This is a genomic window from Cryobacterium tepidiphilum (assembly GCF_003716325.1).
GTDB classification, from domain to species: domain Bacteria; phylum Actinomycetota; class Actinomycetes; order Actinomycetales; family Microbacteriaceae; genus Cryobacterium; species Cryobacterium tepidiphilum.
The window spans coordinates 1-54,489 of the sequence record NZ_RDSR01000023.1; the positions used below are offsets into that span (position 1 = coordinate 1).

Annotated in this window: 54 protein-coding genes and 1 pseudogene; 7 read left to right on the plus strand and 48 right to left on the minus strand. The window is 69.9% G+C overall.

The genetic code is table 11. From position 1 onward, the window contains the following. From EEJ31_RS11940 to EEJ31_RS11950, 3 genes are all read right to left on the minus strand, one after another. Nucleotides 1-1,139: DUF222 domain-containing protein (locus EEJ31_RS11940; protein WP_158603954.1), on the minus strand; the 1,139-nt coding region annotated here is incomplete at its 3' end. A gap of 231 nt (nt 1,140-1,370) precedes the next feature. After that, nucleotides 1,371-2,336, minus strand: coding sequence for a tetratricopeptide repeat protein (locus EEJ31_RS11945; RefSeq protein WP_123046522.1), 966 nt, complete (start codon nt 2,334-2,336; stop codon nt 1,371-1,373). Continuing rightward, nucleotides 2,333-4,114, minus strand: coding sequence for a hypothetical protein (locus tag EEJ31_RS11950; protein ID WP_123046523.1), 1,782 nt, complete (start codon nt 4,112-4,114; stop codon nt 2,333-2,335). Before EEJ31_RS11950 ends, EEJ31_RS11945 begins: the two co-directional genes overlap by 4 nt. Before the next feature lie 248 nt (nt 4,115-4,362). Here EEJ31_RS11950 and EEJ31_RS11955 point away from each other — a divergent pair, with 248 nt between their 5' ends. Further along, entirely contained in the window at nt 4,363-5,679 is a 1,317-nt protein-coding gene (locus EEJ31_RS11955) for a DivIVA domain-containing protein (protein WP_123046524.1), read from the plus strand. Nucleotides 5,680-5,731: 52 nt separating this feature from the next. Further along, complete coding sequence (locus EEJ31_RS11960; RefSeq protein ID WP_123046525.1) at nt 5,732-6,781, plus strand: AI-2E family transporter; 1,050 nt, start codon at nt 5,732-5,734, stop codon at nt 6,779-6,781. Nucleotides 6,782-6,796: 15 nt separating this feature from the next. Here EEJ31_RS11960 and EEJ31_RS11965 read toward each other — a convergent pair whose 3' ends face one another. The 9 genes from EEJ31_RS11965 to rpsB all read right to left on the minus strand — a co-directional run bounded on the left by EEJ31_RS11965 (nt 6,797) and on the right by rpsB (nt 13,525). Further along, nucleotides 6,797-7,519: an alpha/beta hydrolase gene (locus EEJ31_RS11965; RefSeq protein ID WP_199727345.1), complete on the minus strand. Its 723-nt coding sequence runs from the start codon at nt 7,517-7,519 to the stop codon at nt 6,797-6,799. A 7-nt stretch (nt 7,520-7,526) separates the two neighbouring features. Continuing rightward, a complete protein-coding gene (locus tag EEJ31_RS11970) occupies nt 7,527-7,823 on the minus strand; it encodes a hypothetical protein (RefSeq protein ID WP_123046526.1) in 297 nt (98 codons plus the stop codon). Nucleotides 7,824-7,897: 74 nt separating this feature from the next. Continuing rightward, a complete protein-coding gene (locus tag EEJ31_RS11975; RefSeq protein WP_123046527.1) occupies nt 7,898-8,536 on the minus strand; it encodes an aggregation-promoting factor C-terminal-like domain-containing protein in 639 nt (212 codons plus the stop codon). A gap of 131 nt (nt 8,537-8,667) precedes the next feature. Further along, nucleotides 8,668-9,225, minus strand: coding sequence for a DivIVA domain-containing protein (locus tag EEJ31_RS11980; RefSeq protein WP_123046528.1), 558 nt, complete (start codon nt 9,223-9,225; stop codon nt 8,668-8,670). Between the two features lie 43 nt (nt 9,226-9,268). Continuing rightward, complete coding sequence (locus EEJ31_RS11985; protein ID WP_123046529.1) at nt 9,269-10,273, minus strand: phosphatidate cytidylyltransferase; 1,005 nt, start codon at nt 10,271-10,273, stop codon at nt 9,269-9,271. A 9-nt stretch (nt 10,274-10,282) separates the two neighbouring features. After that, a complete protein-coding gene (frr, locus tag EEJ31_RS11990) occupies nt 10,283-10,837 on the minus strand; it encodes a ribosome recycling factor (protein ID WP_123046530.1) in 555 nt (184 codons plus the stop codon). Nucleotides 10,838-10,867: 30 nt separating this feature from the next. Further along, the gene (gene pyrH / locus EEJ31_RS11995) at nt 10,868-11,599 is read right to left on the minus strand and encodes a UMP kinase (RefSeq protein WP_123046531.1); all 732 of its coding nucleotides are present in this window, start codon (nt 11,597-11,599) and stop codon (nt 10,868-10,870) included. A gap of 98 nt (nt 11,600-11,697) precedes the next feature. Further along, nucleotides 11,698-12,525, minus strand: a complete 828-nt coding sequence (gene tsf / locus EEJ31_RS12000) for a translation elongation factor Ts (protein ID WP_123046532.1) — start codon at nt 12,523-12,525, stop codon at nt 11,698-11,700. 10 nt (nt 12,526-12,535) lie between these two features. Then, on the minus strand, nt 12,536-13,525 hold the full coding sequence (gene rpsB / locus EEJ31_RS12005) for a 30S ribosomal protein S2 (protein ID WP_123046533.1): 990 nt from the start codon (nt 13,523-13,525) through the stop codon (nt 12,536-12,538). A gap of 299 nt (nt 13,526-13,824) precedes the next feature. On the opposite strand from rpsB, the pseudogene EEJ31_RS12010 reads away from it, so the two are divergent. Then, nucleotides 13,825-14,199 (plus strand): annotated as a pseudogene (locus tag EEJ31_RS12010) (peptidoglycan DD-metalloendopeptidase family protein); the annotation flags it as partial. 129 nt (nt 14,200-14,328) lie between these two features. Here EEJ31_RS12010 and EEJ31_RS12015 read toward each other — a convergent pair. From EEJ31_RS12015 to trmD, 10 genes are all read right to left on the minus strand, one after another. Then, the gene (locus EEJ31_RS12015) at nt 14,329-15,249 is read right to left on the minus strand and encodes a tyrosine recombinase XerC (RefSeq protein ID WP_123046534.1); all 921 of its coding nucleotides are present in this window, start codon (nt 15,247-15,249) and stop codon (nt 14,329-14,331) included. Nucleotides 15,250-15,382: 133 nt separating this feature from the next. Next, complete coding sequence (gene dprA / locus EEJ31_RS12020) at nt 15,383-16,636, minus strand: DNA-processing protein DprA (protein ID WP_233563876.1); 1,254 nt, start codon at nt 16,634-16,636, stop codon at nt 15,383-15,385. Further along, nucleotides 16,633-18,165, minus strand: a complete 1,533-nt coding sequence (locus EEJ31_RS12025) for a YifB family Mg chelatase-like AAA ATPase (RefSeq protein WP_123046535.1) — start codon at nt 18,163-18,165, stop codon at nt 16,633-16,635. Before EEJ31_RS12025 ends, dprA begins: the two co-directional genes overlap by 4 nt. Beyond that, nucleotides 18,165-18,521 carry a YraN family protein gene (locus tag EEJ31_RS12030; protein ID WP_123046536.1) on the minus strand — a complete coding sequence of 119 codons (357 nt, stop codon included), beginning with the start codon at nt 18,519-18,521 and terminating at the stop codon, nt 18,165-18,167. Before EEJ31_RS12030 ends, EEJ31_RS12025 begins: the two co-directional genes overlap by 1 nt. 105 nt (nt 18,522-18,626) lie before the next feature. Then, entirely contained in the window at nt 18,627-18,950 is a 324-nt protein-coding gene (locus tag EEJ31_RS12035) for a DUF2469 family protein (protein ID WP_123046537.1), read from the minus strand. A gap of 12 nt (nt 18,951-18,962) precedes the next feature. After that, nucleotides 18,963-19,607: a ribonuclease HII gene (locus EEJ31_RS12040; RefSeq protein WP_123046569.1), complete on the minus strand. Its 645-nt coding sequence runs from the start codon at nt 19,605-19,607 to the stop codon at nt 18,963-18,965. Next, entirely contained in the window at nt 19,607-20,353 is a 747-nt protein-coding gene (gene lepB / locus EEJ31_RS12045) for a signal peptidase I (protein WP_123046538.1), read from the minus strand. The genes EEJ31_RS12040 and lepB overlap by 1 nt, the downstream gene beginning before the upstream one ends. A 65-nt stretch (nt 20,354-20,418) precedes the next feature. Next, the gene (gene rplS, locus EEJ31_RS12050; protein WP_123046539.1) at nt 20,419-20,766 is read right to left on the minus strand and encodes a 50S ribosomal protein L19; all 348 of its coding nucleotides are present in this window, start codon (nt 20,764-20,766) and stop codon (nt 20,419-20,421) included. A 164-nt stretch (nt 20,767-20,930) separates the two neighbouring features. Continuing rightward, the gene (locus EEJ31_RS12055) at nt 20,931-21,443 is read right to left on the minus strand and encodes an MFS transporter (protein ID WP_123046540.1); all 513 of its coding nucleotides are present in this window, start codon (nt 21,441-21,443) and stop codon (nt 20,931-20,933) included. A 9-nt stretch (nt 21,444-21,452) separates the two neighbouring features. Further along, complete coding sequence (gene trmD, locus EEJ31_RS12060; RefSeq protein ID WP_123046541.1) at nt 21,453-22,199, minus strand: tRNA (guanosine(37)-N1)-methyltransferase TrmD; 747 nt, start codon at nt 22,197-22,199, stop codon at nt 21,453-21,455. A gap of 407 nt (nt 22,200-22,606) precedes the next feature. Here trmD and EEJ31_RS12065 point away from each other — a divergent pair, with 407 nt between their 5' ends. Further along, nucleotides 22,607-23,287, plus strand: coding sequence for an endonuclease domain-containing protein (locus EEJ31_RS12065; protein WP_158603955.1), 681 nt, complete (start codon nt 22,607-22,609; stop codon nt 23,285-23,287). Nucleotides 23,288-23,357: 70 nt separating this feature from the next. On the opposite strand, the gene rimM is transcribed toward EEJ31_RS12065, so the two are convergent. The 3 genes from rimM to rpsP are packed head-to-tail and all read right to left on the minus strand — an operon-like array spanning nt 23,358 to nt 24,626. Then, complete coding sequence (rimM, locus tag EEJ31_RS12070) at nt 23,358-23,972, minus strand: ribosome maturation factor RimM (protein WP_233563877.1); 615 nt, start codon at nt 23,970-23,972, stop codon at nt 23,358-23,360. Between the two features lies 1 nt (nt 23,973). Beyond that, entirely contained in the window at nt 23,974-24,210 is a 237-nt protein-coding gene (locus EEJ31_RS12075; protein ID WP_123046543.1) for an RNA-binding protein, read from the minus strand. A 2-nt stretch (nt 24,211-24,212) separates the two neighbouring features. Further along, nucleotides 24,213-24,626, minus strand: a complete 414-nt coding sequence (gene rpsP / locus EEJ31_RS12080; protein WP_123046544.1) for a 30S ribosomal protein S16 — start codon at nt 24,624-24,626, stop codon at nt 24,213-24,215. 194 nt (nt 24,627-24,820) lie between these two features. On the opposite strand from rpsP, the gene EEJ31_RS12085 reads away from it, so the two are divergent. Next, nucleotides 24,821-25,957, plus strand: coding sequence for a glutamate--cysteine ligase (locus EEJ31_RS12085; RefSeq protein WP_123046545.1), 1,137 nt, complete (start codon nt 24,821-24,823; stop codon nt 25,955-25,957). Here the strand turns inward: EEJ31_RS12085 and ffh are convergent. From ffh to EEJ31_RS12155, 14 genes are all read right to left on the minus strand, one after another. After that, a complete protein-coding gene (ffh, locus tag EEJ31_RS12090; protein WP_123046546.1) occupies nt 25,954-27,516 on the minus strand; it encodes a signal recognition particle protein in 1,563 nt (520 codons plus the stop codon). The two genes, EEJ31_RS12085 and ffh, sit on opposite strands and share 4 nt — an antisense overlap. Nucleotides 27,517-27,545: 29 nt before the next feature. Then, nucleotides 27,546-28,049, minus strand: coding sequence for a DUF2004 domain-containing protein (locus tag EEJ31_RS12095; protein WP_123046547.1), 504 nt, complete (start codon nt 28,047-28,049; stop codon nt 27,546-27,548). Between the two features lie 8 nt (nt 28,050-28,057). Then, on the minus strand, nt 28,058-28,933 hold the full coding sequence (gene ftsY / locus EEJ31_RS12100; protein ID WP_123046548.1) for a signal recognition particle-docking protein FtsY: 876 nt from the start codon (nt 28,931-28,933) through the stop codon (nt 28,058-28,060). A 123-nt stretch (nt 28,934-29,056) separates the two neighbouring features. Beyond that, nucleotides 29,057-32,587: a chromosome segregation protein SMC gene (smc, locus tag EEJ31_RS12105; RefSeq protein ID WP_123046549.1), complete on the minus strand. Its 3,531-nt coding sequence runs from the start codon at nt 32,585-32,587 to the stop codon at nt 29,057-29,059. 145 nt (nt 32,588-32,732) lie between these two features. Continuing rightward, complete coding sequence (gene mutM, locus EEJ31_RS12110; protein ID WP_123046550.1) at nt 32,733-33,650, minus strand: bifunctional DNA-formamidopyrimidine glycosylase/DNA-(apurinic or apyrimidinic site) lyase; 918 nt, start codon at nt 33,648-33,650, stop codon at nt 32,733-32,735. A gap of 5 nt (nt 33,651-33,655) precedes the next feature. Next, entirely contained in the window at nt 33,656-34,348 is a 693-nt protein-coding gene (gene rnc, locus EEJ31_RS12115; protein WP_123046551.1) for a ribonuclease III, read from the minus strand. 32 nt (nt 34,349-34,380) lie between these two features. Then, complete coding sequence (gene rpmF, locus EEJ31_RS12120) at nt 34,381-34,584, minus strand: 50S ribosomal protein L32 (RefSeq protein WP_123046552.1); 204 nt, start codon at nt 34,582-34,584, stop codon at nt 34,381-34,383. A gap of 2 nt (nt 34,585-34,586) precedes the next feature. Beyond that, nucleotides 34,587-35,093, minus strand: coding sequence for a YceD family protein (locus EEJ31_RS12125; RefSeq protein WP_123046571.1), 507 nt, complete (start codon nt 35,091-35,093; stop codon nt 34,587-34,589). Between the two features lie 69 nt (nt 35,094-35,162). Then, nucleotides 35,163-37,460, minus strand: a complete 2,298-nt coding sequence (locus tag EEJ31_RS12130; RefSeq protein ID WP_123046553.1) for a transglutaminase TgpA family protein — start codon at nt 37,458-37,460, stop codon at nt 35,163-35,165. Beyond that, a complete protein-coding gene (locus EEJ31_RS12135) occupies nt 37,447-38,742 on the minus strand; it encodes a DUF58 domain-containing protein (protein WP_123046554.1) in 1,296 nt (431 codons plus the stop codon). Before EEJ31_RS12135 ends, EEJ31_RS12130 begins: the two co-directional genes overlap by 14 nt. 2 nt (nt 38,743-38,744) lie before the next feature. After that, complete coding sequence (locus EEJ31_RS12140; protein ID WP_123046572.1) at nt 38,745-39,719, minus strand: AAA family ATPase; 975 nt, start codon at nt 39,717-39,719, stop codon at nt 38,745-38,747. A gap of 65 nt (nt 39,720-39,784) precedes the next feature. Continuing rightward, nucleotides 39,785-40,273 carry a pantetheine-phosphate adenylyltransferase gene (gene coaD / locus EEJ31_RS12145; RefSeq protein WP_123046555.1) on the minus strand — a complete coding sequence of 163 codons (489 nt, stop codon included), beginning with the start codon at nt 40,271-40,273 and terminating at the stop codon, nt 39,785-39,787. A 67-nt stretch (nt 40,274-40,340) separates the two neighbouring features. Continuing rightward, the gene (locus EEJ31_RS12150) at nt 40,341-42,527 is read right to left on the minus strand and encodes an ATP-dependent DNA helicase RecG (RefSeq protein ID WP_123046556.1); all 2,187 of its coding nucleotides are present in this window, start codon (nt 42,525-42,527) and stop codon (nt 40,341-40,343) included. A 19-nt stretch (nt 42,528-42,546) separates the two neighbouring features. Beyond that, nucleotides 42,547-43,320, minus strand: a complete 774-nt coding sequence (locus tag EEJ31_RS12155; RefSeq protein ID WP_233563878.1) for a tetratricopeptide repeat protein — start codon at nt 43,318-43,320, stop codon at nt 42,547-42,549. A 51-nt stretch (nt 43,321-43,371) separates the two neighbouring features. Between EEJ31_RS12155 and rsmD the strand changes: the two genes are divergently transcribed. Further along, nucleotides 43,372-43,965, plus strand: a complete 594-nt coding sequence (gene rsmD, locus EEJ31_RS12160; RefSeq protein ID WP_123046557.1) for a 16S rRNA (guanine(966)-N(2))-methyltransferase RsmD — start codon at nt 43,372-43,374, stop codon at nt 43,963-43,965. Between the two features lie 20 nt (nt 43,966-43,985). Here the strand turns inward: rsmD and thiL are convergent, their stop codons facing one another. Further along, complete coding sequence (gene thiL, locus EEJ31_RS12165) at nt 43,986-44,966, minus strand: thiamine-phosphate kinase (RefSeq protein ID WP_123046558.1); 981 nt, start codon at nt 44,964-44,966, stop codon at nt 43,986-43,988. Nucleotides 44,967-45,145: 179 nt separating this feature from the next. Between thiL and EEJ31_RS12170 the strand changes: the two genes are divergently transcribed. Then, complete coding sequence (locus EEJ31_RS12170; protein WP_123046559.1) at nt 45,146-45,697, plus strand: DUF3515 family protein; 552 nt, start codon at nt 45,146-45,148, stop codon at nt 45,695-45,697. A 7-nt stretch (nt 45,698-45,704) separates the two neighbouring features. Here EEJ31_RS12170 and EEJ31_RS12175 read toward each other — a convergent pair whose 3' ends face one another. The 8 genes from EEJ31_RS12175 to EEJ31_RS12210 all read right to left on the minus strand — a co-directional run bounded on the left by EEJ31_RS12175 (nt 45,705) and on the right by EEJ31_RS12210 (nt 54,072). Continuing rightward, nucleotides 45,705-46,826 (minus strand): D-alanine--D-alanine ligase family protein, encoded by a 1,122-nt coding sequence (locus EEJ31_RS12175; protein WP_123046560.1) that lies wholly within the window; start codon nt 46,824-46,826, stop codon nt 45,705-45,707. Then, complete coding sequence (locus tag EEJ31_RS12180) at nt 46,729-47,868, minus strand: NAD(P)H-dependent glycerol-3-phosphate dehydrogenase (protein ID WP_123046561.1); 1,140 nt, start codon at nt 47,866-47,868, stop codon at nt 46,729-46,731. The genes EEJ31_RS12175 and EEJ31_RS12180 overlap by 98 nt, the downstream gene beginning before the upstream one ends. Beyond that, nucleotides 47,858-48,628, minus strand: a complete 771-nt coding sequence (locus EEJ31_RS12185; protein ID WP_233563879.1) for a lysophospholipid acyltransferase family protein — start codon at nt 48,626-48,628, stop codon at nt 47,858-47,860. Before EEJ31_RS12185 ends, EEJ31_RS12180 begins: the two co-directional genes overlap by 11 nt. 7 nt (nt 48,629-48,635) lie before the next feature. Beyond that, nucleotides 48,636-50,006, minus strand: a complete 1,371-nt coding sequence (gene murA, locus EEJ31_RS12190) for a UDP-N-acetylglucosamine 1-carboxyvinyltransferase (protein WP_123046562.1) — start codon at nt 50,004-50,006, stop codon at nt 48,636-48,638. Nucleotides 50,007-50,013: 7 nt separating this feature from the next. Next, a complete protein-coding gene (gene leuD / locus EEJ31_RS12195; RefSeq protein ID WP_123046563.1) occupies nt 50,014-50,610 on the minus strand; it encodes a 3-isopropylmalate dehydratase small subunit in 597 nt (198 codons plus the stop codon). Between the two features lie 2 nt (nt 50,611-50,612). Next, a complete protein-coding gene (gene leuC, locus EEJ31_RS12200) occupies nt 50,613-52,127 on the minus strand; it encodes a 3-isopropylmalate dehydratase large subunit (RefSeq protein WP_123046564.1) in 1,515 nt (504 codons plus the stop codon). Between the two features lie 117 nt (nt 52,128-52,244). Continuing rightward, entirely contained in the window at nt 52,245-53,030 is a 786-nt protein-coding gene (locus tag EEJ31_RS12205; RefSeq protein WP_233563880.1) for a PP2C family protein-serine/threonine phosphatase, read from the minus strand. Between the two features lie 13 nt (nt 53,031-53,043). After that, nucleotides 53,044-54,072 carry a TerC family protein gene (locus EEJ31_RS12210; RefSeq protein ID WP_123046566.1) on the minus strand — a complete coding sequence of 343 codons (1,029 nt, stop codon included), beginning with the start codon at nt 54,070-54,072 and terminating at the stop codon, nt 53,044-53,046. Nucleotides 54,073-54,489 lie beyond the last annotated feature (417 nt).

The window sequence follows — 54,489 nt, forward strand, 5'->3', positions numbered from 1 at the left end:
GGAATGATGCAGCCGCCGTCGCGGAGCATGATCGCGCGGCGTTGGGCCCGGTTGAAGGTGCGTTCCTTGGTGCCGAGTTCGACGATCTTGCCGTTTTTCTTGAGGACGACTTTTTGGAGTCCGCCGGCGCAGATCATCTGCCGCACCGCGTCCATCGAGATGGGTGTCTCCACTCCGTCGATGTGACCCACACCCCGGTTCGCTGCCAGGTCTTCCTGGCGGACGCTGACGAGCACGGTGGGGGCGTCTCCGGCGATGGTGGGGGTTTCGGTGGCTTTCGCGGCGGTGGCGACGATGACGGCGAAGATGTCGTGCCGTTTCTGGTCCGGGGTGCGCGTGTCGCCCGGGTCGCGGGTCTCACCGCGGGCGGCGAGTTCTTCGTCGATGAACGCGACCGGCGCAGTGCGCGGGCTCATATACGCGTCGATGACGCGTTTGGCGGCAGCGGCGGTCTCGGGCATCAGCATTCCCGTCACCGGGATGAGCCCGCCTTGTTCGCGTCCGAAGCGCAGGCCCCGGTTCTGCATGGCCTGTACTTCGCGGGGCTCTGCCCCGTCGGGGTTGAGGTGCGCTAGCCAGAGGGCCGCCTGGACGCGGGAGAGGTCCGCGGACACCGGCACCCCGCCGTCTTCGCCGCTGTCTTCCCCGCTGTCTTCCCCGCTGGTGCCGGTCGCGGCGGCGACGAGGGCCGCCTCGGCCAGGCCGAGCTGGTCGGGGTGCACGCGCGGCAGTCCCGGGGTGAGCACGGTGATGATCGCATCCGCCCCATCCAACCCCAGCGCCCCCGCCGCGACCGCCGCGCCGATGACGGGGAACGCGGCCGGGATCGGTTCCCCGGTCAGCGTCATCCCGGACCGGAAGTTCTTGCCGAGCCGGAGCCTTCGCCGCACCGTCGCCCCGGAGACCAGGGTGACGCGCTCCAACAGTTCGACCTCGTTGCGGCAGCCCTTCCTCGTGGAAAGCTTCTTCTCCAGAAGCTCCGGCCGGGACCGGTGACTGATATCCGACACCACCGCGACCCGGTGCGCGTCCACCAGCCGGCCCAGCTTCTCCACGGCCCCGGCGAAGCGAAGCGCCTGCTCGTCGTTCAACCCGCCGGCCGTCCCCACCGGCGCCAGCTCCTGCAGCTTCCGGGTCATCTCCTCGAAAACCCGGATCGGATCAACCCCATCAGGCTGATCGACGTCCGGATCCGAGGCCAGGAGCGTCATCGCACCCGAAACCTGTCCGAGAACAAACCTACGTTGATGAACATGCCTCAAGTGTAGCAAGCCCGGAGTAAAACGAGAAGGAATGTTCGATAAAATGTGGAAGAAAAAGCCGGTCATGGGGTATCCGGCCCGAGCGCGTCTCCTTTAGCGCATCCGTGGCTAGTAGAGCAGTGCCGCCAGGCGCGCCCGCGTCGGCGCGACCCGGGGGTCCTCGGTACCGACGACCTCGAAGTATTCGAGGAGGCGCTCACGAATGACATTCCGGCCGGCAGCATCCTGCGTCGGGAACAGCTCCAGCAACCGGTCGAATGCGTCCTGCACGTGGCCGCCGGACAGGTCGAGGTCGGCGACGAGGAGCTGGGCGTCGAGGTCCTGCGGTGCGGATGCCGCCTGGTTGCGGATGCTGTCGAGTGTGCGTCCCTGCAACCGGGCGAGCAGGTTGACCTGCGCGAGGCCGGCCACCGCCATCTGGTCGCGCGGGTCGCTGGCCAGCGCCGCCTTGTACTCGCTGATCGCAGTTTGGTAATCGCCCTGGTCGATCGCGTCGTAGGCGGCCTGGTGGTGCGGGGGAAGCGGGGGCGCTGCCGGTGCCTCGACCTCGGCGTCGGGCGCAGCGGATGCGTCGGCCGCCTCGGCCACTCCGGTCACACCGTGTTGGGCCGCGAGTTCCAGGAGGCGTTGCAGCACGTCGCGCACCTGCGTCTCCGGAAGTGCCCCGGCGAACAGCTGCACGGGCTGGCCGCCGATCACGGCGGCGACCGTGGGGATCGACTGGGCCTGGAAGGCCTGGGACAGCTGCGGATTCGAGTCCACGTCGACCGTGGCCAGCACGAAACGGCCGGCGAACTCCGCGACGAGGCGCTCGAGCACGGGAGTCAGCTGCTTGCAGGGCTCGCACCAGTCAGCCCACAGGTCCACCACGACCGGGACCGTCATGGAGAGCTCGAGAATCTGCGAGAAATTGGTGTCGGTGCCCTCGAGGATGAGGCTCGGCACCGGCACGGCGCCACCCGCGGTCGCGTCCCCGCCCGCCCCGGTGGCGGCGCCGGGCGCCGGGCGGTTCACCAGGGAGGAGAGGTCGACGGCGCCACGCAGGTTGCCGACGGATGGGGGCAGGTTCGTCATTTGAGCTCCGCGGATGTGATCAGGCCCTGGGAGAATCCCAGCAGCACGATTTTATCGTCCGACCCCGCGGCCGGCACGTGGAACAGCAGCTGGTCGCCGTAGGTGCTCTGGATCCCCTTGGTGGTCGCCTTCACACCCGAGAGCGCCTTGCTGGCTCCCTCGGGGCTGACGGTCGCACCCTTCTCCACGGGCTTCACCGTCTCCGTCTCCATGAGGCTCACGGCGACGATGGCGCCGGAGTCGTTGGTGCCGAGGGCGACGGTCTCGTCATCGCCCGGCTTCGCGCTGAACGCGATCGACGCGGTCGAGGGAAGGGACTTCTTCTTCTCCTGCTTCTTCGCGACGCCCACCTGCGTGCGGAAAGAGTCGCCCTTCGCCGCGAACATGTCGTAGAACTCGCTCTTCTTGTCCTTGAGCAGGATGTCAGCGTAAGCGGCGGCCAGCTTGTCGGGCTGCATCTTCAGCAGCTTCTGGCTCGGCGCCACGATGGGCGCGCCGACGGTGGCGGGCGCCACATCGGGTACCTTGGCGGATGCCTCCAGCTGCACGTCGTACTCGACCAGGTACTTGCTGCGGGGGGTCTCCTGCTTGAGTACCAGCGCCGTCGGCGGCACGGAGGTGTCCTTCTCGTCCTGGATGACCGTCAACACGAAGCGCGGCCAGCCGGAGGACTGCTGCGGCAGCGTCAGGGTCAGCGGGGCGGCGGGAACGGCCGGCGGCGCCGGGTAGTCCGACACGGCCTTGCGGATCTTGTAGTTTGCGAGCCGCTGCTCCAGTGCCGGCCCGGTAAAGCGGGTCGCGATGGCGTCGGCGTCGAGCTTGCGGTCGGCCTCGGTGGCGACCGTGGAGATCTTCTTCACGATCCGCTCCAGCTGCGGAACGGTCACGGCCGGCGGCGGCACGTCCTTCATCATGGGCGCACCGGACAGCGCCGGGGTGGGGGTGGCGGCCGGGGCGGCATCGCCGGTCTTCGGCCAGAAGTCGGCGGAGCATCCGCTGAGCGCGAGCCCGGAGACGAGCAGGACGGGGACCACCGCGGTCATCGACCGCGTGAGCGACCGCCGGCCGCCCCCGGTGATCTCGCGGGCCTTGAGCGACTTGGGACGCGGGAGCTTGGGCATGCGGGGGCCGCGGGGCAGGTTGCGGCGCGGGCCGTGCGAGCGGCGCAGGTGGATCAGGCCCCAGATGTACAGGGCGAAGCCGATGGCCAGGAGAATGCCTCCGCCGAGGATGAGCGGGCCGGCCCAGGGCGTGGCGTTGTCGACCGGCCAGGACAGCGTCACCTCGGTGGGCGCCGGTGCCTCGCCGTCGGACGCCACGATCACGCGGATGTCCTTGGGCACGTTGATCGTCGCGCTGAGGGACCGCTTGCCGCTGAACTCCTCAAGCCACAGGTCGGAGCCGGCGGGATTCACGGGCGCCCCCTCCGCCTCAGCGGGGAGGTCGGCGGCGTCCGCCTGCTTCACCGTGCTGCGCAGCTTCTCGGCGCCCTTCGGCAAGGTCACCGAGGCGTACGGGGTGTCCCCCAGCCAGGCGGCGACATCCGCCGACCGCGCATAGGCGATGAAGACGCCGTCCGGACCCGTGACGGTGATCGTCTGGCTGCCGGGGTGTGCCGACAGCGCGCTGGGGTTCAGCACGATGTACGGCGCCTCCCCCTCGGGACGCACAGACATGGCGGTGGACGCGGGAGCGAGCCAGATGGTGCGCTGGGCGATGCCCACGCCGATCATCACGGCGGCGCACACAAGCGCCACAATGGCGAGAATAAAACGCAACGAAGAACCCTCCTGTGTCGCCGGCTATTCGACGCACGCTTGTGCATACGCCACCCAGGTCGGGTCAGAAGGCAACAAAACAGCGACGTGCAAGGATACCGGACGGCGCTGAAAGCTTCATGACAGCGCCTCGCCCGGACGGTGTGTCCTCCGATGACGGGGCGAGCCGCGACATCCGTCTAAAATTGCATCGGACCCAGCCGCTCCGACGGGACTACCGCCGGCGGAGTCCACGCCAAGGAGGTACTGTGCCGAACGACGAAGCTGAATTCCCCCAGGTTTTCCGAGGATACGACAAGGACGAGGTCGACCGCGCGGTGCAGCGCCTGCGCCGCGACCTGATCCAGGCCAACGCCCAGGGTGTCGAGGCCAGCCGCGAGATCAAGCGGCTGAGCGCGCTCGTCGATGAACTCACCGGCGAACTCGAAGAGGTCGGCAGCCCCACCTTCTCCGGGCTCGGAACCAAGCTCGAGAGCACCCTCCGCATCGCCGAGGAACAGTCCACCCGGGTCATCGCGCAGGCCGACATCGACGCGGAGCGGTTGCGCGTGACGGCGGCCACCGAGGTGGAGAAGCTCTACCGCGAGGCGAAGGCCTACACCGAAACCGCCAAAACGGATGCGTCGCGGAAGGCCGCCCGCACGCTGCAGGACGCGCGCATCGAGGCGGACGACCTCGTGGTGCACGCCCAGGAACAATACGCCGAGCTCACCCAGCAGGCCACCCGGGAGGCTGCCGCGATTCGCGGGGCGGTCGCCACCGAGGCCGCGGAGGTGCGCGCGAGCGCCAAGCGTGAGGCGGCCACGATTCTCGCCGAGGCGGAGCGCACCGCGACGGAGTTGCGGCAGAAGGCGCAGGCCGACGTGGCACAGGCCACCGAGCAGGCGGCGGGACTGGCCCGGGAGACGGAGCAGGCCCGGGCAGACCTGGCCACCGAGTTGGCCGGCCGCCGCGCCGACCTCGAGCGCGAGAGCCGGCAGGCGCGCATCGAGCTCGCCAGCGAGCTCGAGCAGGCCCGCGCCGACTTCGAGGCCGAGGCCCAGAAGCGACGCATCGACCTCGAGAGCGAGCTCGCCGCCACCCGCAAGACCGGGCAGCTGGACGCCGCCCGCGTTGCGCGGGAGATCGAACAGGCACGCACCGACCTCGAGGCGGAGCTCGCCGCACGCAGGGACGCCGCCGAGCAGGAGCACCTCGCCCGTCACCAGGAGGCCGTCGCCGAGACGCGCGCGTACCTCGATGACGCCACGCGGCAGCTCGAGGAGGCCAACAAGCGGGTCGCCGAACTGCGCGAGCTCAACCAGCAGCTCGACACGGGCGCACGGGAAGAGGCCCGCAGGTCACGCGCCGAGGCGGAGGACGAGGCCCTGCGCCTGGTTCGCGACGCCGAGGCGGAAGCCAGGGCGCTCGTGGAGGAGGCCGGCGATCGCGCGAACGCCCTCGTGGCGGACGCCGAGGAGCGGCTCGCGCAGATTAGAATTGAGAGAAACGCCGTGGCGGGGTATTTCGAGAACCTTCGCGGCGTGCTGAGCCAGGCGGAGAAGGTGTCCGCGGGCGAGAAATAGTTCAATACGAGCGGGGGCCGGAAATCGCGCCTGTCGAGGTCCGGGAGAATCAATGAAGATCCAGAACGCGTTCCGGTTCGGGCTGATCGGCACCCTGGGCGTCGGCCTGGGTCTGCTGATCATCAGCTCGCTCATCAGCCTCCAGACGATCATCACCTACGTCGGGGCGGCGCTGTTCCTCGCGCTCGGCCTGGATCCGGCGGTCACGTGGCTGGAGAAGCGCAACTTCCCCCGCTCCGCGGCGATCGTCACGGTCCTCATCGGCGTGCTCGGCGTGCTGACCGCCGTGGTGTTCGCCATCATCCCGATCATCGTGAGCCAGGTCGCCAAGCTCTCCGACCGCATCCCCGTGCTGGTGGAATCCGTCAACAGCGCCACGTTCCTCGTCGATGTGCAGAAGCAGTTTCCGGGCCTCGACGTGCCGCGCATCACCCAGTCGGTGACGGACTACCTCGGCGAGAACCTCACGAACATCACCGGAACGGTGATCCAGTCCGGGCTGGCCGTGGTGGGCGGCGTGTTCGGCGGCCTCATCATCCTGATCCTGACGCTCTACTTCACGACGTCGCTCAACAGCATGAAGCGCGGCATGTACCAGCTGGTGCCGGCGTCGAAGCGGGAGCGCTTCGCCGACATCAGCGAGCAGATCACCCGGGCAGTGGGCCGCTACGTCGTCGGGCAGGCGGCCCTCGCCTCCGTCAATGGCATCCTCAGCTTCATCTACCTGTCGATCATCGGCGCACCGTTCCCGGCGCTGCTGGCATTCATCGCGTTCCTGTTCTCGCTGGTGCCGCTCGTGGGCACGCTCAGCGGGTCCGTGATCATCGTGCTGATGTGCCTGATCCCCGGCATCGGCAGCTCCGTTCCGACCGCGATCGCCGCCGCCGTCTATTACCTCATCTACATGCAGGTGGAGGCATACGTACTCAGCCCGAACATCATGAACCGTGCGGTGTCAGTTCCCGGGTCCATCGTGGTGATCGCGGCCCTGGCAGGCGGCTCGCTCCTGGGCGTCCTCGGCGCCCTCATCGCGATCCCCGTCGCGGCCGCCGCCCTCATGATCATCAAGCAGGTCGTGATTCCCCGCCAGAACGAGCTCTGACCGGCAGGCGCTGCGTCAGCGCCCCGTCCACTGGATGGGTAGCGGCAGCGCATTGGGGTTCACGGCGGCCACGATCTCGGTGAGAACCCGCCGGGTGAGGTTCTCCCCCACCCACAGGTGCTTCCCCCCGGCGACGTCGATCACCCGGGCGTGCGGAACGCTCGCGAAGCGTTCGCGCGCCTCCTCGGGCCGGAGGAAGTCGTCGAACTCGGGAATGACGGCGATGAGGGGCACATCGCTGCCCGCCCAGCCGGCCACCTCCTCATCCGTCGCCCGGTGCAGCGGCGGCGACAGCAGGATGGCGCCGCTGATGTCGTAGTCCAAGCCGTACTTGAGCGCGAGTTCCGTGCCGAACGACCAGCCCACGAGCCACGGTGCCGGAAGATCGCGCTTGGTCACGAACGCCATGGCTGCGGCGACGTCCTCCCGCTCGGCGTCACCGTCTCCGAAGCCGCCCTCGCTGGTGCCGTGGGGCGAGCTGGTGCCGCGCGTGTTGAACCGCAGCACGGCGAGGTCGGCCAGGGCCGGCAGGCGGTTCGCGGCCTTGCGCAGAACGTGGGAGTCCATGAAGCCGCCGGCGGTGGGCAACGGATGCAATGTCACCAGCGTCGCAACCGGCGCCCGGTCCGCGGGCACGGCCAGCTCCCCCACCAGGGTCAAGCCGTCCGCCGTGTGCAGCTCCACCGCTTCGCGCCGTGCGGGAAGCTCCACGCCGCCCCGGATGTCGATCGTGTCCATTGCGTCCCTAGGTCAGCTTCCAACAGTGCGCATGCCAGTGCCGGCGCGCGGCGAGGTCGGCCGCGTCGCCCATGACGCCGTCGGCCCGCCAGGCGACGACGTGCGCGACGCCCGGGGCGATCTCGAGGTTGCACCCGGGGCACACGTAGGTCTTCAGCGCCTGGGCGGCCGACACCGGTTGCACATTCCACAGCGACCCGCGACGCACCTCGGTGCGCCGCCAGCCCGCCAGCAGGTGGCTGAGGTCGTCCTCCGGCTCGTCACCCGCGCCTCTGCGGCTGCGGGGGCGGTTGCTGCGGGGCATGCGTCCAGTCTACGGGCGGCGGCGTGCAGCACCGGGGCCGACGAGCCGCGACGATCGTTCGGCGCTCGGGACTGTCAGTACCAGCCCATGTCCTCGGAGTGCGCCCAGGCGCCGCAGGGCGTGCCGTACCGACCGCTGATGTAGCCGAGGCCCCATTCGATCTGCGTGCCGGCGTTGGTTTCCCAGTCGGGACCGGCGGAGGCCATCTTCGAGCCGGGCAGCGCCTGCGGGATGCCGTAGGCGCCGCTGGAGCTGTTCATGGCGTTGACGTTCCAGCCGGACTCCTTGTTCCAGAGCGAGACCAGGCAGTTGAATTCATCCTCGCCCCACCCGCGGGACTGGACGGCGCCGTAGGCGTACGCCTGGGCGGAGCCGGGGTCGGGCACGGCCGCGGCGGGCGCCTCGAACGATCCGCCGGACTCCGAGAGACCGGCCGCCGACGAGGGGACCTCTGGCTCGGGCGGCGGGGGCGGCGGGGGCGGCGGGGCCGCGGTGATCGTGTAGTCGTCGCGGGAGACCGGGTTGGTGTACGAGCCGGCGACCGTCAGGGCCTGCGCCTCCTGGCCGCCGAAGCGGTCGTGCGCGACGTGGAAGTAGGGGGACGCCGTGGCGCCGGAGTACGGATCGACCACATTGACCAGCACGAACGCGAACGCTGCCGAGAACGCGAAGACGAAGAGGACCGCGCGACGTCGAGAACGGGGGCGGTGCATCGAGGATGGTGCGAATACCCGGACCGGCTCGTTAACCTTTTGATGTCTACCCACGATGTTTCGACTGTACCCCAGAATCCAGATAACGGCCAGATAACGGCGGAGCGCCGCGCGCGCCACCCCGCAGGCGTTCAGCGCACGGCGAGCATCACGTCGACGACGGCGTCGAGGAGAGCGTCGACCTGGGCCTCCTGGTATCCGCCGCGCTGCGGGCGGAACACGCTCGTGCGCACGTCCTCCACCGTGAGGGGGAAGCCGTCGTTGAAGTACTTGACGACCCGGTTGGCGAACCGGTCGACGTCGGAGCGGTTGTACCCGGTGCCGAGGATGCTCGTGCGGGCGAACCGTTCGCCGGGCTCCCGCTGCAGCCGGCTCACGATCTCCCGGGCTTCGGCGCGCGCCTTGGCGATCCAGGCCTTCTCCCCCATCGCGGCGGCCTCGCGTTCCCGTTCCTTGGCGGCGACGGCGTCTTCCAGGCGCTCCAGCGCCGCGTCAACGTGCTCGGGCGAATAGCCGCCCTTCTGCATGGTGAAAGCCGTCGACCGGATCTCCGCTGCGGCGAGACCGTGCCGGTCATCCGCTGCGTTGTAGGCCCGCCGCGCGGCGGCGAGGAAGTCTTCGACCTGCTCAAGGCTGTAGCCGAGCTTGTTCTTGTCGGCGCGGGGAAAGGTAGTGCTCACGTCGTCCATTCTCCCCCACCGCCCTGATGGTTGTCGAAGCGTGTTCCCAGGATCAGGCGAAGATCACGTAGAGCGCGTACGCGGCAGCAGCCGACGGCAGGATCGAGTCGAGCCGGTCGAGGAAGCCGCCGTGGCCCGGAAGCCAGGAGCTCATGTCCTTGATGCCGAGGTCCCGCTTGATGAGCGATTCGGCCAGGTCGCCGAACGTGGCCGTGACCAGGATGACGGCGCCGAAGACGAGGCCGAACCAGAACGGCTGATGCAGCATGAAGAGGGCGAGGAGCACGCCCGCGACGAGGCAGACGAGCGCGGCACCGGCGAAGCCCTCCCAGGTCTTCTTCGGGCTGATGGTCGGCGCCATCGGGTGTTTCCCGAACGACAGGCCGCTGGCATACGCCCCCACATCGGCCAGGATGACGAGGATGAGGAAGGCGAGCGTCCACCACTGGCCGCCGTCCTGCGTTGTGAGGAGCACGGCGAAGCTCGCCAGCAGCACCACATACACCTCGATGAGGAACGCGGCGCCGAGGTCGCGCAGCACCTCGCGTCGCGGCATCCGTTGCCCGGGAAGCACCATCAGGGCCAGGCGCGACACCATGATGAGGGCGATGCCGCCGAAGACGCCCAGGACCTGCCCGGTCGCGCCGCCGTAGAACGCCAGGGGCACGATCGCGACCGCCGCGACGCCGACCGGAATGCGCGGGATCGTGCGGCCGGTGCGGCGAAGCGCCTCGGCCAGTTCCAGCGCGGTGAACCCGGCGATGAGCACCGCCAGGACCATGAACAGTTCCTTGATGAAGATCAGGCTCGACAGCATCGCCACACCCAGCAGCAGTCCGATCAGGATCGCGCCGATCAGGTTCCTGCCGGTGCGCGCCTCGATTCGCTCGCTGGTCGCCTCGAACTGGGCCCGGGTGACCTGCACCTGCCGTTCGATGTCGGCGCGGGTGCTCTGCACCTGGCGTTCGAAATCGGCGCGCGTCGCCCGCACCTGGGCCCGCAGGTCGGTCCGGTTGCTGCGCCGGGGCGGCCGCTCCTGCCCGGGGTCGTGCGTCATGACGGTGCCCTAGATCTCGAGGAGCTCAGATTCCTTGCGCTTGAGGGCGTCGTCGATGCCATCGACGTGCGCCTTCGTGATCTGCTCGAGCTCCTTCTCGCCGCGCGCCACCTCGTCGTCGCCGACCTCGCTCTTCAGGGCGTCCAGCTCGTCCTTGGCCTTGCGGCGGATGTTGCGCACCGACACCTTGGCGTCCTCCGCCTTGCCGCGCACGATCTTCACGAACTCCTTGCGGCGCTCGGCGGTGAGTTCGGGCAGGGTGGCGCGGATGACGGTGCCGTCGTTGCCGACATTGGCGCCCAGGTTCGGCGCGTCGCGGATGGCCTGTTCGATGTCGCGCAGGGCACCCTTGTCGTACGGGGTGACGAGCAGGGTGCGGGCGTCCTGGTTGTGCAGGGAGGCGAGCTGGCCGAGCGGCGTCGGGGTGCCGTAATAGCTCACCAGGATCTTCTGGAACAGCTGCGGGTTCGCGCGTCCCGTGCGCACATTGGAAAAGTCGTCCTTGGCTGCTTCGAGCGCGCGGCTCATTCGGGCTTTGGTGTCGGTCAGGACGTCCGCGATCACGATGGCTCCTTCTGTTCGGCTCCACTCATCCTAGTTGGAGACCAGTGTTCCGAGTTCCGCGCCGCGGATGGCGGCGGTGACATTGCCGCCCGGCGCCATGCCGAACACCTGCATCGGCATCCCGTTGTCCATGCACAGGCTGAAGGCGGTCGAGTCCACCACTTTCAACCCCCGCTGCAGCGCCTCCTGGTAGGTGATCCGGTCGATCTTCTGCGCCTCGGGGTTGGTGCGCGGGTCGTCGGAGTAGACCCCGTCGACGCCGTTCTTGGCCACGAGCACCACGTCGGCGCCGATCTCAAGGGCACGCTGCGCCGCGACCGTGTCGGTCGAGAAGTACGGCAGGCCGGCGCCGGCGCCGAAGATGACGACGCGCCCCTTCTCGAGGTGGCGCTCGGCCCGGCGCGGGATGTACGGCTCGGCGACCTGCGTCATGGCGATCGCCGACTGCACGCGGGTCGCGGCGCCCGCCTGCTCGAGGAAGTCCTGCAGTGCGAGGGAGTTCATCACGGTGCCGAGCATGCCCATGTAGTCGGCGCGTCCGCGGTCCATGCCGCGCTGCGAGAGCTCGGCTCCCCGGAAGAAGTTGCCGCCGCCGACGACGATCGCGACCTCGACCTCCTGGGCGGCCTCGGCGATCTCCCGGGCGAGCGAACTGACCACGTCGGGATTCACCCCGAGGGATCCGGCGCCGAACGCCTCTCCGGAGAGTTTGAGAAGCACCCTCCGCCTGGCGCGCACCGTTCCATCGACCACTGCGTTCATTCCGCGAGAACCTTCCGTCGTGTCCATAAAAGCTATCGGTTGTCACGCACACAAAAGGAGACCGGATTGCAGAGCAATCCGGTCTCCTTCACGTGTGCTTAGGCGCCGACCTTGAAGCGGGCGAAGCCCGACACGGTCACGCCGGCGTCGGAGAGGACCTTGCCCACCGACACCTTGTTGTCCTTCGCGTAGTCCTGCTCGAGCAGGGCGACCTGCTTGAAGTAGGCGCTGACCCGGCCTTCGACGATCTTCGGGAGGGCGGCCTCTGGCTTGCCCTCGTTCTTCGAGATCTCGGTCACGATCTTGCGCTCAGCCTCGACCGCCTCCGCCGGGACGTCCTCGCGGGCGAGGTACTCCGGGTTGGCGAACGAGATGTGCTGGGCGACGCTGCGCGCCGTGTCGGCGTCGTCACCCGAGTAGCCGAGCACGACACCGACCTGCGGGGGCAGGTCCTTGCTGGTCTTGTGCAGGTAGATCGCGAAGTGCTCACCGGTGACGGATGCCACGCGGCGCAGTTCGATCTTCTCGCCCAGGATCGCGGCCTCGTCGTTGATCAGGTCGCCGACCGTCTGGTTCCCCGCGGGGGCGGCGACGGCTTCCTCGACCGAGGCGGCGCCGGCTGCGGAAACCGCGTCGAGAACCTTCTCGGACAGCGCGACGAACTTGTCGCCCTTGGCCACGAAGTCGGTCTCGCACGCGAGCTCGATCATCGTCGCGGTCGTGCCGTTGGCTGTGGCGGCCACGAGGCCCTCGGAGGTGGAGCGGTCAGCGCGCTTGGCGTTGCCCTTCGCGCCCTTCAGGCGCAGGATCTCGACGGCCTTGTCCATGTCGCCGTCGGCCTCGACGAGTGCATTCTTGGTGTCGACCATGCCGGTGCCGAGGCGCTCGCGCAGGGCCTTCACATCCTGGAGGCTGATGTTTGCCATGTGGTTTTCCTTACTTGGTCTCGTCGGCGGCGACAGCCTCGGTGGCGACGGCGTCCTCAGCGGGAACACCGACGCTGGCGGCAATGTCTGCCTCAGCGGCGTGGGTGGTCGCGGCCGCGGTGGTGACCTCGGCGCCCGTGACGCTCTCGACGTCGCCGGCGGCCTCAGCGGCCACGTTCTCGTCGGCGACCTTCTCGGTCTCGGCGGAGGACTGCGCGGGGGTGTTCTCACCGGCGACGGCCTCGGAGGCCTGCAGGAGTTCGGCCTCCCACGCGGCGAGCGGCTCGACCTCTTCGCCCTCTTCGGGCTTCTGGTGGCGCTGGATCAGGCCCTCGGCGGCGGCGTCGGCGATGATGCGGGTGAGCAGGCCGACCGAGCGGATGGCATCGTCGTTGCCCGGGATCGGGTACTGGACCTCGTCGGGGTCGCAGTTCGTGTCGAGGATCGCGATGACGGGGATGCCGAGCTTGTGCGCCTCGTCGATGGCGAGGTGCTCCTTCTTGGTGTCCACGATCCAGATCGCCGACGGCGTCTTCGTCAGGTTGCGGATACCGCCGAGGCTCTTCTGCAGCTTCGTCAGCTCGCGCTTCTGAATGAGCAGTTCCTTCTTGGTGTACCCGCGCGAGGTGTCGTCGAAGTCGACCTCTTCGAGTTCCTTCATGCGCGCGAGGCGCTTGGAGACCGTCTGGAAGTTGGTGAGGAGCCCGCCGAGCCAGCGCTGGTTGACGTACGGCTGGCCGACGCGCTGCGCCTGCTCGGCGATGGCGCCCTGGGCCTGCTTCTTGGTTCCGACGAAGAGAATCGTGCCGCCGTGGGCGACCGTCTCCTTGACGTAGTCGTATGTCTTGTCGATGTGCGCCAGCGACTGCTGCAGGTCGATGATGTGGCTGCCCGAACGCTCGGTGAGGATGAAGCGCTTCATCTTCGGGTTCCAACGGCGGGTCTGGTGCCCGAAGTGCACGCCGCTGTCGAGCAGCTGGCGAATGGTGACGACGGCCATGAGCCGTTCTCCTTTTCCGACGCGCCCGTGTCGCCGGGCAACGCCAATCGGTTTCTCGTGCCGGTCGGACGACCGGAACGCCTGGTGCCTGGCACACCTCCGCCGTGGCTTCTCGCGAAGCTGGACCGATGGGAGGTGGAGGCCGAATAGGCACGCGTAGTCAGCGCGCAAAGCGCTGCTGGAGAGAGTCTAGCACCATCGACGTGCCGTCTTCCTCCCCCGCGCACCGGCCGGACGTCCCATCCACAACAGGTTGGCAGCGAGCGCTGCGACCCACGTCATTCCGGCACCATGAGCGGATGAGAGTGCGCCGAATCCTTGCCGGCATCCTTCTGGCCGCGATCACCCCGCAAGGCACTCCCCCGCGTGTCACCGGGGCGGATGCTTGGGTGTGGCCGGCCGACCCGCACCCGGTCGTGCGCGGGTACAAGGCACCGGCGACCGCGTACGGCGCCGGTCATCGCGGCATCGACTTGGCCTCGCATCCGGGACAGGAGGTCACCGCCCCGGCCGACGGCGTCGTGTCGTTCGCCGGGGTCGTTGTCGACCGGCCACTCGTGAGCGTGCAACTGCAAGGCGGCCTGCTGGTCACGCTGGAGCCGGTGCGACCCGGTGTGCACGCCGGAGAGCGTGTGGAAGCGGGCGACCTGATCGGCGTGGTGGCGAACGGCGGCCACTGCGGGCAGCGCTGCCTGCACCTGGGTGCGCGCCTGCACGGGGCCTACGTGTCGCCGCTCCTGTTCCTGGGCGGAATCCCCCGCGCCGTGCTGCTTCCGATGCACGGGCAGGCCCGCGGAGCCGCGTCAGGCGCGGGGGTGGGCGGTGCGGTAGGTCTGCTTCAGCCGTTCGGCCGACACGTGGGTGTAGATCTGGGTGGTTCCGAGGCTCGCGTGCCCCAGCATCTCCTGCACCGCGCGGAGGTCGGCTCCGCCGTCGAGGAGGTGGGTCGCGGCGGTGTGGCGAAGGGCGTGCGGACCGGCCGGGCCGGTGCCCGGCACGTCGGCGAGGAGGCCGGCGACGAGGCGGTACACGGCGCGCACGCCGAGTCTGGCGCCGTGGGCGGCGAGGAAGAGCGCCTGGCCCGGCCGTGCGGCATCCGTTGCCTGGGCGAGCAGGGTCGGTCGTCCCTGGCGCACATAGTCGACGATGGCGGACTGGGCCGGGACGCCGAACGGGACCACTCGCTCCTTCGCGCCCTTGCCGGTGACGCGCACGGTGAGCCGGTCGAGGTCGACGTCGCCGACGTCCAAGCCCACGAGCTCGGAGACGCGTAGCGCCGACGCGTAGAGCAGTTCGATCACGGCGGCGTCTCGGAGGGCACCGGCATCCCCCGTGGCGGCCCGGGCGGCGAGGCCGGCCAGGAGCCCGTCCATCTGGCCATGGCCGACGACCCGTGGCAGCGATCGCCCGGTCTTCGGGGACTTCAGCCGCACGCCGACATCGGCCGGGATAGCGCCGGTGTGCGCCAGCCACTGGGTGAAGCTGCGGACGGAGGCGGAACGGCGGGCGAGCGTCGTGCGGGCGAGGCCCACCTGGCTGGCTTCCCAGAGCCAGTCCCGGAACAGTTCGAGGTTCAGTTCATTCGCCTCGGTCACCTCGCGGTCGGCGAGGAAGGCGAGCAGCTGGGCTAGGTCCGTCCGGTACGCGCGCACCGTGTTCGGCGAAAAGCCGCGCTCGGCGCTGAGGTACAGCAGGAAGCCGTCGAGCGCCGCGAGAAGTGTCACGGCTCCAGCTTCGGCCACGCGGCGCCGGACCGCTGCGGGACACTCCGCCCGCGCACGCGTTCGCGGCCCTCCCCGCGGGGACGGCCGCGTGCGAGAGCGCTCGCCTGCGAGAGCGCTCGACCGCAGGCACCCGTCAGCGGCTCGTGCGCGAGGCCCGCACCCATCCGGTTGCGCGCTCGGCGACCGTGCCCTCGAGCTCGAGGGCGCCGAGCGCTCCGCGCACGGCGAACGGCGACATGCCCGACCGCGCGGCGATGTCTTTGATGCTGCGCGACGAGCGGGTGCTGAGCGCATCCAGCACCCGCACCTGGTCGCTCGTCGGTCCGGATGCGTCGAACAGGGTCGGCTGCCCCGCCCCGGCATCCATCACAGGCCCGACGAGCTCCGCCATCTCCGCGGCGTTCGTGACGCACTCCGCCTGGTACTCGCGGATCAGCCGGTGGCAGCCGGCCGAGGTCGGCGAGGTCACTGGTCCCGGCACCGCCCCGAGCGGGCGGCCAAGGGCGGCCGCGTGCCCGGCCGTGTTGAGTGAGCCGGAGCGCCAACCGGCCTCGAGCACGACCGTGGCCTGGCTCGCGGCCGCGATCAGCCGGTTGCGCTGCAGGAATCTCCACTTGGTGGGCGCCGCGCCGCAGGGCAGCTCCGAGAGCACAGCGCCCGATTCCACGATACGGGTGAGCAATGCGTCGTGAGCGGCCGGGTAGAAGCGGTCGACGCCGCCGGCGAGGAAGGCAACCGTGCTGCCCCGGCTGGCGAGCGCCGCCCGGTGCGCCATGCCGTCGATGCCGTATGCCGCGCCCGACACGATGGCGAAGCCGCGGTCGACGAGACCCGCTGACGCCTCCATGGCGAGGTGCTCGCCGTAGCCGCTCGCCGCACGGGCGCCGACCAGCGCAATGGAGCGGCCGAGCGCCGCGAGGGCGCGGTCTTCACCCCGGCACCAGAGCGCCAGGGGCGCGTGCGGGCCCAGGTCGTCGACCCCCTCGGGCCACTCAGGATCGCCGGGAATCAGCAGGCGCGCCGTGACGCGTCGCGCCTGCCGCAGGGCGGTGACGACCTCGGCGGACGCGAGCCGGGGTCGCCAACGCTCCAGGGCGTGGCGGACCTGCTCCTCGAGGTCGGCCGGTTCCGGGAGGGCGACGTCTCCCGCCACGCTCAAAATCTCCCGGGCCAGCATGTCAGCCGGACGCCGTGCGATCACGGCCTCCAGCGCCGGTACCGCCCCGAGGCACCCGACGAGCAGCCCGGCCATCCCGTCGCCGGGCTCGGACACGAGGCTCCACGCCGACCGCGCGAACACCTCGGCAGCGCCCGCGTCGTCAGCGTCTCCCGCACGGACACCCTGCGCGAGCTCGCGCAGCAGCGCGGCCTCCATCCCGAACGTCATGCCATTCCCTTCCGCAGGTACAGCGCCTGGCCGACGTGATCCGGCCGGGGCCTGGACTCCCCTTCGAGATCGGCGATGCTCCACGCGACGCGCAGCACCCGGTCGTATCCGCGCATGGTGATGCCGCCTCGCTCGAGCGCTCGGTCGAGGCCGGCGGTGGCCGCGTGGTCCAGCCGCATGCGCGAGCTTCGAAGCCACGTACCGGGAACGTCCGAGTTGAGACGCCACGGCGTCGACTCGAGCCTGGCCTCCGCCGCCTGCCGGGCGGCCCGTACCCGCTCGCGCGCCTCGAGGGTGCCGAGGCGAGCCTGCTCGGTCGCCAGCCGGATCTGTGCCGGCGTGATGCGACGCACCCCGAGCTGAATGTCGATGCGGTCCCGCAGGGGTCCGGAGATCCGCGCCAGGTAGCGGCGGCGGGCGATCGGCGGGCACGTGCACTCCTGGTCGCTGGACCCGAACTGCCCGCACGGGCAGGGGTTCGCCGCCAGCACCAGCTGGAACCGGGCCGGGAACTGGGCGACGGCGTTCGCGCGGTGGATGGTCACCACGCCGGACTCCAGCGGCTGCCGCAGGGCGTCCAGAACGCTGGCTGCGAACTCGGGGGCCTCGTCGAGGAAGAGCACGCCGTGCGATGCGCGTGCCGCCGCACCGGGCCGGATCTGCCCGCTGCCGCCACCCACGATCGACGCCGCGGTGGCGGTGTGGTGCGGCGCCTCGAACGGCGGCCGGGTAACGAGGCGCGGGCCCACCCCCTGGCCCACGAGGGAGCGCATCGAGCTCACCTCGAGCGAGGCCTCCGGCACCAGGTCGGGCAGGAGTCCGGGCAGGCGCACCGCGAGCATCGTCTTGCCGGCCCCGGGCGGGCCGAGCATCATCAGGTGGTGACCGCCGGCCGCGGCGACCTGCAACGCGAGGATGGCGTCGTCGTTGCCCACGACATCCGCGAGGTCATGATCGGCTGTCACGTCGACCGGGACGTCGGCCGCGGGGATCGCCTCGACGGCACGCGGCTCGATGCGGGCGCCGTGCCAGATCGCGGCGTCGCGCAGCGACGCGACGCCCACGACCGTCATACCGGGCACGAGGGAGGCCTCCTCGGCGTTCCCCGCCGGCACCATCACGGTCGTGCGCCCCTGTTTGGCGGCGGCGACCACCGCCGGCAGGATGCCGGGCACCGGGCGCAGCCGGCCGTCGAGGGCGAGTTCGCCGATGTGCACCACCCCGGCCACGGATGCCGCGGTGACGACCTGGTCGGCCGCGAGGCAGGCGAGCGCGATGGACAGGTCGAAGCCGGAGCCGTGCTTGGGCAGGGCCGCCGGCGACAGGTTGATGGTGAGGTGGTTGCGGGTCAGCGGGCAGCCGGAATTCTTGGCCGCCATGCGCACCCGCTGTGTCGCCTCGGAGAGGGCGGTGTCGGGCAGGCCGATCAGGATCATGCCGGGCAGCTGCCCGGAGATGTCGGCTTCGACCTCGACGAGAGCGCCGCTGAAGCCGAGCAGCGCCACGGCGTGCGTGCGGGCCAGCGCCATCAGAAGACCCCCGGGCGGTGCTCGATCACCGGCTGGGCGCCCGGCACCGCTGTGACTGCGATCGCGTCGATTCTGATCCGCGCCGGGCGCACCGGAGCCTGCGCGCACCAGGCTGCGGCGAGCCGTCGGAGCCGGGCGAGCTTGGCGGCCGTGATGGCCTCGAACGGGTGCCCGAACGCCACGCCCGACCGGGTCTTCACCTCGACGAACACGACGTCGCCGCCGTGCTCGGCGATGATGTCGATCTCGCCCTGCGCACACCGCCAGTTGCGCTCGACCAGCCGGTAGCCGGCATCCGTCAGGAACTGCGCGGCCCAGTCTTCGCCGTGCCGGCCCACCTCGTCTTTGCGTGCCACGGGAACCTCCGCACCCAGCGTGGCGCAGCGATCAGGCGCGGCGTCGCCCGGGTCGGCGATCGGTGCAGTTCGGCGCGGACACCCGTGCTGTGGAGGACGGAACCCCTACTCGTCGAGCGCGAGTTCCTTCGGGAGTTCGAACTCTTTGGTGGCGAGTTCTTCGACGTTGACGTCCTTGAACGTGAGCACGCGCACGGCCTTGACGAAGCGGTCGGAGCGGTACACATCCCACACCCAGACGTCTTTCATCGTCAGTTCGAAATAGAAGTCGTGCTCGGTGTCGCGGCGCACCAGCTCCACCTCGTTGGCGAGGTAGAAGCGGCGCTCCGTCTCGACAACGAACTTGAACTGCCCGACGACGTCACGGTACTCGCGGTACAGGGCAAGCTCGACCTCGCGGTCGTAGTCCTCGAATTCATCGTCGTCCATGGTGTGGCAATTCTACGCTGACTGATGCAGCCACGACTTGCGGTGGTGGCGGCTCGGCCCGTGCAGCTCGATGGCAGCCAGGTGCGTCGCGCTCCCGTAGCCCTTGTTCGACGCCCACTCATAGTGCGGTGACTCCTCGTGCGCCTCGATCATCAGCCGGTCGCGGTGCACCTTTGCGATGACGGATGCCGCCGCCACCGACCCGCAGTCCCGGTCGGCTTTGATGCGGGTCGCCACGGTCACCGGGTTCGACAGCGCGGCGTTCAGGTAGTCGTGGTTCCCGTCGAGCAGCACCACGCTGCCGCGTATGTCGACGCCCGCGTGGTGCAGCTGCGCGAGCGCGCGCTTGCCGGCGAGGCCGAGGCACGCGATGATGCCGAACTCGTCGACCTCGGCGGGCGTCGCGAGGCCGACCGCGGAGTGCAGCGCCCAGCCCAGCGCGAGCGGGGCGAGAGCCTCCCGGCGTGGCTCGCTCAGCAGTTTCGAGTCACGGATGCCGGCGGGTAGCGGTGCGACGGCCGCGTTGATGACGGCGAGCCCCACCGCGACCGGCCCGGCCAGGGCGCCCCGGCCGACCTCGTCGCATCCGATCACACAGCTCGCTCCCCCGGCGAACAGGGACTGCTCGACCTCGAGGGTGGGGTCGGTCGCGACGATCATCCGCTGGCCTTCTCGACGCCGGCGAACACGTTGGGGTAGTCGTCGAGCCAGCCCCACCGGCTGATCGGCCAGCTGATCACGAACGCCCGGCCCACCACGTCCTCCATCGGCACATAGCCCTTCCCGGGCGTGTTGCCGTTGTAGCGGGAGTCCTTGGAGTTGTACCGGTTGTCGCCCATGACCCACAACGAGTCGGGCGGGACCACGACGTCGAAGTCGTCCTTCGAGACATCCGTCGCCCCGGGCGGCAACAGCACGTACGGCTCGTCGAGGGGCACGCCGTTCACGCTCATCTGGCCGAGCGCATTGCAGCAGGTCACATGGTCGCCGGGCAGCCCGATGACGCGCTTGATGAGGTGGTCGTTGCTGTCGGGGGCGGCGAGGCCCACGAGCGACAATAGCCAGCTGAGGCTCGCGGCGATCGGGTTCTGCTCGACGGGCGGCTGCGGCAGCAGCCATCCGCCCGGGTCTTTGAACACAACGACGTCGCCGTGCTCGACGGGGATCAGCCCCGGCTCGAGCTGGTTGACGATGATGCGGTCGTTGATGAGGAGCGTGTCCTCCATCGACCCCGACGGGATGTAGAACGACCGGATGAGGAACGTCTTGATCAGGAACGAGACGAGGAGCGCGACCACGAAAATGACCAGGAGGTCGCGCACGAACAGCGCAGCACTGCGCTTCTTGCGCCGTGAATCGGCTTCCCGGCGATCTGATCGCGAGTGCAAAGTATCTTCTGTCATTAAACCGCCTGAGCTCCTCACCCAGTTTATGGGGTGAGGAGCTCAGGTCAGGACGACGGTGCCGACTAGCGGTCGCGCTTCTCCTTGATCTTGGCCTTCTTGCCACGGAGGTTGCGCAGGTAGTACAGCTTCGCGCGGCGCACGTCACCGCGGGTGACGACCTCGATGTGGTCGATCACCGGGGAGTGCACCGGGAAGGTGCGCTCGACGCCCACCTGGAAGCTGACCTTGCGAACGCAGAACGTCTCGCGCACGCCTTCGCCGGAGCGGCCGATGACGACGCCCTGGAAGACCTGGATACGCGAGCGGTTGCCCTCGACGATGTTGACGTGAACCTTGACGGTGTCACCGGCGCGGAAGGCCGGGATGTCCGACTTGAGGGAGGCGGCATCCACCTGGTCGAGAATATGCATGATGTTTCGCTCTCTGTACCCGCCACAGGTCGAGCACGGATGTAAGTGTGAATGGAAAGGCCGCGATGAGTGCTGACTCCCCTATGGCAGAGTCGTGCCGCGGCACAAACGCCTATTCTGCCATGAATGGCCGCAAACCGGAAAACGCCGCCGCCGGGCGAACGTCAGCGTTCGGCGTCCCGCTCCGGCACCACGATGACGCTCGCGTCGGGTTCGAGCCGGTGTGAGCCGCGCGGGTCGCGACGGATGCCAGGTGCCAGCGTGACGGGGTGTGTCAGGTCGTCGATCTGGGTCATCACCGTGCGCACCCGGCGCCGCGCGGCGTCGTAGAGCTCCCACGCCGACAGCCAGAACGCGGCGACACCGACGACGATGACGAGGACGGAGACCCACGGGGCCACGTCGGCGTAGAAGCCGACGAACACGATCAGCGCGTGCCAGACGGAGAGCAGCGCGACGTCTGGCCAGGAGACGATGCGCTTTCGGCGCACGTCCTTGCGGGCGTAGTTCAGTACCGCGACGAGAAGCAGCGCGAGCCCGAGCAGGACGGCGCCGACGAACACGCCGAGGATCTTCCAGCCGCCGGCACCGAAGATCGGCCAGCCGACGACCAGCCACAGGGGCAGCACCGCCGCGGCGATGAACTGCCAGTAGAAGAACGCACGTCTGATCAGCACGCGTTCACACTATCCGCGCGTGCTGTGTGTATTCTCGGCGTTCGCTTCAGGCAGAAGGTCGGGCCGCACCCGTCGGGTGCGTTCGAGCTGCTGGTCGTGCCGCCAGGCGGCGATGGCGCCGTGGTTGCCGCTCAGCAGCACCGGCGGCACCTCCAGGTCACGCCAGCTGGCGGGCTTGGTGTAGCTGGGGTATTCCAGCAGGCCGTTCTCGTGGGACTCCTCGACGAGGCTCTCCGGGTTGCCCACCACCCCGGGGATCAGGCGGCCGACGGCTTCGATCATCGCCATGACGGCGACCTCGCCGCCGTTCAGCACGTAATCGCCGAGGCTCACGAGGCGCACCCGGGTGCGCGCGGCGTAGTGGTCGACCACCCGCTGGTCGATGCCCTCGTAGCGTCCGCAGCCGAACACGAGGTGCTCCTCCGCGGCGAGTTCGCGAGCCATGGCCTGGTCGAATCGCACGCCGGCGGGTGACGGGAAGATCACCAGCGGGCCGTCGACCGCGGGGCCGGCCGCGGCATCCGTCGCCTGGGGCAGCACGGCGTCGAGCGCGTCGCCCCACGGCTCCGGCTTCATGACCATGCCGGCGCCGCCGCCGTACGGGGTGTCGTCCACGGTGCGATGGCGATCGTGCGTGTGGTCGCGGAGGTCGTGCACCTGGAGATCGATCAAGCCGGTCTGGCGCGCCTTGCCGAGCAGGGAGATGTCGAGCGCATCGAAGAACGCCGGAAAGATCGTGATGATGTCGATGCGCATGAGCTGAATTCTATTGCCGTGTCGCTAAACGGCAGCCGTGGCGGCCGGCAGCGCTCTTCGGGAGCTGCGTAGCTCGGCCGCTGCATGAGATCGACACCGGATGCCGGAGCGGGTTTTCCACAGATCCCTACGAATGCGCCTGCCCGACTTCGAGCATCCGCCACTGTGGACGCATGCAGGTAGCGGATGCACTGGCCCGGCAGGGCGGAGTGGCGCACGTCGAGACCCTCCGCCGGGCCGGACTCGCCCAAAAGACGATTGAGCGGGCGGTCCGAAGCGGCACCGCGCTTCGGATACGGCCGCGCTGGTACAGCACCCCGGCGACCACGGGACCGGTCGTCCAGGCACTCCGCGTGGGCGGGCGCCTCACCTGCGTTTCGCTCTTGCGTCTGCACGGGGTTTGGGTCATGCCGGACGACCGACTGCACGTGAGCGTGCGATATGCGCACTCGGCGCTTCGGTCGCCTGTCGCGCGGGACGTCAGGCTCGACGAGTGGCGCGGACGCCCTGAGGTCGTGACGCATTGGCGGGCGGCGCTTGCGAATCCACAGGAGCCGACTGACCTCATCGATGACGCGGCAGGCTGCGCCGCCGTGTGCCTCCCCAGGGACCACGCTATCGTCGCCTTCGATTCGCTCCTGAACAGCAAGCTGCTGTCATGGGAGCGCCTTCGCGCAGCACTGGCGGGCCTGCCCGACTCGCACGAGTGGATGATGACCCTCGTCGACCCAGGCTGCGGCTCGGGTCTCGAAACTCTCACCCGCTTGCGTTTACGGGCTCTCAACGTCCGCGTGCGCAGCCAGGTGAACGTTCCCGGGATTGGCTGGATCGACCTCTTGGTCGGCGACCGTCTGGTGGTGGAACTGGACAGCCGCAGGCACCACGACAAGCCGCAGGCGTACGAGCGGGACCGTGCGCGGGATCTCGCGCTGGTCGAGCAGGGCTATCTGGTCGTACGCGTGACCTACAGAAGGGTCATGAACGACTGGCCGTCGATCGAGAGGGCGCTCCTTACGATCGTGCGGCGGCAGGAGCATCGGTGGCAGCCCGTGCACCGGAGGGCCGGACTCGCGACGTTCCTCCCGTAGACGTGTCGATCAGACGCAGCCTTGCCGCATCGCATCCGTCGACGAGCGATGATAGGCGGCTCACCTGCGACTAATCGACGGGGTCGGTGTCAGCAGGGTCGGGGCCAACGGATGCCTCGGGCCCCGCTTCCGCCTCGGGCGGCAGCTCTTCGAACAGGCCGGTCGGCGGCGTCACGGTGACCGTGCCGGCCTGCACGTCGACGGCGGGGACGATCGCCTTCACGAAGGGGACCATCACCTCGCCGGTCGGCGTCTTCACGATCAGGAGGTCCTGCGCGGGCAGGTGCTCGAGGCGGCTGATGGTGCCCACCTGTTCGCCGTCGCGGATCACGCGGAGGCCGACGAGCTGGTGGTCGAACCAGGCGTCGTCCTCGCCGGAGTCGGCGTCGTCGTCCTGGTCGATCCAAAGGATCGCCTTGGCGAGGGTCTCGGCCGTGGTGCGGTCGGGAACGTCCTTGAAGAACCCGACGGGCTGCTGGTTGTACCAGCGCAGCTCGACGAGCTCGAGTTTCTTGCCGTGCCAGGGTGAGCTGGTCGGCACCTGGAGGGTGAACACGGCGCCCGGGACGAATCGTCGCCCCGGGTCATCCGTGAACAGTTCCAGCTTGATCGCGCCCTTGAGCCCGTGGGCCTTCGTCAGGCGCCCCACCCGGAGTTGGGCGTGCGGAGGAGTGCGGTCGTTCACCTTAGGAATCGGTGTCCACCACGTCGACGCGCACGCGCTTGCCGTCGGCCAGGGCCGCGACGAGCGTGCGCAGGGCCTTCGCCGTGCGGCCGGAGCGGCCGATGACCCGGCCGAGGTCCTCGGGGTTCACGCGAACCTCGAGGACCTCGCCGCGCGGGGAGTTCTTGGCGGCGACGGTCACGTCGTCCGGGTGATCGACGATCCCCTTGACGAGGTGCTCAAGTGCGGGAGCGAGCAAGGTCAGGCCTGGTCCTCTGCGGGCGCGGCGGCGTCCTCGGCGGGAGCCGGCTTCTCAGCGGGCTTCTCGGCCTTGGGCTTCAGGACCGGCTTCTTCTTCTCGTCGGCGACGAACGCGGCCTTCTCTTCCTTGACCTTGACGGTGCTCTTGGCGTTCTTGTCACCCTTGAAGATGCCCCAGTCGCCCGTGAGCTTGAGGAGGGCGGCGACCTGCTCGGTCGGCTGGGCGCCGACGGAGAGCCAGTACTGCGCCCGCTCGGAGTCGATCTTGATGACCGAGGGCTCCTCGGTCGGGTGGTACAGGCCGATCTCCTCGATCACGCGACCGTCGCGCTTGGTGCGCGAGTCGGCGACGACGACACGGTAAAACGGTGCACGGATCTTGCCCATGCGCTTCAGACGGATTTTGACAGCCACAATTCTCCTGTGTGTTCTTCAGATTTGGCGAACCGCGGGCCGTGAGCGTGGGGGCACACTCGGCACAAGCTCAAAGGGGTTCCCGGGCATCGGATTAGAGGGTCGGACGCCAGAGAACTCGACTTACCATTCTGCCAGATGCCGGGGCCTTTGTGATAATCGAAGGCAACGCCCGATGCATCGGAGGATGGCCCATGGGAATCGACTTCGCCCGATCACGGCGATCCACCGTCGGCATCGAGTGGGAACTGGCCCTCGTCGACCGGTTGAACGGCGACCTCGTCTCCGTCGCCGACCGGGTGCTGGACGCCCTGCGCGGCCCGGACGGCTCCGACCACCCGCACATCACCGGGGAGTTGCTGTTGAACACGGTCGAGCTGGTATCCGGGGTGCACGAGAGGGTGGCGGATGCCGTGGCCGACCTCCAGGGTCAGGTCGCGGAGGTGCGCGCGGTCACCGATCCGCTGGGCGTCGACCCGGTGTGCAGCGGGTCGCATCCGTTCGGGCAGTGGTTCGACCAGACCGTCACCGACAAGGAGCGGTATCACCGCCTCATCGAGCGCACCCAGTGGTGGGGCCGCAACATGATGATCTGGGGCATCCACGTGCACGTGGGCATCGAGGACCGCGACAAGGTCATCCCGATCCTGAACGGGCTGACCACCTACATTCCGCACCTGCAGGCGCTGTCGGCGTCGAGCCCGTTCTGGGCGGGCGTCGACACCGGATACGCGTCGAACCGGGCCCTCATGTTCCAGCAGCTGCCCACGGCAGGCCTCCCCTGGCACCTGCCCGACTGGGCGGCATGGGAGGGCTACGTCGATGACATGATCACGACCGGGATCATCGACGACGCGACCGAGGTGCGCTGGGACATCCGTCCCTCGGCCCGCTGGGGCACGATCGAGGTCCGGGTGTGCGACGGCGTATCGACGCCCTCGGAGCTCGGCGCCATCGCGGCACTCATCCAGTGCCTCGTCGAGTGGATGTCGACGGAGCTCGACGCCGGCCGCCCGGTTCCCACCATGCAGCCCTGGTTCGTGCGCGAGAACAAGTGGCGCGCGGCGCGGTACGGCCTCGACGCCGAGATCATCCTCGACTCGGCGGCGAACGAACGCCTGGTGACCGACGAGGTGCGGCGGCTGATGGGAGCGCTCGGGCCCGTGGCCGAACGCCTCGGGTGCGTCGCCGAGCTCGCGTCGCTCGACCTGATCCTCGAGCACGGCGCGAGCTACCAGCGCCAGCGCAAGGTGGCCGCCTCGCACTGGGGCGACCTGTCGGTGGTCGTCGCCTCGCTCAGCCGCGAGCTGAAGAACGGCCTGATCCCCTAGCGGCCGAGCATCTTCTGCAGGGCGGCGAGGTCCGCCTCGGAGGGCGCACCGCCCGTGCCGCCATTGCCGAGTCCGAAGCCGGTGCCGGCCTTCTCACCGGCAGGCTTGGCGCCCGAGGCGAGGGCGGCGTTCTCGGCGGCGCGCTTGGCTGGGTTGCCCGACTTGGAGCCCTTCTTCTTGGGCTGCTGCTTGCCGCGTCCGCCGCCGAAGCCACCGCCGGGCATGGGGCCCATGCCGGGGATGTTCGGCACGCCGCCCTTGGCGACGGTCTTCATCATCTTCGCGGCCTGTTCGAACCGCTGCACCAGCTGGTTCACCTCGGTGACCGTGGTGCCGGAGCCGCGCGCGATGCGCAGGCGGCGGGATCCGTTGAGCAACTTCGGGGTCGCTCGCTCCGCCTTCGTCATCGACTGGATGATCGCCTCGGTGCGCACGATGTCACGCTCGTCGAAGTTGTCGAGCTGCGCCTTCATGGCGCCGGCGCCCGGCAGCATCCCCATCATCTTCTTGATGGAGCCCATGTTGCGCAGCTGCTGCATCTGGGAGAGGAAGTCATCGAGCGTGAAGGTGTCGGTGCGGAACTTCTCGGCGACCTTGCGCGCTTCGTCCTCGTCGAACGCGTTCTGTGCCTGCTCGATGAGCGTGAGGATGTCACCGAGGTCGAGGATGCGGCTGGCCATGCGGTCGGGGTGGAACGGCTCGAAGTCGTCGAGACCCTCACCCGTGGAGGCGAACATGATCGGGCGCCCGGTGATCGAGGCGACCGAGAGCGCAGCGCCGCCGCGGGCGTCACCGTCGAGCTTCGAGAGCACCACGCCGGTGAAGTCGACGCCGTCCTGGAACGCCTTCGCGGTGGCGACGGCGTCCTGCCCGATCATGGCGTCGATGACGAAGAGCACCTCGTCGGGGTTCGTGGCCTTGCGGATGTCGGCGGCCTGCTTCATGAGCTCGGCGTCGACGCCGAGGCGGCCGGCCGTGTCGACGATGACGACGTCGTGCAGCTTCTGCTCGGCGAACTTCACGGCGTCGCGGGCGACGCGCACCGGGTCGCCGACGCCGTTGCCGGCCTCGGGGGCGAACACCGGGACACCGGCCTGGGCGCCGACGACCTGGAGCTGGGTGACGGCGTTCGGTCGCTGGAGGTCGGCCGCGACGAGGATCGGCGTGTGGCCGTCCTTGGCGAGCCACTTCGCGAGCTTGCCGGCCAGCGTGGTCTTGCCGGCGCCCTGGAGGCCGGCGAGCATGATGACGGTCGGCGGACGCTTCGCGAACTCAAGCCGGCGCTGCTGGCCGCCGAGGATCTCGACGAGCTCCTCGTTGACGATCTGCACCACCTGCTGCGCCGGGTTCAGCGCCTTGTTGACCTCGTCGCCGAGGGCGCGCTCGCGCACCTTGCCGGTGAAGTCCTTGACCACCGTGAGGGCGACGTCGGCGTCGAGCAGGGCGCGACGGATCTCACGGATGGTCCCGTCGACATCCGCTGCGGAGAGCTTGCCCTTGGTGCGGAGGTTCTTGAAGGTCTCGGCCAGGCGGTCTGAGAGGTTTCCAAAAGTAGCCATTGTCCCCCCAGTTTACCCGTGCCGGACGGCTAGCTCTCGATGGCGACGTCGACGGTGTCGGCGTTGACGTCGAGGGTGACGACCAGCACGGCATCCGTCTCGTCGGGGCTGATCGAGTAGTCGAGCACCGCGAAATGCTCCTCGCTGCCCTTGTGGTGCGGGTGGAAGCCGACGCGCTGCAACTGCAGCGACCGCAGGAAGTCGATCTGCCGGTCGCCCGAGTCCCAGATGATGGCGTCGTCGATCGCGTCGTCGTCGAGCTCCTCGAGGGTCTGCGCGATGTAGCGCAGCGTCGCCGAGTTCTCGGTGCTGAGCTCGGCGACCAGGGATTCCCGCGCCTGCGAGTCGAGGTCTTCGAGCGAGCCGATCATCGCCGCAGCGATGTCGAGGGCTTCGACCGACACGGAGTCCTCATCGGGCGAGCTGAGGTCGATGTCGACGCTCTGGTCGCCGAGTTCGGCGGTGTCCGACCAGTACACCTCGCCGGCGTCGTCGCTGCCGAGGATCCCGAAGAAGTCGTGTTCGATGCTCATGCTGCTCCTCAACCAACCAGCTTCTGTGCGAAGACGTGCGGGGTGAAGCCTGTGAGGTCGCCGATTCCCTCACCCTGGCCCACCAGCTTGATGGGGATGCCGGTCTTGTCCTGCACGGCGAGCACGAACCCGCCCTTGGCCGACCCGTCGAGCTTGGTGAGCACGAGGCCGGTGACCCCGGCGTGCTCGATGAACGCCTCGGCCTGGGCGAGCCCGTTCTGCCCGGTCGTGGCGTCGAGCACCAGCAGCACCTCGGCGATCGGCGCCTGCTTCTCGACCACCCGGCGGATCTTCGAGAGCTCGTCCATGAGGCCGCCCTTGGTCTGCAGCCGCCCGGCGGTGTCGATGAGCACGATCTCGTACCCCTCGTTCTTGGCCTTCTCGACCGTCTGGAAGGCGACGGACGCCGGGTCCTGGCCCTGGGCCTGAGGTCGCACGATGTCGACGCCGGCGCGCTCCGCCCACGTGGCGAGCTGCTCGACGGCGGCCGCACGGAACGTGTCGGCGGCGCCGATGAGTACCTTCCGGTCGTAGGTGCGCAGGAACCGGGCGAACTTGCCGATGGTGGTGGTCTTGCCGACGCCGTTGACGCCGACCACGAGCACCACGGCCGGCCGCTCGGTGAGCTTGAGGGTGGGGTCGAGCTTGGCGAGCCGTTCCTCGATGCCCTCGCGGAGCATCCGCTGCAGGTCTTTCGGGTCGGTCGTCTTGTACCTCTCCACCTTGGCGCGCAGGTCGTCGACGACCTCCTCGGTGACGTCGGGCCCGAAGTCCGCGTGGATCAGGGCATCCTCGAGGTCGTCCCAGGTGGTCTCGTCGATCGTCTTCTTCGCGAACATGCCGCGGAGCGCGCCGGAAAGCGACCAGGGGGTGCGTTCTGCCATGCTCCTAGCCTAGGGCGCGGCCCACATCGACCGAGACGGACACCTCCGGCCGAGACGCACAGGCGTGCCGGGCCATCTAGACCGCAATCGTCCGTCTCGACGAGAGCAGCAGCGCCGAGGCCGTCAGGAGGCCTCCTCCTCGCGGGCGACGCGCTGGCCCACGACGGCCGAGACGCCGTCCTGCCGCATCGACACCCCGTAGAGCGCGTCGGCGATCTCCATGGTGCGCTTCTGGTGGGTGATGACGATGAGCTGGCTGGTGTCGCGCAGGTCCTCGAAGATCGTGAGCAGGCGGCCGAGGTTCGCGTCGTCGAGCGCCGCCTCCACCTCGTCCATGATGTAGAACGGGCTGGGCCGGGCCTTGAAGATGGCGATCAGCAGTGCGACGGCAGCGAGCGACCGTTCCCCGCCCGAGAGCAGCGAGAGCCGGTCGATCTTCTTGCCGGCCGGCTTCACCGTCACTTCGATGCCGGTGGTCAGCAGGTCGTCGGGGTCGGTGAGCTCGATGCTGCCGCTGCCGCCCGGGAACAGCACCGGGAACACGCGGGCGAACGCCGCCTTGGTGTCATCGAAGGCGCTGGCGAAGACCGTCTGCATCTTCCCGTCGATCTCTTCGATGATCGTGAGCAGGTCTTTGCGTGTGTTGGTGAGGTCGGTGAGCTGTTCCGTGAGGAACTTGTGCCGCTGTTCGAGCGCCGCGAATTCCTCGAGCGCGAGCGGGTTCACGCGGCCGAGCCTCGCGAGCTTGCGTTCAGCGGATGCGAGGCGGCGCTGCTGCTCCTCGCGGTCGAATGGCGTCGACGGGCCCGGCGTTCCGTCGCCCTGGTCCTCCCCCGGCACCGGCTCGTTCGGGCCGTATTCGGCCACGAGCACGTCTTCGACGAGGCCGAGTTCGCTGCCGGCGCGCTCGAGCAGGCTCGACAGGTGCAGCTTCTTCTCGTAGATCTGCAGCTCAAGGCCGTGCACGGACTCGGTGATCGCCTGCAGTCGCTCACGCACGGCGCTCTCCTCCCGCCGCAAGCGCACCAGTTCCTCGTTCTGGCCGGCGCGTTCGGTCTCCGCGCGCGCGAGCCGCAGCCGCGCCTCGGCAACGGATGCGTCGACCGACGCCAGCAGCGCCGGCAGCGCCTCGGCGACGTGGGTGGCCGCCTCGACCTGCCGGCGCCGGATGACGGCCCTGCGGGCGGCTTCCTCGGCGGCGGCGCGCTCCCGCTCGATCTGCTTGCCGAGCGCCACCACGCGGCCCTCCTCGGCGCGGACCCGCTCACGGGCGGTCTCCACCTGCAGGCGGGCCTCGACCTCGCGCTCCCGCACGGCCTCGAGTTCGGCCTGCACGGCCTCACGGTTGCTGACGTCCAGGATGGGGCGGGGCCGGGACTGCGCCGCCTCGAGGGCTGCGCGGGCCCGCTCCGAGGCGGCCTCCGCGTCGGCGACGGCGTTGTCGGCGAGCTCGAGCGCGGCGGAGAGCCGGTCGAACTCGGCGGCGGCCGCCTCCCCCTGCGCGCGGGCGCGCCCGAGCCTCTGGGCATGGGCCGCGGCGGCGAGCTCATGCTCGCGCGCCTCGGCCCGCAGCCGGGCGGAACGGTCCTTGTGCTCCTGGAGCAGGGTGCGCTGGTCGGCCAGCTCCACGCGCACCCGGTCGATCTCGGTGGTGACGGCGGCGAGCTTCGCGTTCGCGGCATCGCGTTCGGCGACGAGTTCGAGCTTGCTGCGGGTGGCACCGGTGCCTCCGCGCACGACCTGGTCGGCGACGACGTCGCCGTCCTTCGTGATCACGGTGTACCGCCCGGGCTGGTCTTTGCGACCCTGCACCGTCTCGGCGGTGCGTGCCGCCGCGAGGTCCTCCGCGATCACGGTGTCGGACAGAAGCGCAAGCACACCCGCGGGGGCTTCCACGACCGAGCGGGCGGCGACCAGGCCCGCCGGCAGAGTGGTGTCTCCTCGGCCGGCCGCGGCCTCGGCGACGACGACCTCGACTCGACCAAGGTCGTCATCCCGCGCGTGCTGGACCGCGGCGAACGCGGCGTCGCGTGTGTCGGCGAGTACGCCGTCGGTGAGCGTGCCGAGCCCGGCGGCGATGGCTGCTTCGTACCCGGGTTCCACGCGCACGTGCTCGGCGAGGAGCCCCAGCACCCCGGGCAGCCCGGCCGCGAGGAGCGCCGCCGATCCGTCCTTCTGATCGAGGGCGAGCGAGAGGGCGCTGGTGCGCGCGGCCAGACCGTCGCGTTCCCGCTCGAACCCGTGCAGCTGCTCGCGAAGCCGTTCGACGGCCGCCTCGGCGTCGGCGACGGATGCCAGCGCGAGCTCCAGCCCGTCTCCGCGGCCGCCCTCGCCCAGATCCGCCGTCTCCGCTTCGGCCTCGAGCGCCGCGACATCGCGCTCGGCGTCCTGTCGCCGTTCGAGCGCCGCGTCGAGCGCGTTCTTCTGCCGCAGCACCTCGCCGCGCACGGCCGCGAGCCGGGATGCGGCGGCCTCCGCCTGGCCCTTCAGCTGGGAGATCTCGAGGTCGTGGCGGGAGACCAGGGCCGCCTGCGCGGCGACCTCCTCGTCGATGGCGTCGAGGCTGCGGCGCGCCCGGCCGGTCTCGGCCTGCGCGGCCGCCCACGCCGATTCTGCGGCAGCGACGCCGGCGCGCAGCCGGTCGACCTCCGCCTCGGCGTCGGCGACCATTGCTGCGCTCACCCGCGGCGTGCTGTCCGTCGTCTCCGCCTGGGCGCCGAGCAGCGCGAGCTTCTGGTTCGCGAGGGTGTACAGGCTCCGAAGTCGCTGCTGTTCCTGTTCGAGGGCAAAGCTCACCCGGCGGGCGGCGTCCACGGCATCGCCTATCTGCGCCTGCTCCAGCCGGGTCACGCGCAGCTGCTTCTGCTCCAGCTGCTCCTGCAGCACGATGCGTTCCGAGTGCCGCTCGCTCTCCGTGCGCCCGTGCTGGTCGAGGGCCGTGCGCAGCCCGACGACGTCGTCGGCGAGCAGGCGCGCCCGGGCGTCGCGCACAACCGCGGCGATGGTCTGCGCCTCCCGGGCGATCTCGGCCTGCGCCCCGAGGGGCTTCAGTTGGCGGCGGATCTCTCCGGCCAGGTCGCTCAGGCGGGTGAGGTTCGTCTGCATGGCGTCGAGCTTGCGGAGGGTCTTCTCCTTGCGCCGGCGGTGCTTGAGGATCCCGGCGGCCTCCTCGATGAAGCCGCGGCGCTCCTCCGGGCTCGCGTGCAGCACCGCGTCGAGCTGGCCCTGGCCGACGATGACGTGCATCTCGCGGCCGAGCCCGGAGTCGCTGAGGAGCTCCTGCACGTCGAGGAGGCGGCAGGTGCGCCCGTTGATCGCGTATTCGCTGGCGCCGTTGCGGAACAGCGTTCGCGAGATCGTGACCTCGGAGTACTCGATCGGGAGGGCGCCGTCACTGTTGTCGATGGTGAGCACGACTTCGGCGCGGCCGAGCGGCCCGCGCGTGGACGTGCCGGCGAAGATGACGTCCTCCATCTTGCCGCCGCGGAGGGTCTTGGCGCCCTGCTCCCCCATGACCCACGCAAGCGCGTCGACGACGTTGGACTTGCCGGAGCCGTTCGGCCCGACCACGCAGGTGACGCCGGGCTCGAAGGCGAACGTGGTGGGCTGCGCGAACGACTTGAAACCCTTGAGCGTGAGGCTCTTCAGGTACATGCGCGCCCCCTTCTGCGGAATCGGATCGCACCTACCGTACCCGACGCGCCCCCGTCAACCCGGCACCCCGTCCCGCGCGGCCCCTCCCCCGTGCGCGAGTGCTCAGTTTCTGCGGTTATGAGTCGCGTCTTCCCGCAGAAACTGCTCACTCGCGTATCGGGCGGAGGGGCTGGCAGGCGGGGCAGAAGTGCGACGAGCGGTTCATGAAGCGCTCCCGCACCAGGGTGGTGCCGCACCGGCTGCACGGCCTGCCGTGCTGCCCGTACGCCAGCAGGCTGTGGGCGAAGTAGCCGGACTGTCCGTTGACGTTCACGTACTGGGCGTCGAAGCTCGTGCCGCCCTCGGCCAGCGCATTCTGCAACACGGTCCGCACGGATGCCAACAGCAGCTCGGCCTCGCCTCGGTCGAGCGAGTCGGCGGGCTGGTCATAGTGCAGCCCCGCCATGAAGAGCGCCTCGTCGGCGTAGATGTTGCCGATGCCGCTGGCAAGCGTCTGGTCGAGCAGCACGCGTTTGATGCCCGAGCGCTTCCGGGAGAGCGCGGCGTGGAACGCCTCATCGTCGAAGCCCGGGTCGAGCGGGTCTCGGCCGATGTGCGCGACCTGCGAGGGCACCAGCTGCGACCACGGCCCGCTCACCTCGCCGGAGTGGCCGGCGGGCAGCCCGTCGGCTGTCGGCAGCATGCGGTCGACGGCCATGCTGCCGAAGATCCGCTGGTCGACGAAGTCGAGCCAGAGCTCCCCGTGCGCCGGGTGGCCCAGCTGCAAGCGGATGCGCAGCAGCCGTTCCGCGGGCTGGCCCGGCGTGCGAAGCAGCACCTGGCCGCTCATGCCGAGGTGCGCGACGAGCGCGCGTCCGCCCTCCAGGGGCATCCAGAGGAACTTCCCGCGTCGAACGGCGGCGTGGATGCCGCGTCCCTGCAGTTGGTCGGCGAAGTCGCCGCTCGCACGGTCGTGGCGGCGAAGGGACCGGTCGTCGAAGACCTCGACGCCGTCGATGCTGGCGCCGGTGACGGCCGGTGCCAGGCCGGCGCGGACGACCTCGACCTCGGGGAGTTCGGGCATGCGCTTTAGTGCGCGGACAGGCGCGTCCACGCCTCGAGCGCGGCCGCCATCTCGGCGTGCTTCTTGCTGGTTCCCTCGCCTTGGGCGGTCACCAGCTCACCGACCGCGACGGTCGCGAGGAAGACCTTCGCGTGGTCGGGGCCGCTTTCGTCGACGGTGTAGACGGGGACGCCGGCTCCCCGCCGGGCGGCGAGTTCCTGCAGGCTGGTTTTCGGGTCCATCGAGGCGCCGAAGCGCTCCGGGTCAGACAGGAGTGGGGCGAGCAGGCGCATGACCACCTCGGTCGCGGTTTCTCCGCCGGCGTCGAGGTACACGGCCCCGATGAGCGCTTCGACGGTGTCGGCGAGGATCGAGGCCTTCTCCCGGCCTCCGGTGAGGGTCTCCCCCCGGCCGAGGCGGATGTACTGCCCGAGGCCGATGCCGCGGGCGACCTCGGCGAGAGCGGCGCTGGACACCAGGCTGGCCCGGCGCTTGGCGAGGTCTCCCTCCCCGAGCGCCGGGTACTCGCGATACAGCATGACGGTGACGGCCTGGCCGAGGATCGAGTCGCCCAGGAACTCCAGGCGCTCGTTGGTGGGAATGCCACCGTTCTCGTACGCGTAGGAGCGGTGCGTCAGGGCAAGGTCAAGCAGCCCGGGCTCGATGCGCACGCCGAGGACCGCCTGCAGGGCGGACACGTCGGCGGTCACACCGGTCACGGGTTCGTCGTTTCGCCAGTTTTCGTCAGTTGTTAGACGTCGGCGACCTTGCGGCCCTTGTACTCCATGAACAGCGCGGTGCCGGCGGAGTCTTCGACGACCTTGGCGCGGTGCGGAAGGCTGTAGGTGACCTTGCCGTTCTCGACGGTCTTGACGAGCGTGGGGGCCTCGGCCTTCCACTGCGAACGACGCGCGTGGGTGTTGGCGCGTGACTGCTTGCGCTTGGGAACTGCCATGACTACTTCTCTTCTCTCTCCGTGTCAGCATGGGTGCTCGCACCCGCGCTGATGTCCTGGGAAGCCTGGAATTGGGCCAGTGCCGACCACCGGGGATCGGGCACGTCTTGCGGGCTGAGTTCCGGGGATTCGGCCAGTCGCCTGCCGGTCTCCGGGTCGAGACCTGGGCAATCCGGCCGGCAGACCGGCTGGAACGGAAGTGACAACACGACCGCGTCCCTGATCAGCGGTTCAAGATCCACATGGTCGTCTTGAACCTCAAACTCAAAAGCTTCGTCTAAAGAGTACGCGAAAAGCTCCTGAAACTCGACTTGGACCGGCAATTCGATGTCGGTCAGGCACCGGCCGCACACTCCGGCGGCGACGCCGGTGACCTCACCGGTGGCGAGGATGCCCTCGTGCACCGACTCCAGGCGCACGTCGGTGTCGAGCACGGAGTCCTTCCTGACGGCCACGAGACCCTCGCCGAGGTCTTCGGGCACACGGATGTCGAGGGTCCGTTCCTGCATGGCGCCGGGCCGGTTGACCAGGTCGCGAACATCCACGGTGTACGGCGTCTTCTTGAAGCTACTCACGGCTCAGAGTCTACGCGGGGCGACCTCGCGTTTTCCCGAGAGGGCGAGCGGCCACAGCGACGCCGGGAGCATGCGTGCGCGCCAGCGTCCCTGGCGCCCCGCCTGGGCGCTGATTCCTGCCGTGACGATGTCGAGATCGCGCACCAGCCGCGGCCTGTCGCCTGCGCCCTGCTGTGGCCGGGCGTAGCTGGCGCGTTCCTGGGCGCTGAGCAGGCGCCGTAGCGCCTCGTGCCACGCCGGGTCCGGCTTCCCCGAGAGCGCCATCGTCGCCTCCATCCGGGCGGCCTGCTCCCTCGGCGTTTCCGTCTCGGGGAACGGGATCCCGTGGTCGAGGGCGGTGTCCCGGAGCTCGAGCCAGGCGATGTCGGGGCCGGCTGTCCCCGTGCGGATGGCCCGCCGGCGGCGCGCACTCCGAAGCGCGCGTACGCTGCCGGGAACGAGAGCGAGGATGACGGCGAGCGCGAGGACGAGTGCGAGGTCGCCCGCGCGGATACCGGTGTCGGTGACGGCGGCGGCGCCGCTGGCCGCGGTGGGGTCATCCGCTGTCGGGTCGTCGGTGGGCCGCGCCGCGCTAGACGGCAAGCCGGTGCCGGGGTCGATGCCGGTGGTGCTCGTCTCCGGGGTGGCGTACTCGGGCACGGCGCCCCGCCCGGGTGTCGGCTCAAAGGGAACCCACCCGACGCCGGTGAAGTACAGTTCGGGCCAGGAGTGCAGGTCGTGCGACGTGACATTGAACCGCCGCGCGCCTTCGCCGTAGTTCGCCTCGCGGGTGCCCGGCAGGTAGCCGACCACGACCCTCGACGGGATGCCGAGCGTGCGTGCCATGACGGCCATGGCGGAGGCGAAATGCACGCAGTAGCCGCGCTTGGCCTCCAGGAAGGCGGCGATCACCTCAGCCCCGGCGCCGTCGTAGTCCTTGCTGACCGGGGCGTCGGTGTCGTAGGTGAACTCGCTCCCGCGGAGGTAGTCCTGCAGCGCGACCGCGGCGTCGAAGGACGACCCGGACCCGCCGGTCACGGTGACGGCGGTGTCGTGGATGATGGCGGGGTACTGCGACGGCAGGTCGAGGTAGCGCAGCACATCACGGGGGTAGGCGCCGTCGGACCGGCGAAGCTGTTCGGCGGTGGGCAGCAGCTGCAGGGCCGTGACGGAGTAGTCTTGGCCGCTCGTCGTCGACCGCGTGCTACCGATCGCACCGGTGTCGCTGTTCCACTTCCACGTGCCGCGCAGCCCCTCCACGCGGGTGGCGGGGCTCGGCGCGGGGAGCCACTTGGTGCGCACCCCGTCCACCACGATCGAGGTCTTCGTGGTCGCGGTCTCCACCTCCGAGGAGAGTCCCGGCGGGCGCGGGATGAACTCGGGCGTGTTCTCGGGTTCTGGCGTTGATTCGCTGGCCGTCCAGGTCGCTCCCTGGAAGGTGTCGAGGGTGAGCAGCTTCAGATACGGCGGCTCCGACGCGTTCGTCGAGTAGTGCAGCGCGAGCACGGCGTCCGGGCGGCGCAGGTCGTCGCCGAGGTCGATCATGGTGCGCACGCCCGAGCCGAACAGCAGGCCGGCCGGACCGTTGCCGTTCGGCGCTCCCTGCGCGAGGCCGGCCATGCTGCTGCTGAGCACCAGCGCGGTGACGACGCCGAACCCGCCGACGACGACGGCCGTGCCGCGCACGGGGGCCGATGCCGGGACGCCGGGTCCCGCATCCGGTGCCGGCAACCGGCGCTGACGCACATCGACGGCCAGAAGGAGCAGGAACGCGCACGCGGTGAGCACGAGGCTCAAGGCGCCCGCCCCGCCCTGCACGATGAGCCCGGGCAGGACCACGACCACCAGGAGCGGTGACGCGGCCACGGCCGGCAGCCGCCTGCCGACCGCGAGGAACTCCATGGCGACGGCGACGACGCCCACGGCGCAGACCAGCAGGAAGACGATGCCCTCCTCGGCGACGGCGGGAGCGCTCTGCTGCTGGATGGACCGGAAGCCGGCGCGCACAAGGACGGTGAATCGGTCGAGGGTGTCGGCTGTGGGGATGATGCCCAGGAACCCGGTGCCCCCGCCGAACACGAGCGTGACGAGACCCAGCAGCACAGCGGATGCGCCGAGTGGCGGCAGGCGGAAACCCACGCGTCGAAGCGCTGCCGCGCTGAACAGCACGGCAACGGTCACGAAGGCGAGCGCGAACCACCACGCGCCCCCGCGGAGCACGGGCGCCAGGCACGTGCAGGCCACCAGGATGAGCACGGCCAGGGCCGCCGTGAGCGGCAACGTGGCGGTGCCGCGGGCGCGAGCGTTCTCAGCGAGCGACATCGACGCCCCCGAACATCGCCTGCTGCCCCGCCGACCACGCCTCGGCGATGTCCCTCGCCGATCGAATCGGGATGCAGCGCCAGCCGGCCTCGGCCAGTGCGTCCACGCGGGCCGCCGCCATGGTGTCGAGCACGAACGCGACCGCCGGCTCATACCGGGAGCGGAGCGCGGCGAGGAACGCGCCGTCGTCCTCGTCGATGTCGACGAGGATCGCGAAGGCGGGCATGCGCGACGAGTACAACCCGCGGCCGCGCCAGCGGTCATCCCCCTGGGCGGGCGTCACCGTTACGACGGATGCGAGTCCCTCGAGCAGCGTCCGATCGCCGCCCGGGGGGCCGAACACGCCGGCACCCGTGCCCCCGCGCGGCTCGCCAACGGCCAGCTGGCTGGTGCCGAGTTCGACGACGTGCACGCGGAAGGCGCCGGCGATGAGGTGAACCCCGATGGAGGCGGTGAGCTCCACCGCGATCTCGAAGGCGTGCTCGTCCCTGCCCTCGTGGCGGCCGCGGCCGGCGAGGGCGGTGTCGAGGATGACGACGGCTTCCGGGCTTCCGCCCTGTTCCTCCTGGCGCACCATGATCTCGCCCCGCCGGGCGGTGGCGGGCCAGTTCACCCGGCGGACGGGGTCACCCGGCCGGTACTCGCGCGCGATGAGTTCCTCGGAGTCGGCGTTGGACTGCCGCAGGAGCTCGTGCACGTCCCCCTCCTCGCGGGCGAACCCGCTGCGGCGCCCGGGGAGGGCGGTGACCCGCGGGGTCACGACCAGGTCGGTCGTTCCGCCGACCGGCCGCTCGCAGGATGCCAGGCCGAAGGGGTCGGTGCACAGCAGCAGCAGCGGGCCGACCGGGTACACGCCGCGACGCCCGGGAATGAGGCTGTAGTCGAGGAGGACCGTGTCGCGCCTGCTGCTCCCGGCCGCGGCGAGGACCGGAACCCGGCCGCCGGAACCCGCGGCCAGCTGCGGCGGGGTGCCATCGCGCCAGCGGGTGCCGGCAAGCGGCTTGCGGGAGAGGTTGCGAACAGTGAGGACGACGCGGGTCGGGCTTCCCCCCGCGGGGATGTCGGGTGCGAAGCGGCGGGTGACCTCCACGCGCACGGGCCGGAGGATCGCGGAGGCGAGTGCGATGAGGGGAAGGGCCGCCAGGAGCCAGCCGACGAAGAGGAGTTCACTCACGTCGTTCAGCACCGCGTAGCCCACGAGCACGGCACCGGCCACCAGGAACCCCGCCCCGCGGAGGCTGAATCGGGGGGTCCACGGGCGCGGCCGCGGGATGGCAGGCATGATCAGGCTCGGCTCTGGACGCCCATCGGCACGGGGGTGGCCGCGATGATCCGCCGCACCACCTCGTCGGCGAGGGCGCCGGTGTCCTGGTGGTGGTGGCCGAGGGAGCGGCTGCTAGGGACGAGCCGGTGACTGAGCACCGGCATCGCGAGCGCGTCGATGTCGTCGGGGAGCACGAAGTCACGCCCGTCCAGCGCCGCCTTCGCCTTGGCCGCGCGGATGAGCTGCAGGCTGGCCCGCGGGCTCGCGCCGAGCCGCAGGTCGTGGTCGTCGCGGGTGGCCCGCACGATCGCGACGGCGTATCGCTTCACGGGCGTCGACGCGAACACGGCACGGGCGGCGAGCATCATCGCGCGCACCTGTTCCACCGTGACGACGGGTTCGAGGCGGGTGAGCGGACTCGAGGAGTCCCTGGCGTCGATCATGGCCAGCTCCGACTCGTGGTCGGGGTAGCCCATCGAGATGCGGGCCATGAACCGGTCGCGCTGCGCCTCGGGGAGGGCGTAGGTGCCCTCCATCTCGATCGGGTTCTGGGTGGCGACGACGGTGAACGGCCGCGACAGCGCGTAGGTGATGCCGTCGACCGTGACCTGGTGTTCTTCCATGCACTCCAGCAGTGCCGACTGGGTCTTGGGGCTGGCGCGGTTGATCTCGTCGCCGATGACGATGTTGGCGAACACGGGCCCGGGCTTGAATTCGAAGCGGCGCTCGGACTGGTTGAATACGGCGACGCCGGTGACGTCGGAGGGCAGCAGGTCGGGGGTGAACTGGATGCGGTTGATGCTGCAGTCGACGGAGCGGGCGAGCGCCTTGGCGAGCATGGTCTTGCCGACCCCGGGAATGTCCTCGATCAGCAGGTGCCCCTCCGCGAGGAGCACGGTCAGCGCGGTGAGCACCGACTCCGGCTTGCCGTCGATGACGGTCTGGATGTTGGCGAGGATGCGTTCCCCGTATGCCTGCAGCTGGGCGATCGGCATCGCCTGGCTGTCCTCCCGCGATGCCAGCGGCTCGTCGGTGAGGGTGGACGTGGGCGGCGCGGTGTTCACACCCGAGACCCTTGCAGCAGGGCGGCGACGGCAGCCGGAACGTACGGGGCCACGTCGCCGCCGAGTGCGGCGACCTGCCGCACGAGCGAACTCGAGACGTGGGCGTGGGCGGGATCCGGCAGGAGGAAGACCGTCTCGACGCCCGCGAGGTTGCGGTTGACGATGGCCATCGGGGTCTCGTAGGCCACGTCGACCTGCGAGCGGATGCCCTTGACCAGGACGCTGGCACCGACATCCGTGCAGTAGTCGACCAGGAGCCCCATGCTCCAGGACGACACGATGACGTTGCCCCGGTATGGCGTGCCCTCGATGGCCTGCTCGATGAGCGACACGCGCTGCGCGATGGGCAGCAGCGCCGTCTTGCCGGGGTTGTGCACCACGAGGACATGCAGCTCGTCGAACAGGCCCGCGGCCCGCTCGATCACGTCGAGATGCCCGAGCGTGACCGGGTCGAACGATCCGGGAACGACGGCGATCCTCTGCATACCGTTACCCTAGCGCGCCGCAGGCGGCACACCAGAGCCCTTCAGGAGACTCACTGCCTTCCCCGCGTCAGTTCTTGGTGAGCGAGGCCCGGGCGGTGTCGTCCAGTCGGCGTGCAACGGCACTGCCGAGCGCCGGGAACTCGGCGAGCGACGGGTCGGAGTCGACGACGTGGCCGGCGGCCACGCGGGCGTCGGCGATGAGAGCGCCGTCGCTCGCCACGCGCAACAGGCGCAGCGACGATCGGCCGCCCGACTGCAGGCTGCCGAGCACGTCGCCCTCCCGCCGCAGATCGAGGTCCACCTGAGCGAGCTCGAAGCCGTCGAGCGTCGCCGCGACGGCGTCGACGCGCTCCCGGGCCACCGAGTCGGCCTCGGCGTAGGTCACGAGCAGGCACAGCGCCGGAATCGTCCCGCGTCCGACCCGACCGCGCAGCTGGTGCAGCTGGGAGACGCCGAACCGGTCGGCGTCGAGCACGACCATGACCGAGGCGTTGGGGACGTCGACGCCGACCTCGATGACGGTCGTGGCCACCAGCACGTCCACCGCCCCGGCCGCGAACTGCAGCATCACGCGGTCCTTCTCCTCCGACGGCATCCGCCCGTGCAGGGCCGCGATGCCGGCGCCGGCGAGGGCCGGGTTCGTCCGCAGCTGGGCGAGCACCGTTTCAACGGATGCCGGCGGCCGGGCGCCGCCCTCCGGCGCCGCTTCGAGCTCCTCACCCTCTTCACCCTCACTCGCGGCGATCGCCGGGCACACCACGAAGGCCTGGCGGCCCAGCGCGCGTTCCTCCGCGACCCGTTCCCAGATGCGCGTCTCCCAGGCGGGCCGCTCGGCGGGGGCGACGACGAAGGTGGCGATGCCGGGCCGGCCGGCCGGCAGTTCCTGGATCGTGCTCACCTCGAGGTCGCCGAAGACGGTCATGGCGACGGTGCGGGGTATGGGTGTGGCCGTGAGCACGAGGACGTGCGGCGGTGTGGCGCCCTTCTGCCGGAGCGCCTCGCGCTGCTCGACGCCGAATCGGTGCTGCTCGTCGACGACGACGAGGCCGAGGTCGAAGAAGTCCACGCGGTCGCCGAGGAGGGCGTGGGTGCCGATCACGATGCGGGCTTGACCGGTGACGGTGCGAAGAAGCGCCTTGCGCCGTTCGGCCGTGGCCAGCTGGCCGGTCAGGAGTGTGGGCATCAGCTCGGCCGCGAGGTCGGGCCCGAGCACGTGCACGATCGAGCGAAGGTGCTGGGCCGCGAGCACCTCGGTCGGCGCCAGGAGCGCCGATTGCCCGCCGGAGTCGGCGACGGCGAGCATGGCGCGGAGCGCGACGAGGGTCTTTCCGGACCCGACCTCCCCCTGCACGAGCCGGTTCATCGGCCAGCTGCGGGCGAGGTCGGCGGCGATGTCCGCGCCGACCGTTTCCTGGTCGGATGTGAGGCGGAACGGCAGCGCGGCGTCGAAGCGCTCCAGGTAGCCGCCCGGTTTCGGCACGCGCGGCACCGCCGGCTCGTTCCGCGCCTCCGCCCGCTGCTGCAGGAGCGCCGTCTGGAGCACGAACGCCTCGGTGAACCGCAGCGTGTCGCGTGCGGCGCGCCAGTCGGCATCCGTCTCGGGCCGGTGGATGTGCTCCAGCGCGCGTCCGTGCGTCAGCAGGCGACGGGAGGTGCGGACATCCTCGGGAAGGGGATCGGGAACCGGGCCGAGGCTGTCGAGCACGACGCCGATCGACTTCTGGATCTGCCAGCTGGCGACGGTGCTCGTGGCCGGGTAGATCGGGATGGGCGTGTTCAGCCATCGTTCGGCGGCGGGGCCGCCCGCCAGGAGCGCGGGAGCGTCGTCGGCGTCGAAGAGCTGGAAGTCGGGGTGCGCGAGCTGCCGGTGCCCCTTGTAGCTCGAGACCTTCCCGGCGAAGATGCCGCGCATGCCGCGTTTGATGGCGTCGGCGCGCCAGGCCTGGTTGAAGAAGGTGAGGGTGAGGAGTCCCGAACCGTCGGTGATGGTGACCTCGACGATCGACCCGTTCCGCTGCTTCATGGCGCGCTTCTGCACGTCGCGCACCTCGCCGACGATGGTGACCATCTCGTCGAGGGGCAGTTCGTCGAGGGCGGTCAGCTCGCCTCGGCGCGCGTACCGGCGCGGGTAGTGGCTGAGCAGGTCGCCGACGGTGACCATGGCGAACGCCTTGGACAGGGCGGTGGCCGTGCGGCCGCCGAGAACGTTCGAGAGCTTACTGTCGAGACCAACGCCGGTTTCCGGAGTCGTCATGCTTCGATCGTAGGCTGCGTCACTCCCCCGGCGTGCCGTGGGCGGTGCCCGTGTCCTCGCCGCCGAGGGCGTCGAGTTCTTCCTTCACGAACCGATCCCGCGGCCGCTCCGCGGCGAGGCCCTCCTGGATCTGCCGGGCTTCGTCGACGCGGCCGAGCGTGCGCAGGCACCGCCCGATCGCCCAGCGGCCGATGAACCGCTGGTCGGCGGTGCCGTACTCCTCGGCGGCGGCGAGCGCCTGCTGGAAGTGCGGCATCGCTTCCTCGGGGCGTCCGCTGTCGTGCAGGAACCAGGCGAGGTTGTTGTGCAGGGCCACGCCCCAGCGGAGGGTGCGGGGATCTGTGACCGTGCCCAGCATGGAGAAGCCCTCGGCCGCCCACTCCTCCTGGTGCCCGTTGTCGGCGAGCGCGAGCATGTGCAGCGCGTCGAGGGCGAGGTACTGCGAGCCATCGGCGGCCGCGTGCCGGGCGGCGAGGGTGAACAGCGGCACGGCCTCGTCGGGCGCTCCCTCGGCCACCCGCAGTCGCCCGCGTTCCAGCGCGATCCGGGCCAGCAGGTGCTCGGACGGTTCGTCGACCTCGTCCTCGGCGATCGCGAGTTCCGACTCGGCCTCGTCGAAGTTGCCGAGGAGGCCCCAGGCCCGCGCCACCTGCGTCGTCAGCTCGGCGCGGGCAACGGCGTCCACGCCGTCGTCTTCCATCGCCTCCCGGAAACGGTCGATGGTGGCGGCGGGATCACTGAAGTCCCAGAGAGCGTCGAGCTTGGCCTGGCTGATCGGCATGGAGTCGGTCACACCTTCGTGCTTACACCGATTCACGTCTCCCGGCGATAGGCTCGGTGGCAAATGACGCGAATCATCTCGGGTTTTGCCGGTTCTCTCTCACTGTCCGTTCCGAAACAGGGCACCCGGCCGACGAGCGACCGGGTGCGTGAGGCGATCTTCTCGGCGCTGGAGGCGCAGGACGCGATCCGGCGCGCGCGGGTGCTCGACCTGTATGCCGGGTCGGGGGCGCTGGGGCTCGAGGCGGCCAGCCGGGGCGCGGCATCCGTCACCCTCGTGGAGAAGCATGCCGGGGCCGCGCAGCTGTGCCGGCGGAACGTGGAGTCGGTGCGCCGCGCCGCGCCGAAACGCGACGCCCCCGACATCAGGGTGAGCACGCAGGCCGTGCAGACGTTCCTCAGCGGGGCGACCGGGCGGTACGACCTGGTCTTCCTCGACCCGCCGTACGACCTGGGCGACGCGGAGCTCGCCCGGGCCCTGGCCATGCTGGCGCCGCTCCTGTCAGAGGATGCCGTTGTGGTGGTCGAGCGGAACGTGCGTTCGCCCGAACCGGGCTGGGATCCCAGCCTGGAGTTCACGAAGCGCAAGGACTACGGCGACACGAGCGTCTGGTACGCCCGGGTGGCGGAGCTGCCGCCGTACACCTCGGTGGCCTGAGCCGCCCGCGAGTCGGGCGGTCAGCCGGCCGCGCCGTCCCAGCCCCGGTACGGGTCCCAGCCTCGCTGGTCGTGCGGCTGCCCGTCGACCAGCACCTGCCCCGCCCCGTCCCGGATCACGCCCAGGGCCCGGAAGCCGTCGGGCAGGGCGGTTCCGGCGGGGAACGTCGCCAGGAGCGCGTGGTCCTCACCGCCGTGCAGCACGGCATCCGGGTCGTCGCCCAGCTGCCCGGAGTCGAAGTCGACGGCCACCCCGCTTGCGCGGGCGAGCCGCCCGGCATCGATCGCGAGCCCGTCGGAGACGTCGAGCATGCCCGTGGCGCCCGCGCGCGCGGCGACTGCGCCGAGGCCGACCGGCGGCGACGGCGCCAGCTGCGCGGCGATCAACCCCGGCTGGGCCGCGCGCACCGCTTCGGCGAGGCCGGCGTCGGGTGTGCCGTCGTTCGTCACCGCCTGCCGGAACAGCAGCGCGAGTCCGCGCCCAGCCTCGCCGAGGACGCCGGCGGCCGCGATCGTGTCGCCGGCCCTCGCACCCGAGCGCAGCACGGGCGCCCGCCCCTGCAGGTCGCCGAACGCAGTCACGGCGAGGGTGAGCGTGGCGGAGGCGGAGAGATCGCCGCCGACCACGCCGCAGCCGGGCGCGAGCGCCGCACAGCAGTCCCGCAGTCCGTCGGCGATGCCCTCGATCATCTCGATAGGGGTGTGCGGGGGTGCGGCGATGGCGACGACGAGCGCGGTGGGCACGGCGCCCATCGCGGCGACGTCGGAAAGGTTCGTGGCGGCCGCCTTCCAGCCCAGGTCGTGCGGCGTCGACCAGGCCAGCCGGAAGTCGGGTCCGTGGACCATCATGTCGGTGGTGACGACGAAGCGGCCGTCGCCAGCGGCGACGACCGCGGCGTCATCGCCGGGACCGAGCAATTGGGCGGATGCCGCCGGCAGCCGGGGGAAGATGCGGGACAGCACGTCGCCTTCGCTGAGGGATGCGAGTGTCTCGGTCGTCATTCCTGACACGGTAGCCCATCCGCTGGCGACTCCCCGCCGCCGCACTCTTTCCCCACCCCGGCTGCCGCGCCCGCTCCGGCGGTTCGCGCCCGCTCCAGCGGCCGCGCCGCGCCGAAACGAGGTCACACACGGACCACGACGGGCGGGAGCGGCCGGGCGGGGACGGTAGCCTGAAAGGGATGACCGACCGAATCCGCCTCCCGCGTTCCCGCCGCTTCCTCGGCTCAACCCTCGTCGTCACGGCGGGTGCCGCCGCGCTGACGGGGTGCACGGCGGCCGTGCCGCTCGAGCCGGCGCCCCAGGCGGCATCGACCGCGTGCGCCGACGTCGTGGTGCACCTGCCGACATCCGTTGCCGGGCAGGCGGAGCGCGAGACCAACGCGCAGGGCACCGGCGCCTGGGGGGACCCCGCGACCGTGCTCCTACACTGCGGGGTCGACATCCCCGGCCCGACCACGCTGCCGTGCGTTAACATCAACGGCGTCGACTGGATCAACGACGACTCCGACGCCCCGCGCATCCGCATCACCACCTACGGCCGCACCCCGGCCGTCGAGGTCGTCGTCGACACGACGAAGGTGAGCTGGTCGACGGCCGCCGTGGACCTTGCGGGCACCGCGAAGGTCATCCCGCAGTCCAAGGCGTGCACGAGCATCGACGACCTGCAGCTGCCGAGTGACGCAGCGACGCCCCCGGTCACGCTGGCGCCGACGGCGCCGGCCCCGCACTGACGCGCTGCTACGCCCGGGCGGCCGCCGGCTGCCGCGACGCCGCATGCGCGAGCGCCACGTCGACGAGCTCGTCGACGAGCTCCGGGTAGGAGAATCCGCTCGCGAGCCAGCAGCTGGGGAACATGGAGATCGGCGTGAAGCCGGGCATGGTGTTGATCTCGTTGATGACCCAGCCGTCGGCGGTCAGGAAGAAGTCCACGCGCGCCAGGCCGGCGGCGCCGATCGCGTCGAACGCCTTCACGGCCAGGCGTTGCATCTCGGCCAGTTCGGCCGGCGCCAACTGTGCCGGGCAGACGAGGTCGATGCCGGGAGCGTCGAGGTACTTCGCGGCGAAGTCGTAGAACTCGCGGCCGGACACCACGACCTCGCCGGCCACGGAGGTGCGTGTCGGTTCGCCGGGGCGCCCCTGCAGCACGGCCACTTCGATCTCGCGGCCGACCAGGCCGGACTCGATGAGCACCTTGTCGTCCTCGGCGAGGGCGAGCGTCATCGCCTCTGCCAGCTGGTCGGGCGTCGACACCTTGCTCACGCCCACGCTGGAACCCGCGCGAGCGGGCTTCACGAAGGCGGGAAGGCCGAGCGCGTCGAGAGCGGCGGTCGCGGTCTCCGGGCCCTCCGCCCACTCGGCGGCGGTGATCGTGCGCCACGGGGCGACCGGGAGCCCGGCCTGCTGGAAGACGGTCTTGGTGAAGTGCTTGTCCATTCCCAGAGCCGAGGCGAGCACGCCACTGCCCACGTACGGGAGGCCGACGAGTTCGAACAGTCCCTGCACCGTGCCGTCCTCACCGTACGGGCCGTGCAGGATCGGGAAGACGAGGTCGACGGCGCCGAGGCTGCGGGCCGTGCCGTCCGCATCGGTGACCGTCAGCATCCGCTCGGTGGTGCTGGCGGGCCAGCTCACGCGTGAGCCGTTGTCGACGACCTCGGGCAGCGCGCCCGGCGTCAGCGCGAACTTCGCCGGGTCGTCGTCCTCCAGCACGAACGCACCGTCGTGGGTGATGCCCACCGGGATGACGTCATAACGGGAACGGTCAAGCGCCGCGAGGACCCCGCCCGCCGTCGCGCAGCTGATCGAATGCTCGCTTGAACGCCCCCCAAAGAGCAGCGCCACCGTGAGCTTGTCCGTCATCAATCGTCCTTTCGCCCTGCGGTTCCCGCGAGTCGGTCGTGAGGTGGGGAGCGATGTCCCGGGGATTCAGCGTACCGGCCAGGACCTGCCTGACCTGCTCCACGATGGGCATCTCCACGCCCTTGGCGTGCGCCAGTTCGAGGATCGGGCCGACGGATACGAGTCCCTCGGTGGTCTGCTGCATCTGCTTGACCACATCGTTGTAGCCGTAGCCCTGCCCGAGCAGGCGCCCGGCGGTGTTGTTGCGCGACAGCGGCGACTGGGAGGTGGCGATGAGGTCGCCGAGGCCGGCGAGGCCGGCGAGGGTCTCAGGCTGCGCGCCATAGGCGACCGCGAAGTCGGTCATCTCGACGAGGCCGCGGGTGATGATCGACGCCTTCGTGTTCTCGCCGTACCCGACGCCGTCCACGATGCCGATCGCGACCGCGATGAGGTTCTTCAGGACGCCGCCGAACTCGGTGCCGATGACATCCGTGTTCACGTAGGAGCGGAAATAGCCGTTGGTGGCCAGCTTCGCGACCGCCTGGGCGGTCTCGAGGCTCGCCGACGACACAACGGCGGCCGTCGGCTGCTCCTTGGCGATCTCGAGGGCGAGGTTCGGGCCCGAGATCGCGGCGATGCGCTCGGGAGCGATCGGCAGCACCTGCCCGATCACCTCGCTCATGCGCAGGCCCGACGAACGCTCCACGCCCTTCATGAGGGAGACGATGACCGCCTCGGGGTCGAGGAGGTCGCCGGCGGCGACGAGGTTCTCGCGCAGCGACTGGCTCGGCACCGAGACGAACACCTGTCCGGCGCCCGCGAGGGCGTCCCGGAGGCTGGAGGTGGCCCGCAGGTGCGCGGGCAGGTTGATGCCGGGGAGGTAGTCGCTGTTGCGCCGGCCCTCGCTGATCTCCCGCGCGAGCTCGGGACGGCGGGCCCACAGCACGACGTCGGCGCCGCCGTCGGCGAGGATCTTGGCGAAGGTCGTGCCCCAGCTGCCGGCGCCGAGGACGGCGACCCGGGTGCCGGGGACGACGGGCGGGTGTGCTTTAGCCCTCAAAACGTCCCGTTTCGTGTTGGTCGTGGTCCGCCGGGTTCCAGCGCTTCTCGGGTGCCTTTTCGCCGCGGATGTCTTCGAGCAGTGCCGTGATGTCGTCCATGACGACCGCGGTGGCCTCGGCGAGCGTGGCGCTGTCCAGGGGGCGCCCCTCGAACGCGGACAGGTCGACCGGGTCGCCGATCTTGACGCGGATGGTCTTGCGGGGAAAGAGGCTGATGCGTTTCGAGTAGCGGCCCATCAGCTGCTGCGCGCCCCAGTGGGCCGCGGGGATGACGGGGATGCCCTGCTCCAGCGCGATCCGCACCGCGCCGCTCTTGCCGCGCATGGGCCAGAGGTTGGGGTCGCGGGTGAGCGAGCCCTCCGGGTACACGATCACGCCGCCGCCCTCGCGGGCGAGGCGCTCGGCTGCCTGCACCGGCCCCTTACCGCGGGCGGATCCGCCGCGGGCGACTGGGATCTGGCCGGAGGAGCGCAGCAGCGCGCCGACGACCGGGATGTCGAACAGCGAGGCCTTGGCGAGGAATCGCGGCAGGCGTCCGAGCTTCCACGCGACGACGCCCATGACCACCGGGTCGATCTCGGTGTAGTGGTTGGGCGCCAGCACGAAGGCGCCGGAGCGCGGCAACTTCACGGCGTCCTCGATCTCGAAGCGTGCGGCGAGGTTCATGATCGGCAGCACGATGCCGGCCAGGAGCCAGAAGATGGAGGGCTTCCGGGTCTCCCGGCCGACGCGCGGTGATGGTGAGGTCGTGTCTGGCACGGCCCGGCTATCCTTCGAGGTCGAAGTCGGCCCCCAGGAGCTGCAGCTTGGTGATGAAGTTCTCGTAGCCCCGGCTGATGATCCCGACGTTGCTCACGGTCGACGTGCCCTCGGCGGAGAGCGCCGCGATGAGGTGGCTGAATCCGCCGCGGAGGTCGGGGACCTCGATGTCGGCGCCGTGCAGCTTGGTGGGCCCGGTGATGACGGCCGAGTGGTTGAAGTTGCGCTGCCCGAACCGGCACGGGTGGCCGCCGAGGCATTCCTTGTGGATCTGGATGGTGGCGCCCATCTCGATGAGGGCGTCGACGAAGCCGAACCGCTGCTCGTAGACGGTCTCGTGCACGATTGACACGCCCTGCGCCTTGGTCAGGGCGATCACGAGCGGCTGCTGCCAGTCCGTCATGAAGCCCGGGTGCACATCCGTTTCGATGACGACCGGCTTCAGGTCACCGCCCGGGTGATAGAAGCGGATGCCGTCCTCGTGGATGTCGAACGCGCCGCCGACCTTGCGGAAGACGTTGAGGAAGGTGATCATCTCGGCCTGGCGGGCACCGCCGACGAAGATGTCACCCTCGGTGGCGAGGGCCGCGGCAGCCCAGCTGGCGGCCTCGTTGCGGTCGAACAGCGCCCGGTGGTCGTAGCCCTGCAGGCGCTCCACGCCTTCGATGCGGATCACCCGGTCGGTCTCGACCGTGATGATGGCGCCCATCTTCTGCAGGATGTTGATGAGATCCATGATCTCGGGCTCGATGGCGGCGCCCTTGAGCTCGGTGATGCCCTCGGCCCGCACGGCGGTGAGGAGCACCTGCTCGGTCGCGCCGACGCTCGGGTACGGGAGCTCCACCTTGGCGCCCTTGAGGCCGTTCGGGGCCGACATGCGGATGCCGTTGGGCAGCTTCTCGACGATGGCGCCGAAGGTGCGCAGCACCTCGAGGTGGTAGTCGATGGGGCGGTCGCCGATGCGGCAGCCACCGAGGTCGGGGATGAACGCCTCACCGAGGCGGTGCAGCAGCGGGCCGCAGAACAGGATCGGGATTCGGGACGACCCGGCGTGCGCGTCGATGGCGGCGAAGTGGGCGCTTTCGACATCGACGGGGTCGAGGTGCAGTTCGCCGGGCTCGGCGCCGTCTGTCACCTTGACGCCGTGCACCTCGAGAAGGCCGCGCACGATCCGCACATCGCTGATGTTGGGCACGTCTTTCAAGGTGCTGGGGCTCTCGCCGAGGAGTGCCGCGACCATCGCCTTGGTGACGAGGTTCTTCGCACCCTTCAGCTCGATCCGCCCGTTGAGGGGGATTCCGCCGCGAATGGTGATGCGGTCGCTCTGGAGTCCAACGGCTGCGCCGTGCGTCTGTGCGTCCTCGACGAGTGTGCTCACGTATTACCTACCTTGCGGGGAGAGTGCGGGGCCGCCAGGGCTCACGCGTGGATTCGAATTCTGTTATCCGCGCCTCATCACGCAGGGTCAGGCCGATGTCATCCAGGCCTTCGAGTAGCCGCCACCTAGTGTATTCGTCGATCTCGAATTTGACTGTGAGTTCACCGATCCGTGCACTTCGCTCAACAAGGTCGACGGTCATGTCTATTCCCGGGTTCGCCTCGAGCGCCTTCCAGAGCCGCTCGGTGTCGTCCTCGGAGATCTGTCCGGCCAGCAGGCCCTGCTTGCCGGAGTTCCCGCGGAAGATGTCGCCGAACCGGGGGCTCAGGACCGCACGGAAGCCGAAGTCGCGGAGCGCCCAGACGGCGTGCTCCCGGGAGGACCCGGTGCCGAAGTCGCTGCCGGCGACGAGCACGCGCGCGCCCTGGTACGCCGGCTGGTTGAGCACGAAGTCGGGGTCCTGCCGCCACCCGGCGAAGAGGGCGTCCTCGAAGCCGGTCTTCGTGACCCGCTTGAGGTAGACGGCGGGGATGATCTGGTCGGTGTCGACGTTCGAGCGCCGGAAGGGCACGCCGACGCCGGTGATGGTGGTGACTTTTTCCACGGCTACTTCGCTCCCTCTTCGATGGGGGCACCGGCCCCGACGCTGATCCGCTCGACGCTGATCCGTTCGGCGCTGTCGCGTTCGTCCTGCAGCAGGTCCCACGGGCTCGACAGCGTGCCGCGGATGGCGGTCGCGGCCGCCACCAGCGGGGAGACCAGGTGGGTGCGGCCGCCCTTGCCCTGGCGTCCCTCGAAATTGCGGTTGCTGGTGGACGCGCACCGCTCCCCCGGCGCCAGCTGGTCGGGGTTCATGCCCAGGCACATGGAGCAGCCGGCGAAGCGCCATTCGGCGCCGAACTCGAGGAAGACCTTGTCGAGGCCCTCGGCCTCGGCCTCCAGGCGCACGCGGGCCGATCCCGGGACCACCAGCATCCGGATGTTCTCGGCCTTGGTCTTGCCCTTGATGATCTCGGCGGCGGCGCGCAGGTCTTCGACCCGGCTGTTGGTGCAGGAGCCGAGGAACACGGTGTCGACCCGGATGTCCTTCATGGGCGTGCCGGCCTCGAGGTCCATGTACTCCAGGGCACGCTCGGCGGCGGAGCGCTCGTTGGCATCGGTGATTTCGGCGGGGTTCGGCACCGTCTGGCTCAGCGAGACGCCCTGTCCGGGGTTGGTGCCCCACGTGACGAAGGGCTCCAGCTCGTCGGCGTCGAGGATCACCTCGGCGTCGAACCGGGCGCCCTCGTCCGTCGCCAGCGTCTCCCAGTAGGCGACGGCGTCGTCCCAGTCCTGGCCCTGCGGCGCGTGGACGCGGCCCTTCAGGTAGTCGTAGGTCGTCTCATCCGGTGCCACCATGCCGGCGCGGGCGCCGGCCTCGATCGACATGTTGCAGATCGTCATGCGGCCCTCCATCGAGAGCGCACGGATGGCGCTGCCGCGGTATTCGAGCACGTAGCCCTGGCCGCCTCCCGTGCCGATCTTCGCGATGACGGCGAGAATGATGTCCTTCGCGGTCACTCCCGGGCGCAGCTGGCCGTTGACGGTGATCGCCATGGTCTTGAACGGCTTCAGCGGCAGCGTCTGGGTGGCCATGACGTGTTCGACCTCGCTGGTGCCGATGCCGAAGGCCATGGCGCCGAACGCGCCGTGCGTGGACGTGTGCGAGTCGCCGCAGACGACGGTGATGCCCGGCTGGGTGAGCCCGAGCTGCGGGCCGACGACGTGCACAATGCCCTGCTCGATGTCGCCCAGCGAATGCAGGCGCACGCCGAACTCCTCGCAGTTGCGTCGCAGCGTCTCGATCTGGGTGCGGCTGGTGCGGTCGGCGATCGGGCGGTCGATGCCGATCGTCGGCGTGTTGTGGTCTTCCGTGGCGATCGTCAGGTCGGGTCGCCGCACGGGGCGGCCGGCCATGCGGAGGCCGTCGAACGCCTGCGGGCTCGTCACTTCGTGGACGAGGTGCAGGTCGATGTAGATCAGGTCGGGGTTGCCGTTCTCGCCCTTGGCGACGAGGTGCTTGTCCCACACCTTTTCGGCCAGCGTGCGCGGGCGGGCGGATGCGATAGGTGCGTCAGTCATGATCGCTCGTCTTCCTTGAAATCGGTGGTCAGCCATCGACAAACTCCGCGACGAGAGCGGCCTCAGGACAGGGGCTCGTCGCGGCAAAGAAGAAGTCGACCGAACAACAACACCGCTCTAGGATATCATCGCGCGGACCACAACGACGCTGACGTTGTCGTGTCCGCCGTTCCCCAACGCCGCCTCGACCAGGACGTCCGCCGTCGAGGGGCCGTCCTCGCCCGTGTGCGACGCGAGCAGGCGGGCGATCTGGTCGTCGTCGAGTTCCTTCGTGAGTCCGTCGGAACAGATGAGGAACGCCTGGTGTTTCGCGGCGGGCAACAGCCAGACGTCGGCGTCCACGTACTCGTCGGCGCCGATGGCCCGTGTGATGACGTTCCGCTCCGGATGGCTCTCGGCATGCTGCGGGTCCAGGAGGCCGGCGTCGACCATCTCCTGCACGGCGGAGTGGTCGACCGTCACCTGGTGGAGACGGTCGCCCTCCCAGCTGTATACCCGGGAGTCGCCGACGTTGAAGACCATCCACTGGCATCCGCTGTCGGCGCCGGCGTCGACGAAGGCGATACCGGCCAGGGTCGTGCCCGACACCGCCGTGCCCACGTCGCCCGCCGTGCTGAGGTCACGCACGGCGTCGTTGGAGGAGTGGATGGCGTCGAGGATGCGCTCGGGCGTCGATGGTGCGCCGGATTCGATGTGCTCCTCGAAGACCCGCACCACGGTCTGGCTCGCCGCGTCGCCGCGCGCGTGTCCGCCCATTCCGTCGGCGACGAGGAAGACGGGCGCCTGCGCGCGAAGGCTGTCCTCGTTCGCCTTCCGCACCATCCCGACATCCGTTCGGGAACTGAAGCGGACGCGAAGGCGGGAGCTTCCAAACGCGATGTCGCTCTCGCCGGTGGCCGTCACGTTTCCCAGCGTATCAACTGTCGCTTCCCGCGCCCGGCTCGTCGGCCTGGACGGAGGTGAGCGGGCCTTCCCGGCGCGCCTTGATCAGGCTGGCGATCGTGGCGACGGCCATCGACACGATGATCACCCCGAGGGAGGTCCACGTGTTGATCTCGGGCGCCCACTCGACCCCGTGGCCGCCGTTGATGAACGGCACCTCGTTGGTGTGCAGCGCGTGGAACACGAGCTTCACGCCGATGAAGGCGAGGATGAACGCGATGCCGTACTTGAGGTAGTCCAGGCGCTCGAGCAGGCCGCCGAGGAGGAAGTACAGCTGGCGCAGGCCCATGAGCGCGAACACGTTGGCGGTGAAGACGATGAACGGGCTCGTCGTGATGCCGAAGATCGCGGGGATCGAGTCGAGGGCGAAGATCAGGTCGGTCGTGCCGATCGCGATGAACACGATGAGCATGGGAGTGAACACCTTGCGGCCGTCGACGAGAGTGCGGAGCTTGGAGCCCTCGAAGGAGTTGGAGATGCGCAGGTGGTGGCGCAGGTAGCGCACGAGTGCGTTCTCGCTGCTCTCCTCCTCTTCGCCCTCCTCGCCGGCGACGGCCTGGTGGATGGCGGTGAAGAGGAGGAAGGCTCCGAAGATATAGAAGATCCAGCTGAAGTTCTCGATGAGGGAGGCGCCGAGCAGGATGAAGATGCCGCGCAGCACGAGGGCGATGATGATGCCCACCATCAGCACTTCCTGCTGGTATTTCCGGGGCACCGAGAACCGCGACATGATCAGCACGAACACGAACAGGTTGTCGATGCTCAGGCTGTACTCGGTGAGCCAGCCGGCGAGGAACTGTCCCGCGTGTTCCGCGTCGGCGAGCACCAGCATGAGCACCGTGAAGACGAGTGCAAGGGTCACGTAGAAGGCGACCCAGAGGCCGGCCTCCTTCATGGAGGGGATGTGCGGGCGCTTGAAGACGTAGAGCAGGTCCGCGACGAGGATCAGGGTCAGGATGACCAAGGAGCCGATTTCGAAGGGAAGCGGGAGGGCAAGTTCCACGAGGAGCCTTTCTCAGTGAGGGGTGCCGCAGTGCAGCACGAAACCCGAAAGTCTCTCCCGCGCCATCCGGCACCACCGTGTCCGGGAGCGCGGCAGCACGCTCCGTATTGACGATCACGGTGTAGGACCCCGTCAGGGCCCAGAGGGATACTCCCCTTCGCTGGGGAAAGTCTAGCGGACGAGGCCCGCGCCTGCGCTCCCTCCCGCTGCCCCGCGCGACGACGTCCAGCACGCTCCGCGGGTTGAACGCCGCTGCGCGGGTTGAATTCGACCCGCGCAGCGGCGTTCAACCCGCGCGTCGGGTTCGCATTCGGGGAGGCAAGAAAGAAGCCCTCCCGCGATGAACGCGAGAGGGCTTCTGCGGTTGTGACCCCAGCGGGATTCGAACCCGCGTTACCGCCGTGAGAGGGCGACGTC

Bases quoted from the DNA above. Each gene is read 5' to 3' on its own strand.
- ftsY (WP_123046548.1), bottom strand. From the start codon at position 28,933: ATGGCAGAACGCACCCCCTGGTCGCTTTCCGGCGCGCTCCGCGGCATG.
- smc (WP_123046549.1), bottom strand. From the start codon at position 32,587: ATGTACCTGAAGAGCCTCACGCTCAAGGGTTTCAAGTCGTTCGCGCAG.
- coaD (WP_123046555.1), bottom strand. From the start codon at position 40,273: ATGCAGAGGATCGCCGTCGTTCCCGGATCGTTCGACCCGGTCACGCTC.
- EEJ31_RS11985 (WP_123046529.1), bottom strand. From the start codon at position 10,273: ATGACGCACGACCCCGGGCAGGAGCGGCCGCCCCGGCGCAGCAACCGG.
- EEJ31_RS12035 (WP_123046537.1), bottom strand. From the start codon at position 18,950: ATGGACGACGATGAATTCGAGGACTACGACCGCGAGGTCGAGCTTGCC.
- EEJ31_RS12085 (WP_123046545.1), top strand. From the start codon at position 24,821: ATGGGAATCGACTTCGCCCGATCACGGCGATCCACCGTCGGCATCGAG.
- tsf (WP_123046532.1), bottom strand. From the start codon at position 12,525: ATGGCAAACATCAGCCTCCAGGATGTGAAGGCCCTGCGCGAGCGCCTC.
- rsmD (WP_123046557.1), top strand. From the start codon at position 43,372: ATGACGCGAATCATCTCGGGTTTTGCCGGTTCTCTCTCACTGTCCGTT.
- EEJ31_RS12025 (WP_123046535.1), bottom strand. From the start codon at position 18,165: ATGGCGCTGGCCCGCACGCACGCCGTGGCGCTGCTCGGCTTCAGCGGC.
- EEJ31_RS12140 (WP_123046572.1), bottom strand. From the start codon at position 39,719: ATGCCGATCGCCCAGCTGCAGGCATACGGGGAACGCATCCTCGCCAAC.
- EEJ31_RS12150 (WP_123046556.1), bottom strand. From the start codon at position 42,527: ATGACGACTCCGGAAACCGGCGTTGGTCTCGACAGTAAGCTCTCGAAC.
- mutM (WP_123046550.1), bottom strand. From the start codon at position 33,650: ATGCCCGAACTCCCCGAGGTCGAGGTCGTCCGCGCCGGCCTGGCACCG.
- trmD (WP_123046541.1), bottom strand. From the start codon at position 22,199: ATGCGCATCGACATCATCACGATCTTTCCGGCGTTCTTCGATGCGCTC.
- EEJ31_RS12130 (WP_123046553.1), bottom strand. From the start codon at position 37,460: ATGTCGCTCGCTGAGAACGCTCGCGCCCGCGGCACCGCCACGTTGCCG.
- dprA (WP_233563876.1), bottom strand. From the start codon at position 16,636: ATGACGTTCGGGATGGAGGCCGCGCTGCTGCGCGAGCTCGCGCAGGGT.
- ffh (WP_123046546.1), bottom strand. From the start codon at position 27,516: ATGGCTACTTTTGGAAACCTCTCAGACCGCCTGGCCGAGACCTTCAAG.
- EEJ31_RS11980 (WP_123046528.1), bottom strand. From the start codon at position 9,225: ATGGACGACGTGAGCACTACCTTTCCCCGCGCCGACAAGAACAAGCTC.
- lepB (WP_123046538.1), bottom strand. From the start codon at position 20,353: ATGACAGAAGATACTTTGCACTCGCGATCAGATCGCCGGGAAGCCGAT.
- EEJ31_RS12135 (WP_123046554.1), bottom strand. From the start codon at position 38,742: ATGCCTGCCATCCCGCGGCCGCGCCCGTGGACCCCCCGATTCAGCCTC.
- EEJ31_RS11965 (WP_199727345.1), bottom strand. From the start codon at position 7,519: ATGGACACGATCGACATCCGGGGCGGCGTGGAGCTTCCCGCACGGCGC.
- EEJ31_RS11970 (WP_123046526.1), bottom strand. From the start codon at position 7,823: ATGCCCCGCAGCAACCGCCCCCGCAGCCGCAGAGGCGCGGGTGACGAG.
- EEJ31_RS11975 (WP_123046527.1), bottom strand. From the start codon at position 8,536: ATGCACCGCCCCCGTTCTCGACGTCGCGCGGTCCTCTTCGTCTTCGCG.
- rplS (WP_123046539.1), bottom strand. From the start codon at position 20,766: ATGCATATTCTCGACCAGGTGGATGCCGCCTCCCTCAAGTCGGACATC.
- rpmF (WP_123046552.1), bottom strand. From the start codon at position 34,584: ATGGCAGTTCCCAAGCGCAAGCAGTCACGCGCCAACACCCACGCGCGT.
- EEJ31_RS11945 (WP_123046522.1), bottom strand. From the start codon at position 2,336: ATGACGAACCTGCCCCCATCCGTCGGCAACCTGCGTGGCGCCGTCGAC.
- leuC (WP_123046564.1), bottom strand. From the start codon at position 52,127: ATGACTGACGCACCTATCGCATCCGCCCGCCCGCGCACGCTGGCCGAA.
- EEJ31_RS12175 (WP_123046560.1), bottom strand. From the start codon at position 46,826: ATGACGGACAAGCTCACGGTGGCGCTGCTCTTTGGGGGGCGTTCAAGC.
- thiL (WP_123046558.1), bottom strand. From the start codon at position 44,966: ATGACGACCGAGACACTCGCATCCCTCAGCGAAGGCGACGTGCTGTCC.
- EEJ31_RS12065 (WP_158603955.1), top strand. From the start codon at position 22,607: ATGCCGGACGACCGACTGCACGTGAGCGTGCGATATGCGCACTCGGCG.
- EEJ31_RS12125 (WP_123046571.1), bottom strand. From the start codon at position 35,093: ATGCAGGAACGGACCCTCGACATCCGTGTGCCCGAAGACCTCGGCGAG.
- EEJ31_RS11960 (WP_123046525.1), top strand. From the start codon at position 5,732: ATGAAGATCCAGAACGCGTTCCGGTTCGGGCTGATCGGCACCCTGGGC.
- rpsB (WP_123046533.1), bottom strand. From the start codon at position 13,525: ATGGCCGTCGTCACCATTCGCCAGCTGCTCGACAGCGGCGTGCACTTC.
- EEJ31_RS12170 (WP_123046559.1), top strand. From the start codon at position 45,146: ATGACCGACCGAATCCGCCTCCCGCGTTCCCGCCGCTTCCTCGGCTCA.
- pyrH (WP_123046531.1), bottom strand. From the start codon at position 11,599: ATGAACGCAGTGGTCGATGGAACGGTGCGCGCCAGGCGGAGGGTGCTT.
- EEJ31_RS12095 (WP_123046547.1), bottom strand. From the start codon at position 28,049: ATGAGCATCGAACACGACTTCTTCGGGATCCTCGGCAGCGACGACGCC.